The 57,671-nt window shown below is 35.5% G+C and carries 57 protein-coding genes and 1 other annotated feature (2 of these 58 running past the window's edge); of the genes, 47 read left to right on the top strand and 10 right to left on the bottom strand.

All coding sequences use genetic code 11. The features are described 5' to 3' along the window. From ltrA (ACB089_RS15950) to ACB089_RS15910, 9 genes are all read left to right on the top strand, one after another. Window positions 1–423, top strand: partial view of a group II intron reverse transcriptase/maturase gene (ltrA, locus tag ACB089_RS15950; RefSeq protein WP_374967580.1) — the final stretch only. It extends 1,353 nt beyond the left edge of the window; the window shows 423 of its 1,776 coding nt (coding positions 1,354–1,776); the start codon falls outside the window, past its left edge; it ends in the stop codon at window positions 421–423. A gap of 394 nt (window positions 424–817) precedes the next feature. Then, window positions 818–1,762 carry a DNA/RNA non-specific endonuclease gene (locus ACB089_RS15945; RefSeq protein WP_374967281.1) on the top strand — a complete coding sequence of 315 codons (945 nt, stop codon included), beginning with the start codon at window positions 818–820 and terminating at the stop codon, window positions 1,760–1,762. Between the two features lie 350 nt (window positions 1,763–2,112). Continuing rightward, a complete protein-coding gene (locus ACB089_RS15940) occupies window positions 2,113–2,622 on the top strand; it encodes a hypothetical protein (protein WP_374967280.1) in 510 nt (169 codons plus the stop codon). 350 nt (window positions 2,623–2,972) lie between these two features. Next, window positions 2,973–3,128 carry a hypothetical protein gene (locus ACB089_RS15935; protein ID WP_169786300.1) on the top strand — a complete coding sequence of 52 codons (156 nt, stop codon included), beginning with the start codon at window positions 2,973–2,975 and terminating at the stop codon, window positions 3,126–3,128. A 102-nt stretch (window positions 3,129–3,230) separates the two neighbouring features. Continuing rightward, on the top strand, window positions 3,231–3,800 hold the full coding sequence (locus ACB089_RS15930; protein WP_223557024.1) for a dihydrofolate reductase family protein: 570 nt from the start codon (window positions 3,231–3,233) through the stop codon (window positions 3,798–3,800). Between the two features lie 1,193 nt (window positions 3,801–4,993). Beyond that, window positions 4,994–5,374: a hypothetical protein gene (locus ACB089_RS15925; protein ID WP_258270617.1), complete on the top strand. Its 381-nt coding sequence runs from the start codon at window positions 4,994–4,996 to the stop codon at window positions 5,372–5,374. Window positions 5,375–5,806: 432 nt separating this feature from the next. Beyond that, complete coding sequence (locus ACB089_RS15920; protein ID WP_374967279.1) at window positions 5,807–6,052, top strand: hypothetical protein; 246 nt, start codon at window positions 5,807–5,809, stop codon at window positions 6,050–6,052. Between the two features lie 839 nt (window positions 6,053–6,891). Beyond that, window positions 6,892–8,154, top strand: a complete 1,263-nt coding sequence (gene ltrA, locus ACB089_RS15915; RefSeq protein WP_374963429.1) for a group II intron reverse transcriptase/maturase — start codon at window positions 6,892–6,894, stop codon at window positions 8,152–8,154. 190 nt (window positions 8,155–8,344) lie between these two features. Next, window positions 8,345–8,629 (top strand): hypothetical protein, encoded by a 285-nt coding sequence (locus tag ACB089_RS15910; protein WP_374967278.1) that lies wholly within the window; start codon window positions 8,345–8,347, stop codon window positions 8,627–8,629. 296 nt (window positions 8,630–8,925) lie between these two features. Here ACB089_RS15910 and ACB089_RS15905 read toward each other — a convergent pair whose 3' ends face one another. The 3 genes from ACB089_RS15905 to ACB089_RS15895 all read right to left on the bottom strand — a co-directional run bounded on the left by ACB089_RS15905 (window position 8,926) and on the right by ACB089_RS15895 (window position 11,394). After that, window positions 8,926–10,050, bottom strand: coding sequence for an IS4 family transposase (locus ACB089_RS15905; protein ID WP_374966526.1), 1,125 nt, complete (start codon window positions 10,048–10,050; stop codon window positions 8,926–8,928). A 363-nt stretch (window positions 10,051–10,413) separates the two neighbouring features. Further along, a complete protein-coding gene (locus ACB089_RS15900) occupies window positions 10,414–10,827 on the bottom strand; it encodes a PH domain-containing protein (RefSeq protein ID WP_374967277.1) in 414 nt (137 codons plus the stop codon). Window positions 10,828–11,205: 378 nt separating this feature from the next. Next, on the bottom strand, window positions 11,206–11,394 hold the full coding sequence (locus ACB089_RS15895; RefSeq protein ID WP_374967276.1) for a DUF4177 domain-containing protein: 189 nt from the start codon (window positions 11,392–11,394) through the stop codon (window positions 11,206–11,208). A gap of 494 nt (window positions 11,395–11,888) precedes the next feature. Here ACB089_RS15895 and ACB089_RS15890 point away from each other — a divergent pair, with 494 nt between their 5' ends. The 22 genes from ACB089_RS15890 (at window position 11,889) to ACB089_RS15785 (ending at window position 29,667) form a co-directional block, all read left to right on the top strand. Next, window positions 11,889–12,203 carry a hypothetical protein gene (locus ACB089_RS15890; RefSeq protein WP_374967275.1) on the top strand — a complete coding sequence of 105 codons (315 nt, stop codon included), beginning with the start codon at window positions 11,889–11,891 and terminating at the stop codon, window positions 12,201–12,203. Window positions 12,204–12,615: 412 nt separating this feature from the next. Beyond that, on the top strand, window positions 12,616–13,293 hold the full coding sequence (locus ACB089_RS15885) for a response regulator transcription factor (protein WP_374967274.1): 678 nt from the start codon (window positions 12,616–12,618) through the stop codon (window positions 13,291–13,293). After that, window positions 13,290–14,294, top strand: a complete 1,005-nt coding sequence (locus ACB089_RS15880) for a sensor histidine kinase (protein ID WP_374967273.1) — start codon at window positions 13,290–13,292, stop codon at window positions 14,292–14,294. Before ACB089_RS15885 ends, ACB089_RS15880 begins: the two co-directional genes overlap by 4 nt. A gap of 92 nt (window positions 14,295–14,386) precedes the next feature. After that, window positions 14,387–15,100: an ABC transporter ATP-binding protein gene (locus ACB089_RS15875; RefSeq protein ID WP_374967272.1), complete on the top strand. Its 714-nt coding sequence runs from the start codon at window positions 14,387–14,389 to the stop codon at window positions 15,098–15,100. Then, the gene (locus tag ACB089_RS15870) at window positions 15,097–15,846 is read left to right on the top strand and encodes an ABC transporter permease (protein ID WP_374967271.1); all 750 of its coding nucleotides are present in this window, start codon (window positions 15,097–15,099) and stop codon (window positions 15,844–15,846) included. The genes ACB089_RS15875 and ACB089_RS15870 overlap by 4 nt, the downstream gene beginning before the upstream one ends. Continuing rightward, on the top strand, window positions 15,843–16,601 hold the full coding sequence (locus ACB089_RS15865) for an ABC transporter permease (protein WP_374967270.1): 759 nt from the start codon (window positions 15,843–15,845) through the stop codon (window positions 16,599–16,601). Before ACB089_RS15870 ends, ACB089_RS15865 begins: the two co-directional genes overlap by 4 nt. A 174-nt stretch (window positions 16,602–16,775) precedes the next feature. Further along, window positions 16,776–17,456, top strand: a complete 681-nt coding sequence (locus tag ACB089_RS15860; RefSeq protein ID WP_374967269.1) for a lysostaphin resistance A-like protein — start codon at window positions 16,776–16,778, stop codon at window positions 17,454–17,456. A gap of 251 nt (window positions 17,457–17,707) precedes the next feature. Then, window positions 17,708–17,916: a binding site (T-box leader), on the top strand. 345 nt (window positions 17,917–18,261) lie between these two features. Further along, window positions 18,262–18,573, top strand: coding sequence for a hypothetical protein (locus ACB089_RS15855; RefSeq protein WP_374967268.1), 312 nt, complete (start codon window positions 18,262–18,264; stop codon window positions 18,571–18,573). Window positions 18,574–18,990: 417 nt separating this feature from the next. Beyond that, window positions 18,991–19,599, top strand: a complete 609-nt coding sequence (locus ACB089_RS15850; protein WP_374967267.1) for an SCO family protein — start codon at window positions 18,991–18,993, stop codon at window positions 19,597–19,599. 519 nt (window positions 19,600–20,118) lie between these two features. Next, a complete protein-coding gene (locus ACB089_RS15845) occupies window positions 20,119–20,568 on the top strand; it encodes an SMI1/KNR4 family protein (RefSeq protein ID WP_374967266.1) in 450 nt (149 codons plus the stop codon). 189 nt (window positions 20,569–20,757) lie between these two features. Continuing rightward, window positions 20,758–21,090 carry a hypothetical protein gene (locus ACB089_RS15840; RefSeq protein WP_374967265.1) on the top strand — a complete coding sequence of 111 codons (333 nt, stop codon included), beginning with the start codon at window positions 20,758–20,760 and terminating at the stop codon, window positions 21,088–21,090. Window positions 21,091–21,327: 237 nt separating this feature from the next. Next, window positions 21,328–21,813, top strand: a complete 486-nt coding sequence (locus ACB089_RS15835; RefSeq protein WP_374967264.1) for a hypothetical protein — start codon at window positions 21,328–21,330, stop codon at window positions 21,811–21,813. A gap of 57 nt (window positions 21,814–21,870) precedes the next feature. Beyond that, on the top strand, window positions 21,871–22,404 hold the full coding sequence (locus ACB089_RS15830) for an SMI1/KNR4 family protein (RefSeq protein WP_374967263.1): 534 nt from the start codon (window positions 21,871–21,873) through the stop codon (window positions 22,402–22,404). 73 nt (window positions 22,405–22,477) lie between these two features. After that, window positions 22,478–22,900, top strand: coding sequence for a hypothetical protein (locus ACB089_RS15825; protein WP_374967262.1), 423 nt, complete (start codon window positions 22,478–22,480; stop codon window positions 22,898–22,900). Window positions 22,901–23,100: 200 nt separating this feature from the next. Beyond that, window positions 23,101–23,955, top strand: a complete 855-nt coding sequence (locus ACB089_RS15820) for a hypothetical protein (RefSeq protein ID WP_374967261.1) — start codon at window positions 23,101–23,103, stop codon at window positions 23,953–23,955. A gap of 280 nt (window positions 23,956–24,235) precedes the next feature. Continuing rightward, window positions 24,236–24,691, top strand: a complete 456-nt coding sequence (locus ACB089_RS15815) for an SMI1/KNR4 family protein (protein WP_374967260.1) — start codon at window positions 24,236–24,238, stop codon at window positions 24,689–24,691. A gap of 492 nt (window positions 24,692–25,183) precedes the next feature. After that, the gene (locus ACB089_RS15810) at window positions 25,184–25,537 is read left to right on the top strand and encodes an immunity 51 family protein (protein WP_368636549.1); all 354 of its coding nucleotides are present in this window, start codon (window positions 25,184–25,186) and stop codon (window positions 25,535–25,537) included. Window positions 25,538–25,850: 313 nt separating this feature from the next. Continuing rightward, window positions 25,851–26,717 (top strand): hypothetical protein, encoded by an 867-nt coding sequence (locus ACB089_RS15805; RefSeq protein ID WP_374967259.1) that lies wholly within the window; start codon window positions 25,851–25,853, stop codon window positions 26,715–26,717. Between the two features lie 369 nt (window positions 26,718–27,086). Beyond that, the gene (locus tag ACB089_RS15800) at window positions 27,087–27,767 is read left to right on the top strand and encodes a hypothetical protein (protein WP_374967258.1); all 681 of its coding nucleotides are present in this window, start codon (window positions 27,087–27,089) and stop codon (window positions 27,765–27,767) included. A gap of 199 nt (window positions 27,768–27,966) precedes the next feature. Further along, entirely contained in the window at window positions 27,967–28,437 is a 471-nt protein-coding gene (locus ACB089_RS15795; protein ID WP_374967257.1) for an SMI1/KNR4 family protein, read from the top strand. A 150-nt stretch (window positions 28,438–28,587) separates the two neighbouring features. Beyond that, on the top strand, window positions 28,588–29,190 hold the full coding sequence (locus ACB089_RS15790; protein ID WP_374967256.1) for a hypothetical protein: 603 nt from the start codon (window positions 28,588–28,590) through the stop codon (window positions 29,188–29,190). 87 nt (window positions 29,191–29,277) lie between these two features. Then, window positions 29,278–29,667 carry an immunity 22 family protein gene (locus ACB089_RS15785; protein WP_374967255.1) on the top strand — a complete coding sequence of 130 codons (390 nt, stop codon included), beginning with the start codon at window positions 29,278–29,280 and terminating at the stop codon, window positions 29,665–29,667. Window positions 29,668–29,790: 123 nt separating this feature from the next. Here ACB089_RS15785 and ACB089_RS15780 read toward each other — a convergent pair whose 3' ends face one another. From ACB089_RS15780 to ACB089_RS15765, 4 genes are all read right to left on the bottom strand, one after another. Beyond that, a complete protein-coding gene (locus ACB089_RS15780) occupies window positions 29,791–30,708 on the bottom strand; it encodes an ABC transporter substrate-binding protein (RefSeq protein ID WP_374967254.1) in 918 nt (305 codons plus the stop codon). Window positions 30,709–30,795: 87 nt separating this feature from the next. Continuing rightward, window positions 30,796–31,812 (bottom strand): FecCD family ABC transporter permease, encoded by a 1,017-nt coding sequence (locus tag ACB089_RS15775; RefSeq protein ID WP_374967253.1) that lies wholly within the window; start codon window positions 31,810–31,812, stop codon window positions 30,796–30,798. Further along, window positions 31,809–32,831, bottom strand: coding sequence for a FecCD family ABC transporter permease (locus tag ACB089_RS15770; RefSeq protein WP_374967252.1), 1,023 nt, complete (start codon window positions 32,829–32,831; stop codon window positions 31,809–31,811). The genes ACB089_RS15775 and ACB089_RS15770 overlap by 4 nt, the downstream gene beginning before the upstream one ends. Beyond that, the gene (locus ACB089_RS15765; RefSeq protein WP_374967251.1) at window positions 32,828–33,628 is read right to left on the bottom strand and encodes an ABC transporter ATP-binding protein; all 801 of its coding nucleotides are present in this window, start codon (window positions 33,626–33,628) and stop codon (window positions 32,828–32,830) included. Before ACB089_RS15765 ends, ACB089_RS15770 begins: the two co-directional genes overlap by 4 nt. A gap of 316 nt (window positions 33,629–33,944) precedes the next feature. Between ACB089_RS15765 and ACB089_RS15760 the strand changes: the two genes are divergently transcribed. The 8 genes from ACB089_RS15760 (at window position 33,945) to ACB089_RS15725 (ending at window position 43,665) form a co-directional block, all read left to right on the top strand. Continuing rightward, on the top strand, window positions 33,945–34,796 hold the full coding sequence (locus ACB089_RS15760) for a hypothetical protein (protein WP_375122113.1): 852 nt from the start codon (window positions 33,945–33,947) through the stop codon (window positions 34,794–34,796). Between the two features lie 535 nt (window positions 34,797–35,331). Then, window positions 35,332–35,667, top strand: coding sequence for a hypothetical protein (locus ACB089_RS15755; RefSeq protein WP_374967249.1), 336 nt, complete (start codon window positions 35,332–35,334; stop codon window positions 35,665–35,667). A 322-nt stretch (window positions 35,668–35,989) separates the two neighbouring features. Continuing rightward, window positions 35,990–36,640 carry a hypothetical protein gene (locus ACB089_RS15750; RefSeq protein WP_374967248.1) on the top strand — a complete coding sequence of 217 codons (651 nt, stop codon included), beginning with the start codon at window positions 35,990–35,992 and terminating at the stop codon, window positions 36,638–36,640. Between the two features lie 94 nt (window positions 36,641–36,734). Beyond that, window positions 36,735–37,559: a DUF1963 domain-containing protein gene (locus tag ACB089_RS15745; RefSeq protein ID WP_374967247.1), complete on the top strand. Its 825-nt coding sequence runs from the start codon at window positions 36,735–36,737 to the stop codon at window positions 37,557–37,559. Window positions 37,560–37,646: 87 nt separating this feature from the next. Next, window positions 37,647–38,066, top strand: a complete 420-nt coding sequence (locus tag ACB089_RS15740) for an SMI1/KNR4 family protein (protein WP_374967246.1) — start codon at window positions 37,647–37,649, stop codon at window positions 38,064–38,066. An 80-nt stretch (window positions 38,067–38,146) separates the two neighbouring features. Then, window positions 38,147–38,680 carry a DUF1572 family protein gene (locus tag ACB089_RS15735; RefSeq protein WP_374967245.1) on the top strand — a complete coding sequence of 178 codons (534 nt, stop codon included), beginning with the start codon at window positions 38,147–38,149 and terminating at the stop codon, window positions 38,678–38,680. Window positions 38,681–39,106: 426 nt separating this feature from the next. Further along, entirely contained in the window at window positions 39,107–41,068 is a 1,962-nt protein-coding gene (locus ACB089_RS15730; RefSeq protein ID WP_374967244.1) for a methyl-accepting chemotaxis protein, read from the top strand. A gap of 635 nt (window positions 41,069–41,703) precedes the next feature. Next, on the top strand, window positions 41,704–43,665 hold the full coding sequence (locus ACB089_RS15725; protein WP_374967243.1) for a methyl-accepting chemotaxis protein: 1,962 nt from the start codon (window positions 41,704–41,706) through the stop codon (window positions 43,663–43,665). Window positions 43,666–43,722: 57 nt separating this feature from the next. Here the strand turns inward: ACB089_RS15725 and ACB089_RS15720 are convergent, their stop codons facing one another. Then, window positions 43,723–45,117: an alanine/glycine:cation symporter family protein gene (locus ACB089_RS15720; protein ID WP_368636530.1), complete on the bottom strand. Its 1,395-nt coding sequence runs from the start codon at window positions 45,115–45,117 to the stop codon at window positions 43,723–43,725. Window positions 45,118–45,418: 301 nt separating this feature from the next. Here ACB089_RS15720 and ACB089_RS15715 point away from each other — a divergent pair, with 301 nt between their 5' ends. From ACB089_RS15715 to ACB089_RS15705, 3 genes are all read left to right on the top strand, one after another. Then, a complete protein-coding gene (locus ACB089_RS15715) occupies window positions 45,419–46,117 on the top strand; it encodes an aspartate/glutamate racemase family protein (RefSeq protein ID WP_374967242.1) in 699 nt (232 codons plus the stop codon). Window position 46,118: 1 nt separating this feature from the next. Beyond that, on the top strand, window positions 46,119–47,162 hold the full coding sequence (locus tag ACB089_RS15710; protein WP_374967241.1) for a P1 family peptidase: 1,044 nt from the start codon (window positions 46,119–46,121) through the stop codon (window positions 47,160–47,162). Window positions 47,163–47,643: 481 nt separating this feature from the next. After that, window positions 47,644–49,719, top strand: a complete 2,076-nt coding sequence (locus ACB089_RS15705) for a serine hydrolase domain-containing protein (RefSeq protein ID WP_374967240.1) — start codon at window positions 47,644–47,646, stop codon at window positions 49,717–49,719. 179 nt (window positions 49,720–49,898) lie between these two features. On the opposite strand, the gene ACB089_RS15700 is transcribed toward ACB089_RS15705, so the two are convergent. Both ACB089_RS15700 and ACB089_RS15695 read right to left on the bottom strand, forming a co-directional pair. After that, a complete protein-coding gene (locus tag ACB089_RS15700; protein WP_374967239.1) occupies window positions 49,899–50,423 on the bottom strand; it encodes a GrpB family protein in 525 nt (174 codons plus the stop codon). Window positions 50,424–50,911: 488 nt separating this feature from the next. Then, window positions 50,912–51,484, bottom strand: coding sequence for a hypothetical protein (locus ACB089_RS15695; protein ID WP_374967238.1), 573 nt, complete (start codon window positions 51,482–51,484; stop codon window positions 50,912–50,914). Between the two features lie 685 nt (window positions 51,485–52,169). On the opposite strand from ACB089_RS15695, the gene ACB089_RS15690 reads away from it, so the two are divergent. From ACB089_RS15690 to ACB089_RS15670, 5 genes are all read left to right on the top strand, one after another. Further along, on the top strand, window positions 52,170–52,862 hold the full coding sequence (locus ACB089_RS15690) for a M15 family metallopeptidase (protein WP_374967237.1): 693 nt from the start codon (window positions 52,170–52,172) through the stop codon (window positions 52,860–52,862). After that, complete coding sequence (locus ACB089_RS15685; RefSeq protein ID WP_374967236.1) at window positions 52,859–53,653, top strand: M55 family metallopeptidase; 795 nt, start codon at window positions 52,859–52,861, stop codon at window positions 53,651–53,653. The genes ACB089_RS15690 and ACB089_RS15685 overlap by 4 nt, the downstream gene beginning before the upstream one ends. Before the next feature lie 23 nt (window positions 53,654–53,676). Beyond that, a complete protein-coding gene (locus tag ACB089_RS15680; protein WP_374967235.1) occupies window positions 53,677–54,741 on the top strand; it encodes a dipeptide epimerase in 1,065 nt (354 codons plus the stop codon). 193 nt (window positions 54,742–54,934) lie between these two features. Beyond that, a complete protein-coding gene (locus ACB089_RS15675; RefSeq protein WP_374967234.1) occupies window positions 54,935–56,758 on the top strand; it encodes a peptide ABC transporter substrate-binding protein in 1,824 nt (607 codons plus the stop codon). A 102-nt stretch (window positions 56,759–56,860) separates the two neighbouring features. Then, a protein-coding gene (locus ACB089_RS15670; protein WP_374967233.1) for an ABC transporter permease crosses the window boundary here: on the top strand, window positions 56,861–57,671 show its 5' portion. Its footprint extends 134 nt past the window's final position; only the first 811 of its 945 coding nucleotides appear in the window; it begins with the start codon at window positions 56,861–56,863; the stop codon falls past the right edge of the window.

Genomic DNA, 57,671 nt, shown 5'->3' with positions numbered 1-57,671 from the left:
AATCTAAACTTCTCGCAAAGTATCTGTAACTATACTACCGAAGGTAGAAATAAAATTCATCAGAGTTTAAAAGCAATTAACAAGCATACGCTTATAAATGTGATGCAACAGTTTATTCCTCAACGATCCATTGAGTATAACGATAATCGGATTAGTCGATTTATTGCGCAATATGGTAAATGTGCTGTAACTGGGGTTGAACTTAGCTTTGATGACTGGCACTGTCACCACAGGACTCCATATTATTTATCGCAAGATGATTCTTATAGCAACTTAATCATTTTACATAAATCAGTTCATAGACTAATCCACCTTAAAGACCTCGAGAAAATTGAAGTACTCATAAAAGTACTTCAACTAGATAAAAAGCAACTAATGAAAGTAAATGAATTGCGTGAGCAATGTCTGAACGAAGCAATCTAATTCCACATTACATCTTGTCCTTACATAGAAATCGAATGAATTGAATTAATTGGAACGCCGTATGCTGGGAAACTCGCACGTACGGTGTGAAGTGGGGGAAAAGCTGGAGATAACTTCAAAGGCTTACCTATCACTATAATAATACATGTTAATTAAATACGGTTAGTGTTTATATTTGAAACCTTTCCCACAATTTTTTATATTTGAAAAATATAATGCAATGGACTCTACTAATCTTTATTGGAATTTAACACTACATACTTCGTACTAAGTATCTACTGTAATAAAATTAATATTGTAATATACTATTTTAAATAGGTTAACAATGTTAATTTATGTTTTATTCAAAGATCGCTAGAATGATCAGTAAAAAAATATTTTAAGGAGTCCTAAAATGAAAAAGAAAATAAACTATTTAATCTTACTTTTAACTGCCATCTTTATAGTTGGTTGTACTAACGTAGAAGATGTATCGAATACTGATGGGAAAGCTGATTCACAAGAAGTAACTACAAAAAATAGTGAAAAAGAAAAAACTACGACTGAAAAACAAGTAGTAGAGGAAACATCAACTCAATCAAAAGATCAACTGTTCAAAGGTTACAAACTAATTGAAGTTGATGGTGGTGATTTGTCTGGGCATCGCGAACCTAACGTCGTCGTTGACATTGGTTTTGGGGGCCGTGAGTATTGGTCCTTTACGAATGAACAAGGGCAAATAGTCCGTGTCATTGCTAACGAAATCGTTCTACAAGATGATCGTACCGAACCTGTAACATCGTCTGGCAGATACTACGCAGATGAAGCAAAAGTTCCTGGTGTCGAAAGAGCAGATTTAGATGAAGGACATATTATTGCAGATTCTCTTGGTGGGGTATCAAATGCTTATAATATTACGCCACAAGATAGTACGCTTAACCGACATGGTGATCAAGCATATATGGAAGACGCTATTCGTAAAGCTGGTGGAGCTACTAATTTTGAAGCAATAATCACATATCCTAATACGGAAACGCAGATTCCTTCTCATTACAAGTACACTTACACTTTAAAAGGGAATAAAATTGTAGATGAGTTTGATAACGGCAACCCTGATGAAATAAATAAATCTCTAGGATTAACTAAAAGTAAATCAAATAACTCAAATAAGTCAACAAGTTCTAATAAGTCCAATGCTTTGAATGGCACTGAAGATATTTCTAGCGTGGATACAGATGGAAATGGTCAAGTAACGATTAAAGAAGCAAAAGCAGCAGGTTATAGCATGCCAATATCGAGTGATCACTGGTTATACCCATATATGCAAGATAATGATAACGACGGTATGGTAGGGGAATAAGCACCTAGAACTCAAGGCAAAGTAAATGAATGAAATAAACGGATGACTTTAAAGAAACAATCGGGCGCGATTGTGGTAGAACCGTTAGATTTAAACAACTTTATTATTATATTTTTCAGTGCATAGAGCATCTGACATCAAAAATTGAACAACTATATTTTAACCTCGTCCAAACTTAGAACGGGGTTATGACACTTAATGTTACCAAACGAAGGTTTGGTAACGTTTGGTTTGCAATCATTTATTTGTATATCATGTGGTGATATTCGAATGTTTCAAGAAAAAAAACGATTTGACCATGAGTTACAAAAACATGTATCTATTATTGAGTACATGGAAGTGATAAAAGAATGAGTGGCACAGATGAATCTTTACGCCCCCAAAAAAGTCGTATTACGATTTTTGATGAGCCTATTATTTGTAATTTTTGTACACATGATGTGTTTATTCCTTATGAAATATATGTAAATGTTGAACAGCCAGGTATTGGTGTACGTCATGTTCGATACATAGCAATTTGTCAGCATTGTGGTCAAGCGAAAAATTTTAGCGACCCTAGCTATTACGATGCCGAAAATGATACTTTCATTTGGGCATTGAATCAGTATTTAATTTCCTTTAGAGAATATAAGATTAAAATTATATTTTATATCGGGAAAAGAAGTGATGATAAATTAACAGCTTTTCTAAATAAGCTTATTGAACAAAATATAGAGGTAGAAAATGTTCATCGAGTAAAAACTGAAGTAATAGTACTAGCAACAATATCTAGCCTAAATGAAATACAAACGGTTAGGTCTACAATAATGAATTCTGCGATGCGATTAAATGTAACGATTAAGAACTTAATCATTAAATAGATTCTAATAGGTCTTGATAAATTATAGAAACTTATAAGGTAATTATACAATTCAATTCAAAATAACCCCCCATTCAATTGAATGAGGGGGTTATTTTGGCTACTAATGATTGTTATGTTCCCTAATGAAGCTTGGGAACAACTCAAACAGCGACAAACACTGTTAAATCAGTGTTTGTCGCTGTTTTTTATAGAAAATAACACTCTGAGACGCTGCGAAAAATAATTTTAAAGAAGACTGTTCGATCCACTTGTTCTGAATGGCGATAACATATAAATAGAATCTCAATGAAATGTACCCAAAGGACGCTTTTGGAATGTTAAACTTTAATTACACGAGGGGGCGAAAAAATGGATTATACTAAAATCTATAATGAGGAACTGATTGCCTTAGTAAAAGAGAAAATAAAGTCAGTCGGTGAAATTAAAGCTGTGAAATTTTTGAGAGAGCAAACAGGTATGTCCTTAATACAGGCAAAAAAATTTGTAGATTTTTGTAAAGAATAGACATAAAAATTAGAGTTATACAATCGGGCGCAATTCTTGAAGGTAAATTGTGCCTTTTCAGCAACTGGGCCAGATTCTTGAACAACTAAAGGAGGGAAAATAATGTCCTATGAAGTAGGAACAAGAAAAATAATTTTAGATTTAGCTGTTTCCCTAGACGGATTTATTGAAGGGAAAAATGGTGAAGTTGATTGGTGCATAATGGACCCTGAAATGGAGTTTACTAATTTCCTAAATCAAATTGATACAATTTTGTATGGAAGAAAAAGTTACGATTTATGGGGACAATATACTCCAACAACTGGGGCTCCTGATGACGAAAAAGAAATGTGGGAGTTGGTTCACGGCAAGGAAAAATATGTGTTTTCTAGAACGCAAAAAGGGTCTGACAGTAAAGCAATATTTGTAAATAAAAATATTCCCGAGGAAGTAAATAAATTAAAGAATAATCCTGGTAAAGACATATGGTTATACGGTGGGGCAAGTCTCATCACGACTTTTATTGATTTAGGGCTTGTTGATGAGTTTAGATTATCTGTTCATCCTGTAGTATTGGGAGAGGGAAGACCGTTATTTGTTGATATAAAACAAAGATTGAATTTAAATTTGATGAATACAAGGACTTTTTCCTCCGGAGTTGTTCAACTAATCTACCATTCAAACAGAATTTAAATATCATTTGGGGATACCAGACTATAAATTTCATTACTACAGCAAACGGGCGCAATTCTTGGTGCGACACGTTCCTGGCTCAAATGAGATGTGGATAACACAATCTTGGTAAAGGTCAGGCAATTTACGATTTAAATTGAAGGATATTATCAAGGAGCCGAATGATGAGGTAACGCTCAGAAAGGCTCCCCCTGCGTCGAATAGCACGCTATTTAGTAAGGGAAAGCGTGTTATAAGCTCGGCTAATAGGCGTGAGAATTTACCGTAACAGTTCGGCTGACGAAAGCCTACCCGATGGGGTGGTGTAAATCATGGTGCTTGGGTTGAACAAATATGGTGAGAATGCAATGAAATACAATAAGATACTGTATTACTGACGAACTTCTGAATGTACGGGTCTAGACGCGCGTTATATAGAAATGTATTTACTACTAAATGTAGGGTTAGCTATGGGTGAGTAAGAATCAAGAATATAAAAATCCATCTTGTGTTACAGGCACATGCGATGCTAACAGGCTCATAGGGAGCACCTAAGTTTGTTCCATAATAGATAATGTTCAACGTGGTAAGCTGATAACGTGGAGAGCTTACTCTTGATGAAGCGTTGAGAAGGAAAATAATCGTGAGATTAGCGAGTGTATAACTTCTCTTTATATCAGTGAAAGTGGTGGTATAGTACCGTTGAAGCGTGTAATGAACGTGGAGGGATAGCCACTAGACTAATGAAGAATCACTTAATCATGCATGGCAAATCTTTATCGGTTAATAAGGTTCTCGTGAGACTAAAAGAGGTTCACCTCCCAAGGGAGGCACCGACTTATTGAAACGGAAGAATTGAGACATAGAAGGTATTCTGATATCAGAAGTGTTGATGATTAATTGAATTGGATTAGTTGGAACGCCGTATGCGGTGAAAGTCGCACGTACGGTGTGAACAGGGGGAAAAGCTGGCGATAACTTCAAAGGCTTACCTATCTGTATAAGATGAATTGTGCCTTTTCAGCAATAGGGCCATTTATTTGAATAACTCCTTTTGGAAAATTTGATTTTTTGTTAAAATTTGGGTTTAGGTTGTGAAGTAATGTACTTAAACTAAAGGGACAGGATTGCAAAAAATAAGACGAAATCCTCTTTTACATCATGTATCAATAATTAGTAAAATTGGCATATGAATATAGAAGGGAGCAAGCTGAATGATTGACATGCAGTATATAAACGATCTTGAGGCAGAGATGGATGTAATGAAGCTTGTAGGTAATTATAATGAAATAAAATCAATCCTGCAGCAGTACCCTCAGGAACAGTGGTCATATGAAATGATTTTAGCTTTTGCAAGGGCATTGAATTATCTGCAAGATTATTCTGACCAGACCAATCCATTTGAGCAAGCATACAGGCTGCTGCAAACTGTTTCTGATAAGGGAATTACGGACGCTGAATGGCATTTAATAATGGCTTCTGTTAGTTTTAATCTACAACTTTACGCTGAGGCCGTAAAACATGCTGAACAAGCAAATACGATCACAGCTGGCTGTGCTGATGATATGCTTGCGCTGTACTCACAATATGACTAGTAGAACGCTTCTGATAACGTTCATGTTCAACTATCGCTCCAACCCATGTTTCCATCGAGAAGGAAACCGAATTAAGAGAGATACCTAATATTTTTTTACTTGAGTCGAGAACGTTGGGAACCAGAGGTATCGTTATTGCTCCGCAATCGGCAGTATTTTGTTACGCTAACGGGGTGCTTTAGTGCAACAAGGATTTATAAAGTATACAAAATAAACACAATAAACGTTCCCAAATGAAAGTTAGGGAATAACCCCCATTCAATTGAATGAGGGGGTATTTTGGCTGCTAATGATCAGTATGCCACCAAACCACGCTTTGGGAAGGTTGTTATTTTCCAAGTTTTTAAACCCTGAATTTGTTATAATTATCTAATATATAGAAAAATTAATTGTTCTATTTACTTAATACGTACTAAAATTTAGGGGGATTAGATGAACAAGCTAGGATTTCTTTCTTTTCTAATGGTTATTGCCAGTATAATTGCATTTTTAATTATAAGAGGACCTAATGCAAATTTGATCATGGCTATTATCATTCTAGGGATACTTTCGCTATTCGGCATTGTATTTGCCGTACTATCAAAGAAGTGGTTGTCGGGAATATTGGGTGTTTTATTAAATGGCGGAGTCTTAGTTTTTGTATATTTCCTAGTACTAGCTAGGGGAATTGCTGGTTAGATTCTCCATGGATGTATTCAACAAAAAGAGTATTAATCCAACAAGGATTTATAAAGTATACAAAATAAACCTAATAAACGTTTCCAAATAAAAGCTTGGTCACATTTCAAACAGCGACAAACACTGTTAAATCGGTGTTTGTCGCTGTTTTTTATAGAAAATAACACTCTGAGACGCTGCGAAAAATAATTTTAAAGAAGACTGTTCGAATCCACTTGTTCTGAATGGCGGTAACATATAAATAGAATCTCAATGAAATGTTACCAAAGGCGCTTTGGTAATGTTTGTGTGCGCCCGGCATGCGTATGAACTATAGGGTGCAAGTCCCGAACCTCGAAGACAGAAGTAGAGGTTAGCCAAGAGCAAGGGTGTCCGTGGCGACGCGGAATCTGAAGGAAGCTGGAGGCAAAACACCGGTCCGAGGAACACAAATCTCATATAAGGCTAGGTATGATTGGATGAGTGTGCACAACAACACAAAGTCCTTTCTGTCGAAGGTCATATCGAGTAAATGAGGCGGATAGATGGTGTGAAAGTGCATACGCTTACCCGGGGAGGTCTGATGGAAACGCAAAGTACACTTTGTAACCTACTTAGCGATAGGTAGCTGAACCATCAGAAGTCAGCAGAGGTCATAGTACCATTCACTTCTAGAATGAATGGAAAGGACCGAACAATTCGGAGAGAATAGCCCTTGGCATGCAGTTTTCTATGATAAACACAGAAAATCCAGAAGGACCGACTTAATGGAGGTAATGGTGAATCCCATGAGGGACATTGAGCGGGTGCAGTAGAAACTGTTATAAGAAGACAAGCTATTCACGGAGGAGTCGAACGAGATGTTAATGAATCAAATTTTATCACGAGAGAATCTGCTTCTCGCACTCAAACGGGTGGAACGAAACAAAGGGAGTCATGGAGTAGACAAAATGCCCGTAAAATTCCTACGACAGCATGTAGTCGAAAACTGGCTAACGATTAAGAAGCAAATTCTTGAGGGAACCTACCAACCACAACCAGTTCGCAGAATCGAAATCCCGAAACCTGACGGCGGTGTGCGACTATTAGGAATCCCAACCGTGACAGACCGACTCATTCAACAGGCAATTGCCCAAGTGCTATCCAACCTATACGACCCGAACTTCTCGAATCATAGTTACGGATTTCGACCAAAACGAAGTGCTCACGATGCAATCCGAGAAGCCAAAGGCTATATAAAAGAAGGATATCGCTGGGTAGTAGATATGGACTTAGAGAAATTCTTCGACAAAGTAAACCATGACCGTCTAATGAGTACATTAGCGAAGAAAATTTCTGATAAACCTCTACTCAAGCTGATTCGTAGATACTTGCAATCGGGTGTCATGATAAATGGTGTCGTTTATGATACAGATGAAGGAACACCCCAAGGGGGTCCACTGAGTCCACTTCTCTCAAACATTGTGCTGGATGAATTAGACAAAGAATTAGAGAAACGTGGTCATAAATTTGTCCGTTACGCCGATGACTGCAATATTTATGTGAAAACAAAACGAGCAGGAGAACGAGTGATGGCAAGTATCAAAACCTTTATTGAGAAGACGCTGCGATTGAAAATAAATGAGAAGAAATCCGCAGTGGCTCGTCCTTGGCAACGTAAATTCCTAGGATTTAGCTTTACCTCCCGCAAAGAACCACAAGTTCGAATTGCGAAAGAGAGCATAAAGCGAATGAAGAACAAAATTCGGGAATTAACAGCTAGAAAGAAGCCATTTCCAATGGAGTACCGAATTCAACAATTGAATCAATACTTAATTGGGTGGTGTGGCTACTTTTCATTAGCGGATACGAAATCAATATTTGAATCACTGGATGGATGGATTAGAAGAAGACTTCGCATGTGTTTATGGAAGAATTGGAAGAAGCCTCGTACGAAAGTGCGCAACCTTATTCGCTTAGGAGTTCCAGACTGGAAGGCTTACGAATGGGGCAATACTCGCAAGAGTTACTGGCGTATTTCGAAAAGTCCAATATTACACAGAACCCTTGGTAACTCTTATTGGAGTAACCAAGGGCTCAAAAGTCTGCAAGCTCGTTATGAAATCTTGCGTTATTCATCTTAATTGAACCGCCGTATACGGATCCGTACGTACGGTGGTTGGAGAGGTCGGGAGTTAGTCACTCCCTCCTACTCGATTGATATCTAACAACCTTTATTGATTAAAAACGTCTATGTAAGAAATAGAGGGACCTTTTAATATATATTTGTTGATAAATGTTCATCTTAATCAAAAATATAATGGAGGTATAATTATGTGGTTAATATTAGGACTAATTGCTATAGTAGCAACTTTTATAAATCTTTATATGTATGGAACAGGCAAAGATTATAAATTGGCAATGGCAATGGGGTTATCATTTACAGCACTAACACTTGTTGCAGCACACAGTATGGTGTCCGATTGGGTAAAGGTGGAAGATAGGGCTGCTTTATTAGATGTAGTGCCTACGATGGAAACAGTGTTATGGATTTTGACGATTATATCGATTTTATTAAATATATCTCCTATACTTTTAGAACTAAAAAATAAAAAATAATTACTTTTTGTCGCATCATTTATAACGTATACATAAATAAAGCTAATAACGTTCCCAAATGGAAGTTAGGTAACAAGCCCCCATTCATTTTGAAGGGGGGATATGGAATGGCTGATTTATTTATATTTTATTATTTTTAGCTATTTGTAATCACTAATGTCGCATGAATTTTAATTGAATTTTCTGTTTTCTATTTCTTCCGTTTTTAAAGAAAATGAAAGATACTTAAATAGAGATAGTAAACATCCATTTTTTTACTATAACCTTTGACCGGGGCAACTGACAGTTCTAAATCCTTATGGTACCGTAGTTCCTTCGATTTCCCGAAGCCAAATACGTGCGGGCTTCCATAGTGTTGCTTTTAAGTACCTACTAATTTGTAAGTACGTCAGTGAACTGTTTGTGTAAAGCTGTGCTAGCACGTTTAAGCAGTAAACGATCATCGCAATGTACACCTGATTATGCACAGCTTGCTCGCTTTGCCCGTAGAACTTTTTAATGTTCAGATGCTGTTTCATCCACTTGAAAAACAGTTCGATTGCCCAGCGTGACTTATACAGTTTAGCGACTTCATCTGCGCTTAAATCAAAACGATTCGTAATCAGATGTAGCTCTTTACCGTTTGGATCTATTACTTCGATACGGCGAAATACATTTTCAGCACGATTTTGCGTGTTGCCAATCAGAATCATTTCATCCGATAACACCGATGACTGTTCAGGTACTTTAAATGATTCAATCACACGTGTTACGGCGTTTTTTCGCAAGCGTGAGACAAAGAAAAGTCCGTCATCTGTCATGCGGTCAAAGCGCTCATAATCTAAGTAGCCTCGGTCAAACACGTACAAGCACTCCTTGTCATCAACGAGAATTTCAAGCTGACCACGATCATGTTCTTTCGCATTCGTCAGCACCGCTTTATCAGGGTACGAACAACCTTTTTCTAGGTAAACAAGGCGCAAATGTAACTTCACACCTGATTTTGTTTTACGGAATTCAGCCCATCTATGGTTGTTTAAGTTCAATGGCAATGTGCTAGAATCAATGATTTTTAGTGGTGTTGTGGTTTTTCGGCGCTGCTCAAAATGCGTTTTCTCATGAATTTGCCCGACTAAGTCTAGAAAAATTTGTTGGAAAAACTCAGTTGGCACTTGGTTTAATCGCCGACCTAACTGCGAAAAGCTGATGGACTCTAAATACGTTGCTTTTTGTAAGTCGTCTGATAACAGCGTGTCACTAATGGCACGTAGACTTTCGGTTTCATTCAGTTGCGCAAACAGTAATAATTTCAAGAATGAAGCGATGTGAAGCTTCTTTGTATAGTAATTTAATTGATGAATTTCAACTAATTTCTCCATTTGTGTAGAAGAAATAGGTGAAAACCATTGTTCAAATGAAGTTTTTCGTGTAAACTTATCCATGCTTATGTCCTTTATTTTGGATTTGGATGGTTTACTACCACCCAACCATTATAAAGGCTTTTTTTATGCACGGATAATATTGCAGAAAATTCAGTTTTTTAAAATACGTTGAATTATTTTAATGCGACGCTAGTGATTTGTAATAAATAGTGGAATTTAATAAGCCATTGATAGAAAATGTTCAGCAGAAGATTGAAAACATTTGTTCAAACAGAAAAAACAACCAAAGATTGGCTGTTTTCTCGGTGTTTAAATAAAAAGATTACTAGCATCCCTTTCAAAATATCTTTCATTTAGGCATCTCCATTGAATTAGTTATGTATGTATTTACGAAAGAGTGATTTTTCCAAATCATCCTAACGCTCATTGATTTATATTGTTATTAACCTCAATTTGCGGATTAATACTCTTTAGTAAAGATGCAAATTTTTGTTTATCCTTTGGAGAAACCAGTGCCATTGCAAAATCAGAGCCATAAATTATTTCAAGCCTATCAATCGAAAGTGCGGAAGATGCTAACGGATTTTTTGTTTTTGAAATTTTTTTAATATCCTTTATTGATATTTTCTTTTTTATTGGCCCATTTTGGATAATTAGTAATTCGTTATTTACTTTATATCCTGTCGTAAACCAACTCAAAACTAACAGGATTGCTAAAGGTATAGTGAAAAAAAGTACTTCAAAGTCTCTTCCTATAAAAATTGGAGTGAAACAAGCAATTATACAACCCCAATTAATAGGATATAGCCATAAATCTTTTTTTGATGGAAAATACACATTAATACCTCTCACTTTCTCTAATAATTGTATGTAATATATGTAAATTATAACATAAAAAGCTGTAGGGGCGTCACACGCTACAGCAAACTAATGAACAATATGGTGAAATTAATAAATAATCATCCACTACTTTTTACGAATATCCAAGAATTTGTGAAGAATCATACTTTAACTAACGGAGCAGGTTTGTTCAATAAGAAATCACAAAAGGAATGAGCATTTGCTGTAAAAATAAATTAGATTATTAATGTCTAAAAAAAAGTAATGCAAAAAATGAGGCACATTAGAACAAAACCGTTCAGTGATAAAAAGCTGATGAGTTTAAGAAAACAGAATTCTACATTATGTTCCTAAAAATAGAAATACCCCTCAAATCTAATTAAGGGGTCTCTCGAAAATTAATTCAAAATAGGCTGCGGAACCATATCCTTTAGTTGAAGGAGCAAAAATTTGAACCAATCTCCATCCGTCAGATGCGAATTGGTGAATTATATTTTGATAATCTTCTTTTGGTTTACTACCCCAAGCATTTAGTTCCACTTTAACGAAATGGTATTCGTACATTATTATCACCTCGAGAATTAGTTGACTTAGTTAATATACGAAGAAAGTAGAAGATAGTTTCATAATTAGATTTTCAATCCGAATAAACGACCAAAGCCAATATTGAGTTGAAGATAAAGCCACTTAAAAATACAACTCTTTTAAAGAAAGCCCAATAATATTCAGACAAACCTTTTTTCGTTGATGTAGTTTATTGAACAATACGTAGACATTATGCAGTTGTTGAATAAGCGTCGCTGTTCTTATTAAAAGAACGGGGTGCTTTACTTGAACATTGGGTTGCATATGCAACTCTTTTTTTCTTTATTGAACTCCCATGAAAGAACTTATTCAACTTTCATTTTCTGTGATGTAGCGCTGGTTTTTGCGCTACATGGATGGCTAACGGGGCAGTTTTGTTATAGAAGGAAATTTTTAAGTGAATGGCGAATTGTTATAATGGAGTATATTACCAAATAAGGGAGTTATGATGAAGAAGTTGGAGGTGATTTTTTTTGAAGAAGGTTATTATTGGGCTATGTATAGTTGTAACTGGATTTATCCTCTTTATCGCACAAGATGAATTTGAAGGGAATGATACTGCAAAAGGTATTGAAAAAATGTTTTCTGGTCAAATTTTTGATGTTGCACAAGAGAAATTTACTGTACACTCTATGGGATTTAGCCCAGAAGAAAATGTCCTTACAGTTAGAATTGGAAAAACACAATACAAAGAACAAACAGAGGAATACTTTAGAGACATTTTAGATTCTCTTGATATGGAAAGTTATGAACTTGAGGTAGTCCCTGTTGATTTAACTTTAAAATAATGAGGTTTGTGAAAAATTACACTTAAACGAACGGGGTGCTTTACTTGAAGATCATTGAGCTGTTTTAGACAGCTCTTTTTTCTTATTGTACTAACGGGGCTGATTAGTTGAATAGCGTTGTTTAACTTTTGTTCAACAATCTGGCCATATTGTTGAATAACATTCTTTTTGGGGAATTGGATATTTGTGTTAATATTTTACAGAAGTAATGTTTCAAAGGGGATTTTCAGAAAAAAATAGAAAGCAATTTCAAACGGAGTTTAAAAAACATTCACTTACTAATATAAAAATGACAGAGAATGGCTTGAAGTCAATTTTCCTACACAACGTGATACCTTGCGCACACAAAGGCATCCAATTGTTACTGTAAATGATGCAAGATAAATTTGAAATTTAGAGAGGGGGATGTTACTTGAAAAGAAGCGTGTTATATATTGAAGATAATGAGAAAATAGGCAGTTGGGTAAAAGGAGAATTGGAACAGCGAGGATTTTCAGTTCAGTGGCTGCTTTCTGGCGAAGGAGCTGAAAAAGAAGTAAATCAGCATGAAATAGTTATCTTAGATATCATGTTACCCGGTTTAGACGGATTTACTGTGGGAAAACGTTTAAAAAAGGCAGCTCCTGCTGTTCCAATATTGCTGTTATCTGCTAGAACATCAATAGATGATAAGGTAGATGGTTTACAATTTGCTGATGACTATTTAACGAAACCATTCCATACGGATGAATTAGTTGCAAGATTAGAAGTATTAATCCGTCGAAGCGGTGGTATACATTCCGAACGAATTGCATTAGGAAATCATATTGAAGTAGATCCAGAAGTCCAAATGGTATATGACAAGTACACAGGAGAAGAAATTATATTGACAGGGAAACAACATCAAATTTTAATGTATTTCTTACGCCACCCTAATCAAGTGTTACCAAAAGAGCAAATTTATGAAGCGATTTGGAACGAAACTTACATAACTGGTGATAAAACAATAATGGTGCATATCCATCGATTGCGTCAAAAGTTGGAACGTCATCCAGATTCCCCAGAAATTATTGAAACGTTGAAGGGAATAGGTTATCGGGTGAAACTATGAAACAGAATCGATCATTATTTCGTCGTTTTCTAAAAGTGCATTTTCTATTTATCTTTTTTCCTCTTTTTGTGCTTATTTTCTTCACTGCGTTCGTTCCTGTTAGCAATGAAAAAGAAATGAATATGTTAAATCTGTTTTACTTTACCGTACTTTTGTTTGGTTTTATTATTGTCGCATTTGTTGTAATATCTTGGCTGTTCTTCTTGAGACTTCGTAAACGTCTCACCCGCTTACAGGAAGTCATGTCATTTTCAGCTAATAATAATTCATTTCCCAAACCAATATCTGTTCAAACGGATCGTATGGATGAAATAGACCAGTTAGGAAGTTCTTTTAATTGGATGATTCAGCAGCTTGAAGACAGTCGCAAGCGAGAATATGAAGAGGAATTATTACGCCATCGACTCATTGCGAATTTATCTCACGACTTACGAACGCCACTTACCATTTTGAGAGGACATATCACCAGATTAAATAAAGGATCAATGAGTTTTGAAGGGCAAGACTCATTAGCAGAAATGAACCATACGATTACAAGAGTCGGAGATCTAATGGATGATTTACTTTCCTATACATTGCTTACATCAGGGAAACATCCTTTTCATCCCACTTCAACAGATATTGTACGATTAGTAAGAGCATCTGTCGCTGAGTGGTATCCTGCATTTGAAGAAAAAGAAATTCAGTTAGATGTTGATTTACCGACAGAGAAGACTTTTTATTGGGAAGCAGATCCTAAATGGATGACACGAGTTCTGGATAATTTATTTCAGAATATTCTTCGCCATGCAGCAGAGGGAAAATATACAAACATTGTGGTTGATGTAGAAAAAGAACTGATCATTGTTGCAGACAGAGGTCCAGGTATGGATAACTCTTCCTATGAGGGTGGGGCGGGGATTGGTTTAACGGCTTCAAATTATATGTTGAAAAAAATGAAGCTGAAAGCTAACTTTACATCAAATAAAAATGGTACAAGAGTAGCTATTGGTAGAGCTTAACCTAAAGTTAACCCAGAAGTAAACAGCAAGATAACCGAGATTTAACTTTGCTTTTTTATAATTAGAACCATAACAGAAAGGGAGTGTTGTGGTTGCTTACGATTAATAACTTAGTCAAACATCGTGGAACTCAAGAAATCTTATCAGGTATCAGTTTTAAAGCTAGACCAGGTAGAGTAACTGGTTTTTTAGGTCCGAATGGCGCAGGTAAAAGTTCTACACTTCGCATCCTGCTTGGATTAGATCGTGCCACCTCAGGGAGTGCACTAATTAATGGAAAGCCATTCGCAGAATTACATAATCCTCTAGCAACAGTGGGTGCCGCACTTGATGGATTTGGAGCTCATCGTATGCGAACAGGACGAGCACATTTGCGTTGGATTGCTCGTGCCTCAGGATTATCTCGCTCACGTGTCGAGGAAGTTCTGGAAATAGTAGGTCTTACGAATGTAGCTGGTAAAAGAATTGGAAATTATTCCTTGGGTATGGGGAGAAGACTTGGAATGGCAGCTGCACTACTTGGTGATCCAAAAATATTGGTTTTAGATGAACCTGTAAACGGGCTCGACCCAGAAGGAATTCGTTGGATTCGGACATTTTTACGTGAACGCGCTGAGTCTGGAAACACGGTGTTACTATCCAGTCATCTAATGGGAGAGCTTGAAGAGACTGTTGATGATGTGGTGATTATTAATCATGGAAAAATCGTTGCAAATGGAACATTGAAAGAAGTAATAGGTAATCATTCCACGCTGGAGGAAGCCTTTTTTGCCCTGACATCTGAAAATTCAGGTGATGTTGTATGAGAGCATTTAACGCGGAACTATCTAAATTGTTCTCCCTGCCGGGTATTTGGCTTGCCTTTCTTATTGGAGCATTTGCCCCAGCGGTCATTGCTGCCTTGGACAGTACAGCACAAAAAGAGAAGATTATAGCTGGAGTTAGCACACGTCTATCGGAAGTTGGCTATATTGGTTTAGGTCTTGGTGTGCAAGGTGTCATTATTCTTGGTGTGCTTGCTGTCAGCAGTGAGTATTTGACAGAGAGCAGTGAATCTGGTGGAGGGAATCAGATTACAACGAGTTTAACCGTTGTTTCATCCCGTTTCCACTTTTTGCTGGCAAAAGCAAGTGCAGTGACAGTGATCAGCATACTGCTTTCCGTTGTTGCTATTCTAACAACTGTGTCAGCAACAAATCTTATTCTTGGTGAATACGCCCCTGCATTTGAAGCATCTAGACTGATCGGCGCGGTTTGTTACTGGATATTTACTGCTCTTTTAGCATTTGGGATTACGGTTCTAACTAAGAATGGCATTATCCCGCTTGCTGTGCTCATGATAAATTCATCTGTTGTGACAGTCTCTTACCTCCTTTCTAAGGTTACAAAATTAGCGTTTTACTTACCAGATAAGGCTGGCTTTGATATGTTTATGTTTACGAGCGACAGTTTTCACACCCCATTCACAGGTGGTTTAATCATGTTTGCTTGGGTAGCTGTTCTTTTCATTGTCGCAGCCATTGTATTCCATAGGAGGGACGTTACATCATGAGTGTCTTTTCTAGTAGAAAGATAACACTAATCCTTGGTGCTGAACTGGAAAAATTAGTTACATTACCATTGGTATGGCTCACTCTTATGGGGACATTCATTCTAAATTTAGCTTTAGCAGCAGCTTTTACTTCTGCTGGTCTACAAGGGGCAGCAGGAACGCAAAGTATACTGAAAATAGGACTTGCTTCTATGGGATATCTTCAAGCAGGGTTCATTATTCTAGGTATCTTAGCTACTTGTTCAGAGTATACGGATGGACAGATTCGAACTACTTTAACTACGATCCCTTGGCGAGGGTTTCAACTATCCACGAAGCATTTAGCTTTGGCAATTGTAACTATTCCTATGGCGTTTATTATTGCTGCATCAGGTGTACTATATGCTTTTATTATGATGAGAGACACAGCATTAGTGATTGAATTAGACGCTATGATAAAAACTTTAGTAGGTGCAACCGGCTATCTAACATTAACCACCCTTCTCAGTGCAGCTATAGGTGTTCTACTCAGACGAACCACTCCTGCTTTAGTGGTACTGCTTGGTCATTATTTCATTGTCAGTCCATTATTGAGAGATTTTTTACCCAGTATTAAAAATTATTTTCCGGATACGGCAGGATATTATATGTATATGCCGCCTTCCTCTGATGAAATAAATTTCCTTACACCAATGCAAGGGACAGGTGTTTCAATGTTATGGACACTGATCTTTATTACAGTAGCTATTGTATTTTACCGTAAACGAGATGCCTAAGTTTAGGTTTTACCATTTATACAAAATAAGGAAATTGATTTATAGAGATGGAGAAAGAATCATTCCTTCATTACCTGTTGTTGAGTAATAATATAGTTCTTTAATTATAACGTTCCTAAATGCAAGCTTGGTAAATATTCAAAAATAGGGAATAACTCATTAATGGAGGTAGAAATGGAATCGCAATTAAGTGTTGAAAGTAAAGTGAAAAATAATGATGTAAAAACAATGATAGGGTTTCTACTCATATTTTATTTGGTATGGACAATTAAAGAATTATGGTTAATTGACTACATTTATTCGTTCGGTGAAATAATCTCCCCATTATTAGAGGCGTTGGTTAAGGGGTTCGTATGGATTGTTCCAACTTGGTTATACATAAAATATTATTTACATACTAACCCATTTGACTACTTAAGAGTGAACGTTAATGTTAAAAAAGGTTTATTTTGGGGAGTAGTTCTTTCACTGTTAGTTGGCTTATATTTTGTTTTTGAAACATATATCATTAATCAGCAATCATTTCAATTTTCAGTATCCATTGATGATTACCTTAATGGTTTTCTTATGGCAGGGCTAGCCGAAGAAATTGTTTTCAGGGGATTAATTTTACAAGAAATCAATAAAAAAATGGCTTTTTGGAAAGCAAATATTGTAACTGCTTTACTATTTTTGGTCATTCACTACCCAATTTGGATTTACAATGCTGGATTCTATGATTTCTTTATAGCTGGGACCCATATATATGTTTTTGCAATAGGTTTACTTTTTGGTTTTGTCTATAAAAAGACTGGTTCATTATGGTCGGTTGTGTTGTTGCACGCATTTCATAATTTTTTCGTTACTATTATTTAGTGAAAAAATATATTATTAATTAACTAACGTGGTACTTTAGTGCAACAAGGATTTATAATGTATACATCCGTTCCCAAACGCAAGTTAGGGAATACCCCCCATTCAATTGAATGAGGGGGGATTTTGGCTGCTAATGATTGTTATGTTCCCTAATGAGACTTTGGTGACTCTACAAAGAAAGCTTTCCAAACGACGCTTTGGGGACTTTATTATTTACAAAAAGAGATAATAAATTAAAATTAAACCAAATATTGTAAACTTTGATTAGGAGTAGTAAGGAACAATTATTGTTTAGAGAGCTGTTGGTTGGTGCAAAACAGTCAATAAATTCCCTAACTCGTCCAGGAGTATGTATACTGAACTTAAGTAAGTATGAACGGCAGCTACCGTTATAGTCTAAGTGGATTAATGTAGAATTAATCAATTAGAGTGGTACCGCGAATCGAACTTCGTTTCTTTATCGAGACGGAGTTTTTTTATTTTAGGAGGAGAAAATATATAGAATTAAAAAATGATAAATCTATTTACAAGGTCGGTATCTATGCTTTGCTAGGTTCAGCAGTCTTAACATTTGTTAGTCAAGTGTGGGACTACATCAAGCCTTTCGACTTACACCTCGTATCCGAGACTGGAATTGAAAAGAGAAAAGCATTTTATGGGTGGTCTTAAAATTTGTATTTATGGAGTCATTTAATTGGCTGGAATAGAAAAGAAATCAATGCACCAATAAATGTTAATTTAAGTTAATATTAATCTGAAAGAAGTAGGTGATAGTGTTTGAAGTAGATTTAAAGGGGGCTATATTTTGAATAAGAAAATTAGTTTGATCATTACATTTCTACTATGTTGCGGTTTATTAATTACATGTAACTCAAATAGGAACGTTGAAGCAACTTTTATAGGGGTGATTGAAGAAATGATAAATGATCGGGAAGCTTTTGTTTATGTAACTGAAACTGAAGACAGTCCAGTTTACGGAATAATTTATGTAAACCTTGCAAAGAATCCTGACGAAACATTTCAGGTTGGTGATAAGGTAAAAGTTGGTTATGATGGTACAGTTCAAGGTACAGCACCACTTACGATTACTACACTTACTGTAGAATTAGTTGAGTAATTTCTAATATAGTAGTTGTATAATGTAGAGTTGCTCTTTGGATAAAAAGATCACTCCCTGATGGGGCTATTTTTTTGTCTAAGGGAAGATGAATATAATAGAAGTAAGACACTTTAATAAAGAAATGGTCTTTGCAGAATGTTCTGCAGAGACCATTTTTAGCAAAAGTAGAGGAGGAATTCACATGGACCAGTGGGTAAACATGCTATCGGATGTCAGCTTTCCTATCTTAGTATCGTTTTATTTACTACACCGAGTAGTGGTTTAACTGGATGCTATTCATGATGCACTTGTCTACTTAAAGTGAAATGGATTTCACAAAGATGTACGAAAGATGTCACGTAGGTTCCTTGTCAACGTTGATATCGTGCGATAGGATGAGGGTAGTGTATGTAGGTTGTAGGGAGAGTGTTTAAAATGAGAAATAAAATAATTGGGCTTGTTTTACTTTTTGCACTAACAGCTGTGCTCAGTGCATGTGGAAATACAAAGTTTAAAGCAGATTATAATTTGGAATTACCAGATTTTGAACATGTCAATCAACGCGGAGAAAAGGTTTCTTTAGAGAGTTTAAAAGGAAAACCTTGGATTGGGATGTATATTTTCACGAATTGTAACTCAATTTGCCCACCAATGTCCTTTAATATGACACAAGTTCAAGAAAAGCTAAAGAAAAAAGGTGTCGAAGATTATAACATTGTTGCGTTTTCAATTGACCCTGACGTTGATAAGCCTGAAGTATTAGCTGATTATTTAAGCAAATATAATGTTCCTGATGAATCTAAATGGAATTTTCTTACGGGTTATTCACAAAAATATATTGAGCAGTTTGCTGTAAAATCAACAAAAATAATGGTAAAAGATGATCCGAACAGCGACCAAGTGATACACGGAAACCAATTTTTCTTAGTTGATAAAGATGGCGTCTTAGTAAAAATGTATAGTGGCTATGCTCAGAATGCTGAAGATGTACCGATTGATACAATTGCTTCAGATATAGAAACATACATTGATGAAAATTTATAATGGATACTAGGGAACCGTCTCGACAATCAAGAGACGGTTTTTATATTGGCAAAAAATAATCTTAAGCACTATTAGCCTCGTTTATAGTACAGAAGGACAGAGAAATTTTGTCTGATGCTTATACTTATTAAATAATTAAGAGTTAAAATTAGATTAAATGATTTAAAAGGGGCAATAAATCCATTGGTTAGGATTTATTGCCCTTTATTTTTTTGAAACTATTACTTAATATGGAAAGTGTGTAAATGCAACAAGAACCAATTAGAAATGAATTGAATCTTAAGGAACAAGGCAAAACAATATCTGATTGCAGCTTTGTAACGTTACATTACTTAGTCAAGATTTGAGAGCTGCAATCGTAGAAACAAGTACTCATTAACATGGTGTTGGAAAGTAATAATACATAGTCAATTTGAAAGAAATACACCACATCTTATCCGATAAATAGCACGAAATATGATGGCGATACACGAGAACAATGGAATATAAAAAATACTTTCTAGAAGAGGTAGAAAGAATATGCATGATGTGAATATATTGCGAAATAAATATAGAACTTTATACGATATTGATGGAATTTCTAAAGAGTGCTTGGATAAAATTGAACAAAAACTTCAAATAAAACTACCTAATGACTTTCGTGAAATATCTAGTTTCTACAGTGGAGGAGATGTTGGGGGGATAGATATTCATTCTTTTATATTATCTGATCCAACTAATTTTATAGGTGAAACTTTAAGAATCCGAGAGGCGGTTGGTTTACCGAATAGATTTGTTGTTATTGCTGAACAAGCCGAAAGTATTATTGTTATGGATACTGAAAACAAGCCAGCAATCATATGGCTTGATTCTGTAGAAGTAACTAAATTAGAAAAGCAAGATTTTATTTCAAAGCCAGATGTATGGCAAGGTTTTTCTGACTTTTTCAATTACTTACTAGATGAAGAAGAGGAAGAACGTAAATATTAAAATAAAGAAACAGTATTTCTTATAGTCAATTCCATAAGGATTACAATGTTATGATTGGATGATTTTAGATGTGATCAAGCAATTGAGAACTTGTAACTAGAAATAACATAGAGCACCAGAACCAGTACAATCAAAGCTTCATCTACCAACAGGATGGATATAAAAAACTTAATAAAAGGGGTGTTATGGATGAATAAAAATATGAATTTAATAAGTATTAGGGATGTTTTGCTGTTTCCAGAAAATAATCCAAATACGTGGTTTTATCTCCCGCCCAATCAAGCTGAATGGAGTTTGGATACAGAAGGAGTGTTCTCACTAGATAGTTCTGATTTTTCACCTGATTCCGATGCGTATTTGCCAGAACAGGCTAGAAAAAATGGCTGGATAGAAACATTAGATGGTGCAAGTATTGAAGATGTATTAGAAAATGTAAGGGCTCAGTTGGGCAAACCATCATTAGACCAGTTGCTAAGTGCATTTATTTTTTACTATGAAAATGATGCGTTTCTAGAATTTTAAAATGGGTTTCTGCGTGATTTATAGTTAGGTGATGTTGTAACTCAGGTAGTGTGAATAAAGAAGGAAAAATTTAAGGTGGATATTCTCGTGGTGAATTATTGAAATATTGCGAATGAACAAATTGGTTTAATATAGATAATTCAATATAAAATGGCGTTAAATCCATTAATTTAGGGTTTATTTCCGTTTGGTTTTATAAACTTAAATGCCTGACCTAAAAAGCGAGGTTGATTATTAATGAACGAGGATATTAAAAAAATTGTTGATTGCTTAAAAGAAAGTTTAAAAGAAGATCCTTCAAATATTGTTTTTGGAAAATTAAATGATGGTATCGAGGGAGATAGTGAGGTTAATTCTTTAAAGTTAGGAAAATATTTCGCCTTATTAAATTTAACAAACGGAGCGCGTTGTGGTGATATTGATTTATGGAGTTATAGTGAATTAGAAAGAAATCAATATGTTCTCTCAGATATACAAGATGAAAAAGAATCATGGTTATCAATAGGCCAAATTCTTTATGAACCATTGATAATGAACAGGTTTGATGGGAATGTTTATAGATTTATCACGGATGAAGATGATACTCTGATGAATTGTTTTGGAGAATTAGATTTCTTTTTAAAAAATTATGTTTTTGGATCTAGATATTGTAAAGCTATCCCGAATTCTGAAGAGGATGATTGGTTCTTGTTTCTGAAAAAGAAAGGAATGATTTCTGATTAACTTGGTGTATAAAGTAAAAATAATATGGAAAACGAAAAATGAGGGAATGGAATTTTAATGAACAACAATTCTAAAGGAAACATTAATGTCTTTCTGAATAACGATATTTCATTTGAGAATTCTTGGAAGGGAATATCGGTTTCCCAAATAAGTGAGATTGTATCTGATGAGTTTCCAGGAAAAAAAGATTTTATTGAGTTTTATGTAGCTATGAATGGTGGATTGTTTACTAAAGGGGCATATATTTACCCTGATAACTTTTATGAAATAACAAATAAGGATTATTTCTCGATTGAAATCGGGAGTTTTTTTCATATTCCGTTAATAGAAGATGAGGATGATTCTTATTACACTATGTCTATTGAAAGAGCTAGAGATAGAAGGATAGATTATTCTGAGGAATTCGAGAACTTTGTTTTATTTCATATCCCTTTTGCTGATAATCATGCGGATAATGATTTTTGGATTGATATCCAAACTGGGGAAATTAAATATATGGATTACGAAGAAAGTTACGACCCTGATGATGCAATCGTTGTAGCACCTTCATTCTTAGAATTTTGCAAGCACATTCAGGCAAAACTTAAGTAGACTGTAATGTAAAAAAGAAAATTGGCACTTACAAGTGAATTTATTCCTAATCTAATATTGGGAAGGTGATATTTTGAATTATGAAAGTAAAACTATAAAACTTGCTATGAATGACGGGAAAATATTTGAAGGTATGTTGAAACTATATGAGGAACCTCCAGGTGATGAAGAAATGGTTTTAATAGAACTATTAATATTAGGTGACACAATAAGTTTCAAACATGAAAACTTTTTCCTAGCACTTCAAAGCCTGCGACAACGTCTAGAGGATAAACATATACAGATTATGTGTAATGGGGCTGCTTTAAATGTTTATCCATCTACAATGCAGCTATCGATGGGTACCGGACGTTTAGCATATAAAGTAAAATTTGGAGAACCAGCGAAATTAAAAGATGTAGTTGACATATTTGAGTTTGACAATAGTTTGAGGTTCGTAAAAATCGAAGAACAGTTCAGCTACTATATTAGGTGGTCAAAAAGTTTAAAAGGTTAGGTTTATTAGTTAAAGTAGAATTTTGTATCTCTAAATAACGGATATTTCTTTCTACAAAGTAACCGAGAAATATTATTGTTTCTGATTTAACTTTCGTTTGGGGTGTGGAACGTACGAGTTAAGATAAGGTTACTGGTGTCAAAATAGATCTTAAAAAGCAATTTTCTCATTGCTGAATGGACTCGATAAGGAGTGGAAGAATGCGTACTAATAAATATTGGAAGTATTTTAATCGAGTGATGAAAGAGTACAAAAAACGAGTAATTTCAGATGAAGAAGTAAAAGAATTACTAGATAATCGACTGAATGAAATGAAAGATTTAATTCAAAAAAATGAACGAAATCGTTTAGCTGATCGCTTAAAAATATTAATAGGTGTTCACCTTGAAATGAATGCAAAAAATAGAATACTAAATGGAGAACCATCAGCATGGATTTTATTAGAGCAACAACTTTTTTGGTTGAACCAAATGGTTAAAAGTAATCCAAGTGGAAGAAATGTATCGGACAGGCAAATAGGAGGACTTATTGGGCTTTCTTTATTATGGGGTTATGAAGATATTGCAGAGCTAACATATAAATATGCAACTAATATGTTCAAGAAAGATCGAGATTTTTATTCTGAGAATAAGACTCATCATGTTTTCATGACATGTCTATATCACAAATGGAAAACTGGAGAAATGCCTGAATTGTTTGGTATTTTACCGGAAGAGCATGTTTACCAAAAATTAATGAACAGTTGGAACGATACAAATAATTTTGGAGAGCATCTTTATGAGCTTTGTGATTTTCACATCTATAGTTTAAGCGACACACCAGATAAATCAAGTGAAATTTTATCGTTCGACTGTATTCCTTACGATTATTATTGTATTCAATTAATAAGAGAAAAAGAGGGACTAGCCACACCTAATATAGAGCATCCGTTGCTTCAAACACCTCTGTCTGAAATTCCAAAGGATAAACCAGGGTATAAACTTGATGAAGATGAGATATTGCAGTTCGTCATTCAAAATGAAAAAGTACCTGATTCGCAACGCCTTATACGTTAAAGGCACTTGATTGTGAAATTTAAAAGAATATGAGATACCTTCAATGGTTAGGTGGAATATAAGTGGTGATATGATTGATTGCAATGTTGGTACTTGTACAGAAACTTCATGTGAGGCGGAAGAACAAATTTTCTATATGAGTTAGGGAATTGATGCAGTAGATAATAATTAATTTGAATTTAAATGCGGCAATAAATCCATTAGTTAGGGTTGATTGCTTTTTTTATAACCTTATTCATGATTTACTTAATATGGAAAATGTTCTAGGGGTGTGTTGACTGTGGATGCAAGTCTTATTAGAAGAATTGAATCTTTTTTGAACAAAAGTGAGTTTGAAGGGCTAAAAGGAGAACCAGCGACTGACGAAGACATTTTGAATGCTGAACAAGTTTTGAATGTAAAATTTAACGAAGAGTATATTCAATTCATTAAATTATTTGGGGGTGCTTTTGGAGGGTTTGCTATACATGCATTTAAAAACGGTAGTTCATTGGGAAAAGCCACTGTAGTTGAGCTTACTCATCGGTTTAGAAAAGGTGGAGAAGATATGATTCCACAAGAATTGAAAGAGGCTTATGTGATTTCAGATGATGGTTCAGGGAATCCTGTTTTAATGAATAAAGAAGGAAAGATATTTATTTTTTGGCATGATTCATGGGAAGTAGAATTACTACACAACTCGCTACAGGAAATGTTAATGGAGTATTTTCCGCAATCAGGAGGTTATTACGTATAATCGGCGATAGAAGTAATATTACATTTTATATGAGAAAAATAATACAAGGTGTTTATACTTACAACAACTTTTTCAAATGATTTAGATTTCAATCTGGATAAATTAACACATGGCTATAAATCCATTAAGGGTTCATTGCTTTTTATTTTTAATGTTAACATTTACTAATGATGTAACAAGATTACATGTACTAACAGGGAATTTGAAGAGGGCATCTTGAATACTCTTAGGGAGATTTTTGTAAATTAATAGATTTTCTAGATAAAAAATGTGTGAAGAATCTAAAAAGTGAGATATAATAAAAATTGGATGAAATTATGAAAATATTTAGTGCAGCACCAGAGGGTAATGAAGCTGCAGAGCTAGAAAGCATGCTGTAAATTGAACTAGGTAATCATGTAATTTAAAGTGTTATGAGAATGTTACCATGTATTCAGTGATAGCGTGACGTTACGATGTGTAAAAAAAATTTTAATTTGCAGGAGGATTAAGATGAATATTATAGATGATAAACAGAAAATAGCTCCGTTTTTTTGGGTGGATCATGATGGAGGTTCTGCGTCCTTATGTTTAAATGTTGGTGCCTATAAACACGAGCTTTTTGATACGCGATCTGATGAGGGATTCGAAGGGAATGGCTATGATTGGTATTCTTTAGCAATAGTTTTTCTTGAAGAAAAAATGCCCGAATTAAAAGGTATTGTCAATTTTGATCCCGAAGCCGATATGTTTTGTGCATATTCTTCTGATAAAAAAGCATTAGAGAAGTTTGCTATTTCATTTAAAAATACATGTGAAGATGATTCTACCATCAAGGATTTATTTTCTCGGGCCGAATTGGACTGAATTTAATATTAAAATTTCTCTCAGGCGAAATATTGGTATCAAGAGGATTATACGCCAGTAGAAATAGATAAATTTATATTTGATTTTCATTTCAGAAGAGGTAGTACGAGAGATACCTTCTTCAAATGATTTGAAGTTTGATTTAAAACGGCAATAAATCCATGAATTAGGGTTTATTGCCGTTTTTTTATGCTTTGTTACTGATCTACTATAACGTTTATGGATTTAACAATAGGTATAAAAGAACAACAAATATTTCAAATCACGCTCAACGCATAATAAAACAAATTGAGAATAAGGTGGTTGTAAAATAATGATGAACTATGCATTTAATGATAGTATTGGTTTTTTTGAGATAGACCCACTTTTCCTTGAGGAAGGAATACAGATTGCTGAGAAGGAAAATCACTATTCAATTCGAATCCGTAATTTGAATCTGGCAACAGATTTGAAATGTCACTTAGATTTTTCATCTTTCAACAACAAAACATTTATCAATAAATTACGGATTAGCGATAATTTTAAATTATCCAAGTATCAAAATATTGAAGCATTATCTACATTAACTAATCTTACAGAAGTCACACAATCTCAGCCAATAAAGCTTGATTTGAACTATTTTAAAAAATTAGAGGAGGTTGTTGTTCGAAAAGATTACTATCTAAACTTAGATAAACTGGTAAATTTAAAAAGCTTATACGCTATTAAATATATTAAACAAGATTGTACAGAGTTTTGTTCACTAAAATCATTAGAATTTTTGCGTCTTGACACCTCGACTAAGCTAATTTCTTTGACTGGAATAGAGGATTTAGATTCCTTGAAATGGTGTTGGCTCCAGTATCTAAATAATCTAGAAGATGCACACGCTCTAAATAAACTAAAAGGACTTGAAAGACTCCAAATTGAAAAATGTAAAAAACTAACTGATCTAACATTTTTGGCAGGGAATAGTACTATAAAAGAATTACAGGTTTCAGATGTTGATTCTCTTGAATTTGTGAAATCTATGAAAAATTTGCATAAAATAAATTTTTGGAATTGTAAAAGTGGAGATTTATCACCTTTGTTAGAGTGTCCATCACTAAGAGAGGTTGCATTTCATCCTGAAAAAAGACATTACTCTCACAAAAAAGATGAAATAAATAATTTGTTACAAGAAAAGCTTCAAAGCCATTAGGATAGGTATCTTCTAATAAAGGTTACATTCCTAAACCTGGTGAAAGAACTTTTGAAGGTTATGTAAGAAATAATGTTTCAAAGCCGCAAAAAGTTTTGTTATTAAAGAGTTTGGAACACTATTAGAAACGTGACATTGAAATGACATGATGTTGCCCGCTCACTGGAAAAAGCTGCTTTAGATTATTTGATAGGTGAATAGGTTTCTTGGACAACCGTTCACAGTTTACTAGTAGACTGGGTGTAAAAATCTATATAGCTCGTAATGAGATGGGAAATGTACGCAAATTACGACTTCTCACTTAACTATTTTACTTAGTTTCCATCAAAGAAATGTAATCCTTTTAATAACGAATTAGGAGTGATGAAATTGTTTAGTTTTTTTCGTAAAAAAAGGTCATTTGAAATTGATATTGACTGGTTTAATAAAATGCTAATAGCAGTTTTAGAAAAACTACCGAGTGAATATTCAATTTATTTAAATCAAATAAATGAAGGAATTTTACAAGGTGTTTTTCCGGTAACTGGATATTTAAATCATTATATTGGTGTTTCATTTCATAGGGAAGTTATTAAAAAATATGAAAAAAAAGGTGAGAAAAATTTTTCTATAACTGGTGTTAAAATATTTAATGAAAATATAAGAAAAGATGTAAATCTTGAGATTTTTTTTAACAACGGAGTAATTGCAGGTGTCTCCTCTGATGTTGAATTAATCCAATCTGAATTAGACCTAAGTAAAATAAACGTTGGCTTTGTTAAAGTAAAAGAAATAACGATAGAAGGAACCCTAAAAAGAAAACTATTGTCTTGGGGAATTCAAAACTTTAATGAGAGTGAAGTATTTGAAGTAAAAGTAGAAGAGCGTAGTATGTTACATTTAAGGGATTTATCTGATGGTGATTTCTTGGCTATTGAAGATGGTGATTTCTATTTAATCAGTATTTCTCTCAAAGAAGTATTAAAAATTTCATCTATACATTATGAAAATATTAAGATGAATTTATTTGATCTATCAGAGGACGAGATATATTCATATATCCAAGAATAAGAAATTTATAGCATGAATTATTTGATTCATTAGATAAACGAATTGAGAAGGGCTCAAACGAACAACGAGATGCAGCGTATAACCCATCCGACTATAATAATTATCTGACAAACGTTATCGTGATTTAAGTTAGGGAAGTGGCTGTAAATTACCAACAGCCCAAATCATATTTTAAATGCGTAAGTATTAGGAGAACATTATGAGAAAAATAAAATTCATTAATAGATATCATAAACGAGCAGTGTTAGAGGATGATTTTGTTAAGTTAGAAAAAGCTCTAGAAAAAAAGTTGCCAGATTCTTATATCGAATTTTATAAATTATCAAATGGTGGGGTACCAGAAGAAAATACTATCTATGACGAGGATGAGGAAGTATTTAATATCAGCTTTTTATATCCATTATTGGCAAAAGAAACAGAAAGTACAATTTCGGAAAATGTATTTTTTATGATTAAGCAGCATGTTTTAGGAAATAGGTTATATCTTCCTTTTGGAGAGAATGGATCAGGTAACATATTATATTTGGATTTTAATTTCAATGAACCCACAGTTTGTGCATGTTTTTTTGATGAGCCGGATGAAGAAACTGGTTTGCCATATACTCACATTGAGATTGCTGAAAATCTATTCGAGTTTCTTGAAATACTAGAAGAATACAGGGAAGAGTAGTATAAATTTAAACGGTTGCACGGGATTCAACCGAAGCGACATAGAAGAAATTCTACAATTTTTTAGCTTGAATCGAAGGAGCTATTAGAGACGATTTGGGATATTTGTTTATTTTTTTGACAGTATCTAAGGAATACATGGGGGACTAAAATGTTAAAAAGTTTGAATTTTCCACAAATATATTTAGAAATGAATAGACTTGGATGGTTAGATGTAGAAAGTAGAGATTATTTATGGCTCAATGAAATGAAATGGAAAAGCCAAACAGAAGTAATGAATTATAAACATGAGGAGGAAGAAATAGACTCGATTACCCCTTTTGCAGTTAGTGGTAGAGGTGACAAATGGGTTTGGAAAGAGGAGTCTAATCGTTTGTTAGTTGCATTATGTTTTCATGATGATTACGAGGGAGTTATCTATGCAGAAAATTTGGAGGGTGCAATATTTAGGAATATATTAGAATATGTTTCAAGTGCACACTTTTATACTGATGAAAAAGAAGCAGAGTCTTTTCAAATTGATATTGAAGAATTAAGAAATTATCTGGTTAATTGGAGAAAAAGATTCAATAGATGGTTTAATGATGAATGGCTGAACGAATTGGATGAATTAGAAAAATTGGAGTTAAAAATTTGTGAAACACAGTATGGTAGTTATTTCGCATTACTTACTCCAGATGAGGCTAGGAGTAAAACTAAAAAATTTTTAGATTTCGATAGAATTAACGAACCATTTAACTGGATCAATAAATAGTGTGGATGCTAGCGTAGCGAGATAGGTGCATAGTCGGCTAGCAGCATAAAAAACTTATGAGAGTGAGTTGTAAAAATAGAAATGGATATGTCTAAAGTTCATATATGGCTAGGAATCAATGAATCTGATGATGAAACATTCGAGAAATATTTTGAATTGGACTACAATACTTATGTAGAAATGGACGACCCTGAATATGAGGCGTGTCAATTTTGTGTTGATATCAAAACAGAATGGTACGATGAGGACATGATAGGTGTTTATAAGATTGATCATTTATTAAGTGTTGAAGAAGCATTAGAAGAAATACCCGTTTCTAATGAGACGTTATTAGAAATCAACACTATCTGCGTTGGAAAAGGGATTGAAAATGTAAATGCCATGTTCTTCTACACAGATGCAGATTTGAAAATAACTGACACTGATAAGTTATTTAATGGGTTAGTTTACTTAGGAGGATTTAAGACAAATATCTAAGACATCAAAAATACCTTTCATTTTTGTTTTCATTAGCGATCTCACAAAAAAAGAAACCCTTTTGTCATTCACAAAAGGGTTTCTATCAGTAAAGGAAGTATAGTAGATTGTGTATACTTTAAATTATTTAGCTAATAAAATTTCTTCTAAGTTTTCTAATGCTAATTTGTTACCATAAGCAGAATAGTCTAACCAAGGGTTTTCTTCAATTACGATTACTTGTTTATTTTGAACGGCTTTTAAACTTTGCCAAATAGGGTCGTTTTGTAATTCATCAAAGACTTGCTGACTACCTTCATCCACGGAAGATACTAAAACGAACATCGTATCCGGATTGTAGTCAGGTAGTACTTCTTTTGAAATGTTCTCCCAGTTTTTATCGATTGCTTCGATACCAGGTGCTGGTGTAAATCCTAAATCTTCAAATAAAATCGGACCTAATGGACGCTCCATTCCATAAACTCGGATACCTTTTGCAGATACGCGAACCGCCATTACGTTACCTTCGCCAAGCTTTTCTTTAGCTAATACTTTTACTTCTTCAACTTTTGCATCGTAGTCCGCAATGAATTGTTCAGCTGTTTCAGTACGATCAGTAATTTCAGCAATGTTGTTTAAGTGATCTTTCCAACGGCCTTCATCTAGATTAATGACATGCGTTGTTGCAATTGCTTCATATTTATCTAAACCATGTTTTTCAGCGAATTCAGCATCGATGAAAATTTCATCTGGTTGTAATGCGATTAAAGCTTCCATATCAGGCTCTTTTGTGAAACCTAAATATTCAGTTTCTGGGAAACGCTCTTCTTTTAATGGTAAGAAATCACTTGTAGTTGTTCCTACAGGTGTAATTTCTAGTGCTTGTAAGTTACCAGTTAAGAAAATAGAAATTGATGCTACGTCTTTGTCGTATGTAACACTTTCTTTAATTGGTGTAGTTTCTTTCTCAGTTGTAGTTTCTTCTGCTGTTTTGTCATTCCCACATGCAGCTAATGTAAGTACAGATAGCGCAGTGAACAGACTTAAAATTGTTTTTTTCATAGGACTCTCCTAAAAAGTGATTTTGATAATCATTATCAATTAAATGACCACTTTGGTAGTATATTATTATTTTTAGTAAAAAACAATCTATTTTTTTGATTTAAATAAAATATATAAGAAATATGGGGCACCAACTGCAGACACAATAACGCCAGCAGGTATCACACTAGGTTCAAAAATGGAACGGGCAAGCGTGTCGGATAGAACAAGAATAACAATTCCCACAAATGCAGAGATCGGTAATAAATGTTCATGAGCAGGTCCGACTAAGCGTCTTGCAATATGTGGGGCAACGAGACCAATAAATCCAATACCACCAGTCATTGCAACACTTGCACATGAAAGAGCAACAGCTAAAAATAAGAGTTTAATACGCTCGCTTTGAACCTTTGTCCCAATACTTGTAGAAATAGAATCGCCTAATGAAAAGCTATTTAATGTTTTACTCTTCATAAATGCTAAAGGCAGGAGTATACAAATCCATGGAAGTAATGCGTATACATGAATCCAATCACGTCCCCAAACATTTCCCAAAAGCCAACTTGCTGCAAAAGAATATGTTTTCTCATCAAGCTGTAATGATAAATACAGTGTTAATGCATTAAATCCAGCAGCAATGGCAATCCCTACTAATAGTAAGCGGGTTGGTAATACCCCTTTTTGTCGCTCATATGAAAAAAACATAATCAGCGAAGCAGCGATGATCCCACCTGCAAAAGTAAATAAAGGAATAGCTAAGGCAGGTATTGTATTAATCGTTGTAAAATACGTCATGTAAATCATTAAACCTGCTCCAGCACCAGCATGGATGCCGAGTATCCCTGGATCTGCTAAAGGATTTCGTGTTATTCCTTGAAATATTGCGCCGGCAACACCAAGCCCAGCTCCAGCAAGGATTGTAATGATAATACGAGGCAAACGATATTCAAACAACACCATTTCCTCAATTTCTGTTCCTTGACCTAAAAAAGTTAATAGTACATGGATAGGTGCAATTTTTAAAGAACCCGTATTTAACCCATATAAAACTGTTGCACATGTCAATAGTGTAAGGATGAGCATAACTTGACGAGTACGTTTTTTTCGTTTTTGAAAAATATTCATAGTGCTCGTTTCTCCTTTCGTGCAATCATTAAGAAGAATGGCACTCCAATCATAGCGACAATGACACCAATGGCAAACTCTTTAGGTGGATCTATTGTACGCGCTACTAAATCAGCGATAACTAATAATAACGCACCAAGCAAAGCGCTAATTGGTAATACAAAGCGATAGTCAACACCTACAAATTTGCGTGCAATATGTGGAATCACTAAACCGACAAAGGCAATAGAACCGACCGCTGCTACAGAAACGCCTGCTAGTAAGAGGGCGAAAAGGATAGCTAAAATGCGAATTCGCTTCGTATTCAAACCTAAATTTATAGCCATCTCTTCACCCATCGCCATAATCGATAGGGATTTCCCTAATAACATCGCAGCGATTAAAACAGTTACGATAATAGGTGCTATTGCAATAAGTTGTGGCCATTCAACACCAGCAACCCCTCCTGCGTACCAAAAGGCAAGGTCTTGGCTTAATTCGAAGTAAATGGCAATGCCAGCTGTCAGTGAATGCAACATAGAGGCAATAACTGTTCCAGCTAGCGTTAACTTAAGCGGTGTTAATCCACCTGGTGCATTCATCCCAAGAAAAAAGATAAAAAGTGTTGTGCACGTTGCCCCGATAAATGATAGAATCATCAATAAAGTAAATGGAATATTTGGGAATATTACGAAGCTAATCGCAACAACAAAGGTTGCCCCAGCATTGATACCGAGGACTCCTACATCAGCGAGTGGGTTTCGTGTTACGCCTTGCATTAAAGTTCCAGCTACAGCAAACGCCGCTCCTACTAGTGCAGAAGCTAATACCCGAGGAAATCGGACTGAATGTAAAACTTGATGTTCCACATTTGATTCATCAAATTGCCTAATTGCTTCCCATATTGTTGATAAGGGTAACGATTTTGCGCCAAATGAGAGTGCGAAAAAAAGACTACATATTAATAAGATGGTGCTAATTAGAAGCGTTGTATAAAATGCTTTTGAATTTGTTTTGCAAAGAAGCTGATTAGTATTCATATATTCTCCTCTGCAATTGAATCTGTAGGAATACAAACAGGTAAACCTGTTTTAGGTTCATTTAATATCGTTGCTTCAATGTGAAATACTTCTTTTAACATAGGTTCAGTGACAACTTCAACAGGATTGCCTTCCGCACGAACTTCACCATTTTTAATACAGACGATGTGATCAGCAAAACGAGTGGCGTGATTCAAATCATGAACAACCATAATAATTGTACGTTGCTGTTCTTCATTTAACTTACGAATAAGCTTTAATACGTCCAGTTGATGTCCCATATCTAAAAAGGTTGTCGGTTCATCTAAAAGTAAAATCGGTGTTTTTTGTGCAAGAGCTAAAGCAATCCAAGCACGTTGCCGTTGACCACCTGAAAGTTCATCGACGGGGCGTTCTTCAAAAGCAGTTAAACCAGTAGCTTCAATAGCCCAATTAATAATTTGAAAATCTTCTTTTGAATGTGTGCTAAAGGATTTTTGGTGCGGGTAACGCCCATAAGCTACGAGCTCACTTACAGTTAATCCATCTGGTGCAATTGGATTTTGAGGTAAAATAGCTAATTTTTTTGCAACTTCCTTCGTTGAGTATTGATGAATTTTCTTGCCATCGAGGAAAATATGTCCATTTTTAGGTTGTAGAAGACGAGCTAAAGTCTTTAGAATGGTTGATTTTCCAGAACCATTTGCTCCTACGAGAGCAGTGATTTTTCCAATAGGTATTGAAAGATTTAAATTCTCAACGATAATTTTTTCATCATATGAAATGGTAAGGTTTTCAGTTTGTAATGTTTTAATCATAGTTGTCCTTCTCTTTATGAATTTTTAATTGATAAATATTTTCAATAGAGGTTTAGATTATACAGAATTAGAGAGATTGTCAATTTCAATAGAGTAGTTAACCTGGATAGTTCTTCGAAAATCATCACTATGAGCGCTGATCCGTTATGGAGCTACAAAATAGTTTACATCAGATGAAGAGTGTTTTTTACAGGACAACCCTTATACAAAGTAGGATAGTTTAGGCGAGGAAATATGCTGAGTACATGAAATTTAAATTCGACAATATGAGCCATGGAGATGGAATTAAAAAAATGTCAGTGAGAGGATGCCCATGATGAGAAAATATCATTTTAATGACAGTGTAATTGAAATAGATCCAAGATATTTAGAAGAAGGAGTCCGTGTTGCAGAAGAAGAGCGGTTTGAATCGATTAATATTAGTGCATTTGTTGATGATGTTGATTTTAAGTGTGATTTAGATCTTGCCCCTTTAAAGGATAAGAAATTTATTAAACACCTGGCGATTGACAACGATTTCAAATTAAAAAGTGTTGCCAATATGGAAGCTCTTTATTCTTTGGTGAATATGATTGATTTTAAGGTATCCTTGCAAATCCCTATTGATTTTTCACGATTAAAACAACTAGAAGAACTATATCTCTTTAATAGTTGTTATGAAAACTTAGAAACATTTACAAATTTAAAAAGTCTTTATATTTTTGGCTATTCAAAACAAAATTGTCATGAGTTGAGAACATTAAAAGAATTGGTTTATCTACGACTAAGTGGGTCTAAAAAACTGGAATCACTTGAAGGTGTTGAAGACTTAGAAAACTTAGAAACTTGCTGGTTGGCAAAAAACAATTGCCTATCTGAAGCAAATAGCATTTCCAAATTAAGTAGACTAGAGTGGTTGCATATAGAAGGTTGCAAACACCTAATGGATTATTCTTTTTTGAATGATAATGGCTCGATAAAAAAATTGTTGATTTCTGATCTAGCATCATTGGAGTTTGTAAAAACCATGAGTGCATTAGAGACCATTAACTTTTGGAACTGTAAATCAGGGGACTTAACGCCATTACTAGAATGTCCGACATTAAAAGCGGTTTCTTTTCATCCAGAGAAGAGGCATTACTCTCATAAAAGAGACACGATAAACAATTTCCTAAAAAACAAGAGCTAAGCCAAAAAGATTTTAACATGTTCCAAATACTTATTTGATATATTGGAAGTAAGAGGAAAGAGATTTTAAAAAAACATTATTAAGGTCAATTACGAGGTGGAAGTTTATGGGGAATGAAGTTGAGGATTATATTTATGAATTAGAAAAATTAATAGCACTAGCTGATCAGGAAAAAGATAAATTTTTATTCATAGACCCAGATATGAAATAATCGATGAGATTGAAGAGTTAGGTAATGCATTTGATTTTGTAGAGCCTATATTCTTATTAGTTGAAAGAAGCCCTGATATTGATTTTGGTGGTCCAGGGCCATTGGGTAGTTTTTTAGAAAAGTTTTATCACAATGGTTATGAGGATATATTAGTAAAATCATTACAACGTAAACCTAAAGAATATACGATTTATTTATTAGAACGACTTTGTAATGATGAAAGTAATCCAAAAAGAAAAGAATATTGCACCTTACTAGATTCGTTAAAATAGAAAAGTTATAGTAGACTCAAAAAATTTAATGATGAACCATGAGGTGAGTAAAGTGGAATTTGAAATAATAATCAACCCCAATTTTAGGATTGGAATACGTGATCCAGAAGATACAACGATATCCGAAGCACTAGATAATAGGCATGTTAATACTCAATATTTTACAATGAAATGGAATAATATATCATTAAGTATCAATTATGGAACACAAATAGCTGAAGGCATAAGTGATGTTATTAAAATGTTAGAGGCAATAAAAAAAGAGAGGAACGGTTTGTCGTCACTTTCCCAAGTCAAGCATTTTTCGAGACATGGATATGTAAAATTGAAAAATGTGATATTAAAATTAATTGGGATAGTCGTGATAACTATCGAAGTATCACGATGAATATTGAATTATTTATAAAAGAGTGGCTCAAGCTATTGCATCAACTACGACAGGTCTTGGTGGAAACTGGATATAATGATGCAAATCTAATGGATTTTTATTTACTTAAAAACCTTGAAAGATTTCATTCTTAACAAAATAAAAATTAGTATTTAACGTTCTAGGAGAAGGTTCATTGCGAGTACCGCAAACAATATAGATAGATCATTTAGCTGGTGAGATTATTTATCCACTCTCAAAGTTTATGGGGGAAATTTTTATTAATTTTTGACTAGCCCTTATTATAAAACAACTGTGCGTCATTGGAGGTATTAATAACACTATGCCATTATGGAATGATTTTATAGCTGCCGAAATTCCCAATGCAGGAAGCGGTAAATGGTTACAAATAATAAACAATTCAAAGCAGTATTGTGTTGGAATAAAAAATGAAGAATTAGTGATTTCCAGATATCATGAAAAGCACAGTATACAATATGAATATCTTGATTTAAAAATAATTGGCACAGATTATGGAGAATGGGGAGGAGAATTAAAAGTAATTAATGCTGACTCGACTGAAATATTATTAAAAAAATGCAATGTAAAATCAATATTTGAGTATAAAGGGGATCTATATTTTCTAGAAGGGTTAGAACATACGTTTCTGAATGAAGGTAGTTTGTATAAATTAGTTTACGATGGTACTAGCATTTCTTTTAGCGAGTGCCTTGATTTAAAAGAGTGTCCAATTGCTTTATATATATTCAATGAAAACTTATATGTAATATCTAGCGAAAATTTATTTACAATATCTAATGAAGATGGAACATATAAAAAAAATATTGTATTCAAACACTTTCCATTTAGTGCATTTGTACCGAACTCACTAGTTGTGTATAAAGGAGATTTTATAATAGGGATGAGAGGAGGATTAGGGCGAATAGAATATTCAAATACTGATAATGTGCAGTATATGCGATTGAAAAAATGAAGAGGAATACAGACAAAAATACATATTGTATGAGTATGTCATGATCCGTTTGGATTAACGAGAGGTCATATTCAAGCATTCACTGAGAATAAAGGTGAATAATCGGAGGTTCAACTCATTACATAAAAACGATCGCTATACGGAAGAAAATGGATATTACCTTAGAGGCATTACTGGAGCATCAGCAAATAGAGCAAAAGAACTTAGGAAAGAATCTGAAAAATTCACAAAAACCTTGAAAGTAAAAAATGTAGAATATAAGGATGGTGTCGAAAAAATGTCAGTTGAAATTATTTTTAAAGATGTTGAAATTGAATCTATTAAACCTCGACTTGGCGGATATAGCTTTTTGCCTGAAAATATTGATTGGCCATTAAATCCAAATGGAGATAAATTAACACTTGTATTAAGTTTACCAACGAATTTTCTTAATAAAACGCTGAATTTAAACTTACCACAAGAACACGTGCTATCCGTTTTTACAACGTATAAAAAAGATGATTATTTTTTAGATTTAATTACTTTTCATGGAGATAAAGAAGAATTAAAAAACATAAAAAATGGATTTACAAAAGTTTTATTACACGAAGCTGGTGATATTCGAAATGAATCAGATTACTTAATACCAGCACAAGAGTTCATTTTTGGGGAGGAATTGAATTTAGATTTAGAAGCGGTAGATGATGAAGATTTGGATGAAATAGAGATTTACTGTGGTTCATTGATTGGCAACAAACCATCTCTGTTACAAATAGAAAACTTGGGTTTGGATGATTATCAATTTTGTCTACAAATATATGGCGGTGATTTTCCTGAAGGATTTCATGATATATTTAGCCTAAGTGACTCGATCGGATATTTGTTTATAAATAAAAATTATGATCATGATGCAGGTGTTTTTTTTACACAATGTACATAGAAAAATGACTTTCAACACCCAGGTGAAATAATAATCTGAAAATGAATGGGAAGATAATAATAATTTATTTGAAAGTAGGAATGCTCAATGAAATTTTCATTTATTAAAGATAATCCTCGTTTTCAGTTTGGCCCAATAAAAAGTGGTGAAGTTGAACAAGTGGAAGATGAACTGGGCATTGTTTTTCCAAAAGAATTAAAGCTTTTTTTCACGGAAATCGGTTATGGGTCTTTTATTGGCGAGGATGAACTAGACGAAAATTGTGTGTTAAGTCCAGCATACATTAGAGATTTTCGATTAAGACGAGGTTTTTTTGATGCTTATCCAAACTACGATGAAGGAAATAAATTAGTCTTCTTTATTGGATGGGAATCAATACCTTTTTCAATTGAATTAACAGATGGAGAACAAAATGCTGTCTATGATAACGAAAAGAAGATTGCAAACTCTCTTGAAGAATTTTTATCGAAGATTATCGAAAATCCTGAATACTTTCAACAGGATTAGTCCGTTACAATATAGAACTTATTTATAGATATAATGATTCTAGTGAACTTTTATTTGATGAAATGAGGGGGCGTTTACGTATGAACATGGGGCAGACTTATTTAGAAATTGTTCAAAAAAGATTTAAAAGTGTGAAAGAGTTAGGGGATCAAACACTCTCACAATTGGATAATGAACAACTGCACTGGGCTATTAATGAAGAATCCAATAGCATTGCCGTTATTGTAAAACATGTTAGTGGAAATATGATATCGAGATGGACAGACTTTTTAACGACGGATGGTGAGAAAGCAACTAGAAATCGTGATGATGAATTTACTGATAGCCTGCAAACAAAAGAAGAGATCATGACAGTATGGGAACAGGGCTGGCAAGTATTTTTACATGCTTTACAAGGATTAACGGAAGCTGATTTACAAGGGTTAGTAACGATAAGGGGAGAACAGCATTCCGTGATAGATGCTATTGAAAGACAAATGTCCCATTACTCACTGCATGTTGGACAGATCGTGTATATTGCTAAGCAACTAAAGGGCACAGAGTGGCAAACATTAAGTATTGCAAGGGGACAATCTCAGGCTTTTACAGAGTCAATGTTAAAAAAACATCAATAATCATAAGAAAATCGTAGCACTTGGGTTGCTACGATTTTTTGCTGATTTGTCTTCTATGCAAAATAAAGTTGATACATTGAGGTTACTGGTGGCGTCTGATACAGAGCCTCTACAGATTTGGCATGACTTACAGGAAACAGTTTAGGCATTTAAATACTAACAATAGAACCCCTATGCATCATAGCTAAAGTATGATTCATAGGGGTTCTATGTTTAGTTTCATGACAATAGAAAAATTATGATTCGAAGATCAAAAAAATGAAAAAAAAGGTTTGAATTTATCTATTTCGTCCGATATAAGAAGGGTAGGGAAGCGGCATTCTTATCGAGTTTTTATCATCGAGTATAGTGCAAGTAAAAGAAAACACAAAATTATACAAAAACACACATCTAAAGAATTAATGAAGACAAGAGAGGAAATGTTGCATGAAAAAATTATTTGGGAGTTTTAAGGGCAAGCTTTACACATTATTTGCTCTTATCTTGTTAGTTCCAGTTATTACTGTTGGAAGTTTTGCGTATCTTTCAGCAAAAGATTCGATAAAAGAAGAAATATTATTTAGTGCAAATGAAAGTGTCAATATGTTAAATACGGTTATTGATAAAACCATAAGTGAAAAGGTAAACGACATTAAGGTTCTTAGTGATGAAATAGATGCTTCCAAGTATGATCAGAAGGGAGCCGCAATATTACCAGAATTCCATGAATATATGGAGATGAATCCAAATGTTTTAAGCGTTTATATTGGAACGAATGATGGAGAAGTCATTCTAGAACCACAATCGAATAGCGCGGATTACAATGTTTTAGAAAGAGATTGGTATAAAGAGGCTACGGCTTTAAAGGGCGAAACTTTAATAACAAATCCTTATGTTGATGCAGGAACTGGAGATATGGTCGTTACCATTGCTCGCCAAGTAAAAGATCAATCTGGCGTAGTGGCTATTGATATCAAATTAACAGATATTCAAAAAGTCGCAGATTCAATTAGTATCGGAAAAAATGGATATCCTTCTGTTTTTGATGAAAATAGAATGGTCATATCACATCCTACTTTAGAAGTAGGTACGGAATTAAAAGACAACTTCATCGATAAGATGTACGAAAGTGAATCTGGCACGTATGAATATGTCTTTGACGGTGATGACCGTATTCTGTTCTTTGCAACGAATGAATTGACAAATTGGAAAATTACAGGAACAATTTTTGCGGAGGAAATTGATAAATCAGCATCTCCCATTTTATATAATACATTGCTTGTACTAATTGCTGCGATTGTCATAAGTACCATTGTTATTTACTTTGTCATGAAGAGTATTATAAAACCGATTCAATCACTAAAGGATAGTGCCGTTACTATTAGTAAAGGTGATTTAACAGAGAAAGTGACAATTACCTCTAAAGATGAGATTGGACAGCTTGGCGAAGCCTTTAACGAGATGCAAGATAGTTTAAGAACGCTCATTCAAAAAATAGAACAAAATGCTGAGGAGGTAGCATCGTCGGCAGAGGAGCTTACAGCCAATGCTAATCACACGAGCATTGCCACAGAGAAGGTTGCGATTTCGATTCAAGATGTTGCGACGAGTGCAGACACGCAAACGATGAGTGCCAACAAGAATGCAGAATCTTTACATGAACTGTCTAAGGCCATTCTTCATATAGCGGATATCTCTTCTACTGTGACGGATCTTTCGCAGCACGCGACGTTACAAGCGGATGAAGGTGGAAAGGCAGTACAAGATACAAAGAATCAAATGCAATCGATCCATTTATCAGTAACAGATTCAAACATTAAAATTCAAACATTACACGAACGCTCACAGCAAATTACGTCCATTTTAGATGTCATTACAAGCATTGCAGATCAAACAAACTTACTTGCTCTGAATGCAGCGATTGAGGCGGCAAGAGCAGGGGAACATGGAAAAGGCTTTGCAGTGGTAGCCGATGAAGTAAGAAAGTTGGCGGAGCAATCTCAGGAATCTGCTAAACAAATTTTTGAACTAATCCATGGCATACAGATAGAAACAGAACAATCTGTCAACATCATGGCTAAAGTAACAGAGGATGTTCAAAATGGTCTACATGTATCTGATGAAGCTATCTCGAAATTCCAAGTGATTAAGGCAAGCATGGATAAAATTACTCCTCAAATGGAAGAGGTATCCTCTGCCTCTGAAGAAATGTCAGCGGGTGTACAAGAGGTAGCAGCTATTACGGAGGATTTGGCATTCTCAGCGAAAGGAAATTCAGCTGCTTCAGAGGACGTAGCGGCGTCTACAGAGGAACAATTAGCTTCGATGGAAGAAATCAATGCTTCAGCACAAGCTCTAGCACATATGGCAGATGAGTTAAAACAGCTAATTAGTCAATTTAAATATTAGTAGAATAAGACATACGAATAAACGAGGCTAGGACATAACTAGCTGATATGAAAGAAAAAGAGAAATCGAACAGCATCGATTTCTCTTTTTCCTTGTTTGACCAAATCATTTTATTTTCTTTACCTTATTTCTCTGTTAATGATGTCAGTGTATTTGTGGAGATTTAATACCATCAATGCAAAGCCCATTTCGTTTTCAATTTTTGATGATCCATGGACAGAAAATCGGATGAAACGCAAATTGGCCTTCTAGAATCCAAAACAGGTTCTACATCGACTTTTCATGGTCGATAGGTGGCACCTTTTTTTCTTCCCATTTTTATGTTTTCTGAACGAAAGCGAAGCGACAGCAATCATCATATCTAAAGAGATATACTATGTTGTTTAGTTAGACGATGAAAAAGTGCGAAATATTTATGTTAGTTAAACAAAAAAATGAAAAAAGGGGTTTGAAATGAATTATTTCTTCCGATAAAAGCAAAGGGTGAAATTCCATCGATAATAGAAGAGTAAATTATGAGTAGAGAAGGGAAGTGGCATTCTTTCTGAGTCTAAATCATTGAGTATAGTGCCAGTAAAATAGAATACAAAAATACATATCTTAATAACTAATTGAGACAAAAGGAGAACTGTTGCATGAAAAAATTATTTGGAAGCTTTAAGGGCAAGCTTTATACATTATTTGCTCTTATCTTGTTAGTTCCAGTGATTAGTGTTGGGAGTTTTGCGTATCTTTCGGCAAAAGATTCGATAAAAGAAGAAATATTATTTAGTGCAAATGAAAGTGTCAATATGTTAAATACGGTTATTGATAAAACCATAAGTGAAAAAGTAAACGACATGAAGGTTCTTAGCGAGGAAATAGATGCTTCTAAGTATGAACAGAAGGGAGCCGCAATATTAACAGATTTCCATGAATATATGGAGATGAATCCAAATGTTTTAAGCGTTTATATTGGAACGAATGATGGAGCTTTTATTAAAGAACCAAAAACGAGTATGGTAGATTATAATCCTTTGGAAAGAGATTGGTATAAAGAGGCTACGGCTTTAAAGGGCGAAACTTTAATATCGAGTCCTTATATTGATGCAGTAACTGGAGAAATGGTCGTTACAATAGCTCGCCAAGTAAAAGATCAATCTGGCGTAGTAGCTATTGATATTAAATTAACAGAGATTCAAAAAGTCGCAGATTCAATCAGTATCGGAAAAAATGGATATCCTTCTGTTTTTGATGAAAATAGAATGGTCATTTCACATCCTACTTTAGAAGTAGGTAAGGAATTAAAAGACAGCTTCATCGATAAGATGTACGAAAGCGAATCTGGCACGTATGAATATGTCTTTGACGGTAATGACCGTATTTTGTTCTTTGCAACGAATGAATTGACGAATTGGAAAATTACAGGAACAATTTTTGCGGAGGAAATTGATAAATCAGCATCTCCTATTTTATATAATACGTTGCTTGTCCTAATTGCAGCGCTTGTCATAAGTACCATTGTTTTTTACTTTGTCATGAAGAGTATCATAAAACCGATTCAATCACTAAAGGATAGTGCCGTAACCATTAGTAAAGGTGATTTAACAGAGAAAGTGACAATTACCTCTAAAGATGAAATTGGACAGCTCGGCGAAGCCTTTAACGATATGCAAGACAGTTTAAGAACGCTCATTCAAAAAATAGAACAAAATGCTGAGGAGGTAGCATCGTCGGCAGAGGAGCTTACAGCCAATGCCAATCACACGAGCATTGCCACAGAGAAGGTTGCGATTTCGATTCAAGATGTTGCGACGAGTGCAGACACGCAAACGACGAGTGCCAACAAGAATGCAGAATCGTTACATGAACTTTCAAAGGCAATTATGCATATCGCGGACATCTCTTCTACTGTGACGGATCTTTCACAGCACGCGACGCTACAAGCAAATGAAGGTGGACAGGTAGTACAAGAGACAAAGAATCAAATGCAATCGATCCATTCATCAGTAACGGATTCAAACACGAAAATTCAGACATTACATGAACGCTCTCAGCAAATTACGTCCATTTTAGATGTCATTACAAGCATTGCAGATCAAACAAACTTACTGGCTCTGAATGCAGCGATTGAGGCAGCAAGAGCAGGGGAGCATGGAAAAGGCTTTGCAGTTGTTGCCGATGAAGTAAGAAAATTGGCAGAGCAATCTCAGGAATCAGCCAAACAAATTTTCGAGCTTATTCATGGAATCCAAACAGAAACAGAACAATCTGTCAACATTATGGCAAAAGTTTCAGAGGATGTTCAAAATGGTCTACGAGTAACAGATGAAGCGATTGCTAAGTTCCAAGTAATTATGACAAGCATGAATGAAATTACACCTAGGATGGAAGAGGTGTCTTCTGCTTCTGAGCAAATGTCAGCGAGTGTACAAGAAGTGACAGCTGTGACGGAGGATTTAGCTTTCTCAGCAAAAGGCAATGCAGCTGCTTCCGAGGATGTAGCGGCATCTACAGAGGAACAATTAGCTTCGATGGAAGAAATCAATGCTTCAGCACAAGCTCTAGCACATATGGCCGATGAGCTAAAACAACTAGTTAGTCAATTTAAATATTAAAAGAATCTAACGTAAAAAAAACGCCATTCCTCTTTTGAGGATGGCGTTTTTGTATCATTATCGATCTTCTTCCCAACAATCTGTATTTTTCAATGTTGGAATTGATTTTGCATAAAATACAGGATTTTTGCCTGCATTCCGTTGCTCTGTAAAGTCGTCTAAAACAAGGAACGCTATTTTGCCAAGTAACATGATGATGGTAATATTGATCAAAGCCATTAGTCCCATGAACAGGTCTGCTAAGTTCCAAACAAGCTGTACTTGCGCGACAGAACCAAACATCACCATAGCAAGCACTAAAATACGGTAGCCGAACATCCAACCTTTATGAGCATTGATAAACTCAATATTAGATTCACCGTAATAGTAATTTCCGACAATGGAACTAAATGCAAAGAAAATAATAGAAATAGCGATAAAGTAAGGAGCCCAATCACCAACATGTACAGCTAAGGAATTTTGTGTAAGAATAATTCCATTACTTTCACCAGTATTATATAGATCCGCTAAAATAATGATAAACGCTGTTGCTGAACAAATCATGATTGTATCAAAAAAGACGCCTAAACTTTGCACAAGCCCTTGCTTTGCAGGGTGTGAAGTATTAGCTGTAGCGGCAGCGTTAGGCACACTACCCATCCCAGCCTCATTTGAAAATAAGCCACGTCGAACACCTTGACTAATTGCAGCACCAATCGCACCACCTGCAGCTTCCTGAAGACCAAACGCTTGAGTGATAATCAGTTCGAAAACGGCAGGAATTTCAGATAGATTCGTTACGACAACGTAAAACGCAACAGCTAAATAGAAAACAGCCATTACAGGTACAAGTACTTGCGTAACTTTTACAATTCTATGTACGCCACCAAAAATAATCAAAGCCGTTAACACAACGAGAATAACCCCAATGACTGCAGGTTTTACATCAAATGCTTCACCTACAGAAGTAGCAATCGTATTAGATTGTACAGCGTTAAAAATAAAGCCAAAACTTAACGTTAAAAGAATACTAAAAATGATTCCTAATTTTCGTTGACCTAACGCTTTTTCCATATAATAGGCTGGTCCACCACGAAACGCATCGCCATCCTTGACCTTGTATACCTGTGCAAGTGTACTTTCAATAAAGGCAGTCGCCATTCCTAATATGGCGATCATCCACATCCAAAATACAGCTCCTGGTCCACCTACTCCGATTGCTAATGCAACACCTGTAATATTTCCAGTACCTACACGTGAGGCAGCGCTAATAGTAAAGGCTTGGAACGGGGAAACTCCTGACTCCCCTTCTCTTTTTTCAACTATTAAACGGAACATTTCAGGAAAAAGACGAATTTGTACAAACTTTGTACCAAATGAAAAATATAATCCTGCAACTAATAACAATGCAATAAGGATATATGTCCATAAAATATTATTCATATCATTTACGATATTCGATATCCATTCCATCAGCTTTCCTCCTTTCACAATACGTTTTAGTCTACACTTTTTTTTTATAAAAAAGCAACTTTTAGAAAATAAAAATTATTAAAAAAATGTTTTGTTCACTTATTATTTGTTTTTTGGAAATATTTTTACTATTAGAATGTCTATTTTAGGATATTATAAACATTTATTTTGAATAAATTGCCATGAGGTTCTCCGCTAAATTAGTTTCAATCAAATAAATTCCCTTATCCAATATAAAGTTAAATTTTGAAAATTCTCTTATTTAAGGTAAATTAATAATAGAATAAAAGGAGGAGATTTTATGGAGACGATTGGCATGATTGGTGGAATGAGTTGGGAGTCTTCTGCGGAGTATTACCGTCTTATGAATGAAGAAGTAAAACGACAATTAGGGGGCTTACATTCCGCAAAATGTATTTTGTATAGTGTTGATTTTCAAGAAATCGAGCATTATCAGGCAAGGGGAGATTGGGATCAGGCTGGACAAGTACTTGGCGAAGCGGCGCAATCTTTAGAGAAAGCAGGGGCAGATTTTATTATTATCTGCACCAATACGATGCATAAGGTTATAAATATCATTCAGGAGAAAATTGTCATTCCGATTTTACATATTGCAGACGCCACAGCACATCAAATCACGGAGGCTGGTTTACAAAAAATTGCTCTTCTTGGGACAAAGTATACGATGGAGCAGGATTTCTATAAAGCTAGAATAGAAGGATTTGGCATTGATGTCCTTGTGCCGCAGACTGAGGAGCGTACGGAGATCAATCGTATCATCTATGAAGAATTATGCTTGGGTCAAATTGAGACAACATCGAAAGAATATTATTTGCAGGTGATTGAGGATCTTGTCAATTCAGGAGCACAAGGAATTATACTAGGCTGTACAGAGATTGGATTACTCATTAAGCAGGAAGACGTTAACGTACCTGTTTTTGATACAACTGTGATTCATGCACGAGCTGCCGTAAATAGGGCGATTCGTAAGGGGGAGTAACATGCCGGGAAAAGTACGAGAAAAGGGAATCTTCATCGGAACGTTATCGACGGGTGAGAAAAATTGTATTACCGATGTAGCTGGTGTGCGTGTAGGTCATGTAACGCTTGATGAGAAGATGAATGAAGAAGGAGCTTATGCATGCACAGGTGTAACAGCGATTTTGCCGCATGAGGGCAATTTGTTTCAGCACAAGGTTACGGCTGCAAGCTATGTCTTAAATGGCTTTGGTAAAACGACAGGGCTTGTGCAGGTGAATGAGCTCGGGGTTATTGAATCACCCATTATGCTAACGAATACATTTGCTGTTCCAGCTGTAACACAAGGGACGCTGCAATATATGCTCGCTACGAATAGTGAAATAGGTCAATCGACAGGAACGATTAATATTGTTGTTGGGGAATGTAATGATAGCTTTTTAAATTCAATTCGAGAATGTCCTGTCACACCAGAGCATGCGAATGAGGCGATTCGCAAGGCGTCAAATGAAACTGCAGAGGAAGGAGCAGTTGGTGCAGGTAAAGGGATGATGTGCTTTGGCTACAAAGGTGGAATTGGCTCATCTTCCCGACTTGTGACACATGAATCAACGAACTATACGATAGGATGTATGGTCCTTAGTAATTTCGGGCATAGCTCAGAGTTTTTAGCACATCAATATCATGTTTCAAAAGATCAACATGAATCGACAATAGCACCTACAGATGGCTCCATTATCATTATACTTGCCACAGATGCTCCACTTAGCAGTCGTCAACTAACACGGGTCATTAAACGCTGTGGTATTGGACTAGGGCGTACTGGCAGTCATTTTTCACATGGCAGTGGGGATATTGTTATTGGTTTCACAACAGCACATCGTATAGCCCATACATCTGATCAGCTTGTCGAAACACGCACGCAGCTACGTGAGGATCATCCTATTATGAACCAGTTATTTGCAGCAGCTGCAGAAGCAACTGAGGAAGCCATTGTAAATTCACTATCACAAGCGCAGACTACAATTGGTCGAAATGGACATAAGGTTGAAGCTTATCAATTTTAATAGGGATGTGAAAATATCATTACAGATCAATCATTAGATGAAATTGCATTGTTGTCAGGAGAACTAGATTCTAGTTTCTTGCTAGCATTTATTACAACTATTGCTATTATCATTGTCGTTCTCATCTCGTCCATACAAATCTTCAAGAAAAAAGAGTTATTGGAATAAAAAGGTATACTACCGTGTGATTCTTTTTATATAATGTTTATGAAACACTGATAGCCTTAAATCCATTCTTTATGGAAAAGCGACGAAATCAATACGGCTTCTACAAAAAAGTTTATAAACATAAGTATTACAAGAGATAAAAATAAGTTGAGCTCCACTAATTTCATATGGTACTGACGAAAGGCAGCTTCCACAAATTTTACCATCTGTTTACTTTATTTTTTCTTTGATTTGGTTTTGTTTATGTATACTGCTAAACAAGGACCACAATAAGCAATGAAATCGATCACTTATCTAAGGAGGCAGTTCTTTTATGAAAAATAAACTATCTGCGGTGTTAGCCGCTACATTAGCGTTAACGATGAGCCTACCAACAGGGGCTATGGCGCTTTCTAGCAATCAAACTACGGTTGTGGCTAGCCAAGAATTAGCTAGTCAAGAACTAAAAAAGATCGCGGCAGAGAAAGCTACTTTACTCACGAAATCCTATGAGACGACTAGCGTGCAGTATGCGCTAATTGATAATGGTAAACTTATTTTATCGGGTCAGACAGGCAAGAACGATATGAAAGGGAAACAGCCGCTGACCAAAGATACCCTATACGGGATTGGTTCAGTCAGTAAAATGTATGCAACGGCGGCTGTGATGAAATTGGTCGACGAAGGAAAAGTCGATTTGGATACTCCTGTTGTCCACTATGTTCCTGATTTCAAAATGAAAGACGAACGTTACAAAAGCATTACGCCACGTATGCTGTTGAACCACTCCTCCGGCTTACAAGGTAGTACGCTTGGTAATTCATTTTTATTTAATGATAATGATACCTATGCCCATGATAACTTGTTGCAGCAATTGGCCAACCAGCGATTGAAGGCGGATCCTGGCGCGTTCTCTGTATACTGTAACGACGGTTTTACGCTAGCCGAGATTATGGTGGAAAGAGTCAGCGGTATGAGCTTTACCGAATTTATACATCAAAGGTTTACAGAACCCTTAAAGCTAAATCATACGAAAACGCCGCAGGACAAATGGGAAGACGATAAGCGAGCTGGTCTTTATTTTCCAACGTTCCAAGGGCAGCTTCCTACTGAATCGGTGAATGTGATTGGTACGGGAGGGATCTCTTCCACAGCAGAAGATATGGTGCGATTCTCACAAATATTTATGGGACAGGAAAAAGGAATCCTCTCTGATAAAGCAGTCAAGGCGATGGAGCAAGAGGAATATAAACAAGGAATGTGGCCAGGGGATGGAGATAATATTGTCAACTATGGTCTTGGCTGGGATAGTGTAAAACTATATCCATTCAGTGAATATGGGATAAAGGGCTTGGCTAAAGGTGGCGACACGGCACTGCAACATGCTTCACTGGTCGTACTTCCTGAACAGAAGATGGCAGTGGCTGTATTGTCCTCCGGCGGTAGCAGCACTACAAATCAACTGATGGCGACTGATATACTGCTCGCCGCGCTTAAAGAGAAGGGCACAATTAAGGATATCAAGCCAAACAAATCCTTTGGCAAGCCGGTCAAGGCCAAGATGCCTCAAGACGTAGCAAAGCAAGCGGGTTTTTACGGCAATAGTTTCAGTCAATACAAAATAGAAATTACGAAGAATGGAGAACTGATCTTACCATCTAATCCAGAAGAAAAATATGTATATACTGCGGATGGAAGCTTTATTAATGCGGAAGGTACCTCCAAGTTCAACTTCGTCACAGAGAAGAATAGACGAACATATTTGAGGCAGAGCACATTTATATCGCTGCCAGGCTTAGGGCAAGCAGTGATTACTCAATATGCAGCCGAGAAACTAGAAGACAATGTGCTATCGAAGGAAACCACTGCCGCATGGGCAAAGCGGGAAGGCGTCAACTTCTATCTTGTGAACGAGAAATTTAGTTCTATGCAATATTTAATGATGGCTACCACACAAATTAATAGCAAGGAAGGCAAGGAGGGCTATTGGGAAAGCAGAAAAATTACAGGCCCTAACACGGCGATGCATCAGTTCCAAATACCTGTGATGGGTGGCCGGGATACGTCGGAAGCCCGTTTCCATACAGAAGGCGGCGATGAATATTTAGAGATGTCCGGATCTTTATACGTAAGTGAATCCAATGTAAAACCGCTAGATGCAGGCCAATCATCCAAAGTTACGCTGCAAGCAAATGGGCATGCGAAATGGTTTACGATCCCACAAACGGCTGCAGGGAAAACGATGACCGTGGCGTTGCCATCAAAGAGTTCGTTCGCGGTGTATGATGAGGAGGGGGTATGCGTCAATTTTACTGTTGTAAGCGGCAATAACAAAGTAAAACTGCCGAAGAACGGAACGGTTGTATTTGCTGGCGCGCCGAATTCGGAATTTGCAATCAAGTTGAACTAACGACATTTGAAGATGTACTTCAACAAAACCAGTACGACACCGAAAAGGTGTTTTGCTGGTTTTGTTTGTATTTACGCATGATCTTTACGAAGAGGCTTACCGAACTCTTATCATTTCCCCCCATAAACAAAACGGCTTTGCTTTAAACTGTATGAAAACAAACAATTAATTCGTTCAATTTATTTATGCATGTTTTTTACTTTTTTATGCCAAGCAAGTGCTTTTTTCTCCATTGCTGAAACAAATGCTTTTTTAGCAGGGCTATAATCACGAGTTGACTCATATTTATTCGCTAAAGCTTCTTTAAATTGACTATATCTACTAGCTTCTTCTGGATTTGCAAGAAGATAATCTCGAAAAACTATGTGACGCTTAATTTGCGGGTTATCAGATTGATAAAAATGAATATGGTGTGTCCTGTTTTCTCCACCTTTACGGAATAACCTTCTCCCCTCAATTCCCCACTCACCAGCTATATCATACTGCATTAATTTCATTTGTTCGTTGTATGAATCTATTTTTTCGATTTCATTTACTATACACATCATATCTATTACAGGCTTTGCTTTCATACCTGGAATGGAAGTGCTACCAAAATGCTCAAAAGATGTTATTTCATCACCAAAAATAGCTTTTAATATTTTTACTTCTTCTTCAAACATCAATTTCCAATCTCCAGTGTAATCTGATAATCTAACTTTCATTAAGCATTCTCCTCAACTTCTATTTTTCGCAATCGAGTAAATCTTTGTAACTATCATACTATAAAAAGTAAATTAAGATTTTATACCAAGAAATTACAATATTTAGAAGGTATTAGATTATATAACCGATTAAATTTGATTCAATTAACTTAAGCTCATCATCGAAAGTGTGCAGGACATTTGTTAAATTGTATACATCTAGCTTTTGTTGGATGTAGAAACTCAAAAAAGCCGATTTGCATCACATTTTCTGTGGCAAATCGACTTTTTCAATACCCTTCGACGCTAATTCCCAAGAGTCCCCTAGTCTACACTCCAATCAACTTATACACAATGCATACGTCTTAACAATCATCCACAACTTTCGGTGATGATCCTATTTAATTATGATATAAAAATATAAGAGCCTTGCTAAAATTTATTGTAGTGAGACTCTTTAAAGTTGTGTAATTTTTATTCAATTTAAGCTCCATTAGTGCAATAAAGAATTAGTGGTTTTTTAATCTTTTCACCAAATCCAATGCTTGTTTAGTAGAATCAATTAAAGTAGGATCACCTTTAAATTCTCTTAGCTTGAATGCTTGTATAAAGCATTTTTCAGCTTCAATAAACTTTCCCAATTCCATCAGAGATTTTCCCTTATGTTGTAAAGCAAAATCTGAGTACGCGTCTATCTTATTGGCTTTACATTTATTGAGAGCTTCATCAAAACACTCTAACGCTTCATTATGTTTCATATCATATTTTAACGCTTCTCCAAGTCGTATTAATGTAACGATTTCATTTCGTATGTTTCCTTTTTCTAATGCGTAACTCAGGCAATGGTTTAAATAATAAATTCCTTTTTGAGGCTCCCCGCAAATTCTATACAAATTACCTATTGTTCCATAAAGAAAATATTTATCTTCTTCATTATTAATTTTCAATAAATTTTCAGCTTCAGCGATAACTTGTTTTAACTTCAAAGGATTCGAGGTCTTTTCTCGTAGATAATCGTTTTTATCAAAATAAATAAACTTGCTTAAGTCAGAAATCCTTTTTTTAAAATCTACAATGCTCATCTCTTATCACCTCATATTATAGATTATCATCTTCAAACCTACTCTGTTCCTTCAATAAAAAATTCAATTTTGATTATTGATCAATTAAATATAAGGGATTACTTTTATAAGGTCTAGAAAAACCGAAAGCGGCATATTGAACGCTTTGAATGACTCGTCTAAAATTGGCAGCCATTATTTCAGCAAAGCTCCGGCTTTTTCAAACAGGTAGTGAAAGTGGATAGCCGTCTTCGTCTTCAAATAGCAACAAGTCCCCATTTTCGTCTTGTAGTAACAAACCGTGTTTTAAAATAATCTAATACAAAGAGCTCACCTCCATTTTGATTAATGTTTATTCAAAATGGAGGTTTTAGTTTTTAATATAGAATTTTAGAACTACATGAGGATGAGCCAAGCGTCATTCGTCATTTTTTGTGCTATTTCAGTAATCTTCTATTCGATCCATGAATAAAATTCCTAAATAAGTGAAAAAACAAGGCTTTTCGACTTTAATGACTTACTTTGTAAAAAAAGAAGAGAATAGCCGTTATTTTGTAATATTTCTTTTTTTATCTAGTCAATAAATTTAAGGTGTGATACATTCAATGAAAACTGAATTATCTAAAAATTTTATCGAAACCTGAAATTGGAGGTGGGTACTATATATGACGCCGTTTTTCGACCTATTGAGGAAAATATAACTTCAATGAGGGAATCAACGCCAGCAATTTGTGAAAATGGCGAGCCATTAATTCAAATTGGAGAAGAACATTCTAGGATTTTTATTGAACCAATTTACTATCATCAAAAAATACCAAACAGTTTACAAGCGATTTATTTACGTCAGAGTGTGTATGAACGATTAACACAAGCGCTGTTATTATTGTCTAAAAATTATAGCCTGATCTTATATGATGGCTATCGTCCGTTCCAAGTGCAGCAATATTTGTTTACGAGTTTTTCAAAGCAAATTGCAAAACTTTCTCCACATTTTACTGAACAAGAGATTGTTAGAGAAACACGGAAGTATGTTGCGCTTCCTAGCATTGATCATGCTCATTTTGCCCCACATTTAACAGGTGGAGCGATTGATGTGACGCTAGGAGATTTAGATGGCAATGCTTTAAATTTAGGTACAGCATTTGATGAAATCAGTGAAAAGTCTGCGACACGCTATTTTGAACAACATCCAGAGGAAGATTGGGAAGCTTGTGTACATCGACGTCTACTGTATAACTGTTTGACAATGGTTGGTTTTACAAATTATTCAGAGGAATGGTGGCATTTTGATTTCAATAATGCTTCATGGGCAAGACGTGTAGGTGCACAAGAAGCTAGTTATGGAGCTGTGGAGGCAATTATCCAAGACAATAAAGTAAAGGAGTTTCGATTTCTATGAAGGTCTATATTAGTGCAGATATTGAAGGAATTACAGGGACAACAGCTTGGAGTGAAACGGAGCTAAATGCGCCAGATTATCAATTTTTCCAAAAGCAAATGACAAAGGAAGTAGAAGCAGCTATAGAGGGGGCTATTCTTGGCGGAGCAACTGAAATTTTATTAAAGGATGCTCATGATTCGGCACGTAATCTTGATATTTCTAATTTGCCAGTAAACTGCAAGGTCATTCGGGGTTGGACGTATGATCCGATGTGTATGGTTGCGGGACTTGATAAGAGCTTTGATCGCGCCGTTTTTATTGGCTATCACAGTAAAGGTGGAAGTGCAAGGAATCCATTAGCACATACGCTTTGTGTTTTTGCTGATGTGAAAATTAATGGTGAGTATGCGAGTGAATTTTTAATTAATACGTACGCGGCTGCTTTACATGGTGTACCAGTGTCGTTTGTTAGTGGGGATGTGGGGTTAACAGAAGAAATTCGCTCCATCAATGACAGTATTATGACATTTGCTACAAAAGAAGGGATAGGAAATGCGACGATTAGCGTGAGTCCACAGCTGACAATTATGGAAACGAAACGACTTGTTGAGGAATCGATGAAGGTGTCACGTGGAGATTTACAAGTGACATTGCCTGAGCGCTTTGTAGTGGAAATCATTTATCGGGATCATACGCGAGCATATCGAAATTCATTCTATCCGAACGCTACGTTTAAACCACATAATACTGTGGAATTTGTAACGGATGATTTTTATGAGGTGCTTCGACTTTTACAGTTCTTAACATAAGTAAACAAACGGTAGGTGAATGGATGAAAATAAAACAGATTGTCGTCGGGAAGGTAGAGGCACCACTAATAACACCGTTTAAAACAGCACTAAGAACCGTGCATAGCATTCACAATATTGGCGTCTATGTCCACACGGATGATGGGCATATAGGTATCGGCGAAGCGGCGCCAACTGCAGCTATTACTGGTGAAACATTGGGGTCTATTTCACATGCTATAGAAGCGTATATAAAGCCAGCCATTATCGGGATGGATGTTGAGGACATGACAGAAATTATGGCGCGAATCGACAACAGTATTTATCAAAACACCAGTGCTAAAGCCGCTGTAGATATGGCGATTTATGATTTATTTGCGAAACACTATCAAACACCTCTGTATAAATTATTAGGGGGCTATCGCAAAGAATTAGTAACGGATATTACGATTAGTGTCAATGATACTGAAGAAATGGTGAAGGATAGTATAGCCGCGGTGCAGCGGGGGTTTCACATTTTAAAAATCAAGGTTGGGAAAGATCCAGTAGGTGATGTGGCGCGAGTTGTTGCCATTCGTGATGCAGTTGGACACGCCATCACATTGCGAGTTGATGCGAATCAGGGCTGGACACCGAAGCAAGCTGTACAAATTATTCGTGCACTTGAAGATGCAGGTGCGAATGTCGAATTGGTTGAGCAGCCTGTTCATTGTCATGATCTTGCGGGAATGCAATTCGTGACGGCCCATACTTTGACAAATATTTTGGCAGATGAAAGTGTGTTCTCCGCAAAAGACGCCTATACCATTATTGAAAAGCGAGCTGCAGACTTGATTAATATTAAGCTCATGAAAACAGGGGGCATTTATCAAGCGCAGAAAATTTGTCACATTGCTGAGGCAAACGACATACCATGCATGATTGGCTGTATGCTAGAGTCAAAAATTAGTGTCAGTGCCGCTGCACATTTTGCCGCATCACAGAAAAATATCACGATGGTAGATTTAGACGGACCCAGTTTATGTTTGAAAGATCCTATTGCAGGTGGTCCAATATTTGAAAATGATCGAATTAGGATGACGGATGCAGTTGGAATAGGATTTTCATAATAAAGTGAAACTACAATCTAGGGGGTTTTCCTTATCCCCATAGATGGTTAGTCTTCATCAATCGGGCATTTACGGGCAGTTAATCGCCCATATATATAAAGGAGTTTCTTGTACCTGATGCTTCGCTTTCGGTACAGATAAATTACTGCCCGTTAATGCCGGATAAAAAGATTACTAGGGGGGGTTGTTTATTATGAAAAAGTATTGGTTGCTTTTCGTGTGTCTTGTTGTAATGCTTTGTGCAGCATGTAGTGATGATTCTTCAAAGGAAAAAAAATCAGAGTATCGCGTTGTTTATTCGGGGGAAATAAAAACGTTAAATTACTTAAAGACCTCTGAAACGAATGAGTTTGCTGTGGCTGCGAACTTAGTCGATGGATTGATTGAATATGATCAGTATGGTGTCGTACAACCAGGCTTAGCCAAAGAATGGTCATCAAATGACGATGCTACAGTTTGGACATTCAAGCTTCGTGAAGATGCAAAATGGGTTACCCATGATGGTAAAGAGTACGCAGATGTTGTCGCTCAAGATTTTGTAGATGGCTTACATTATGTGCTGGATGCCAAGAATGAATCATCGACAGCTTGGATTGCTACAGTTGTAAAAAATGGGAATGCCTTCTTTAATGGTGAGATGACAGACTTTACGAAGGTCGGCATAAAGGCGATTGATAAACATACGGTAGAATATACTTTAGAAACGCCTACACCTTATTTCCTTTCTATGTTGAACTATGTCTGTTTCTTCCCGGTTAATGGTCAGTTTATAGAAGAAAAAGGAGATAGCTTTGGTACAACTCGTGAAAATTTCCTTTATAATGGATCCTTTATTTTAGATAAATTTGAACCGCAAAATGAGCGCGTACTTGTGAAAAATGATAAGTATTGGGATAAAGACAATGTACTGATTGATCGTATTCGCTATAAATACAATAAGGAAGCGGCTACAGTGGCACCAGAACTATTTTTACGAGGAGAAATCGATTCAGCGAGTATTCCAACATCGATCATTGATGAGTGGTTTAAAGACGAAAAGAAAAAATCTCAAATTCGTCAAACACAAAATAACTTCTATACGTATTTCTATGCACTAAACTTTAACCCGCAATTTGATGCAGAATACGAGCCTGAAAATTGGAAAGTCGCGGTCAACAATAAAGATTTCCGAAAATCACTATTCCATGCGCTCGACCGTGAATCTGCAATGCTAACTTTAGAACCTTATAATCCAAAAGATTTGCTGAGCAACACAATCACGCCTAAAAACTTTGTGAATGTAGAGGGTGTTGACTATACACAATTAACGCCATTCGCTGATATTTCAAATAATGACACCTTTAACAAGGATATGGCATTACAATACAAGGAAAAAGCGAAGACAGCTTTAGCAGGAAAAGCAACTTTCCCAGTAAAAGTGCTAATGCCTTATAATTCTGGCAGTCCAGATTGGGCAAATCGTTCACAAGTAGTTGAACAGCAGATTGAAAAATTATTAGGTACTGATTATGTAGACATTATTATAGAGGCTGGACCATCAACAGGCTTTTTATCAGAAGTTCGTAAACCTGGTAAATTTGCATTACTTGAAGCAAACTGGGGTCCAGACTATGCCGATCCATCAACGTATACGGATCCATTCACTGTCGATGGTACTTATAATAAACCAGAGCTAGCTGAAGGTTATGCAGAAGCAAATGGAAAATCAAAATATCAAAACTTAGTGGACGAAGCAAAGGCAACGATCGATCCAGCTAAACGTTACGAGCTGTTTGCCAAAGCAGAAGCCTTCTTAATTGAAGAGGCATTTGTCATTCCTTATTCAGTAGGGGGGAGCGGCTATGTTGCTTCTAAATTAAATCCATTTGAGGCTCAATACTCTCCATTTGGTGTGACTGCCGAGAAATTTAAAGGGCAACGTATTTTAGAAAAACCAATGAGTAATGAAGAGTTTAAAGAAGCTTTAGCGAAGTGGGAGCAGGAACGTGCGGATGCATTAGCTAAAGCAGCAAAATAAATTGCAAGATAAATGTTAAAAGTGGGGAGTATTTATGAAGGAGATACCGAATAAATAGTCGGCATCTCCTTTAGTCTTTCTGAGAAACGGAGGGATGATAGGATGCTGTGGTATATAGGCAAACGATTATTACAATCAATTTTCACACTTTTTATTATAATCACGATTGTTTTTTCTTTATTACGTTTAATGCCAGAAGAAGGTTATTTAGGGTCAGCGGCGGATAAAATGTCACCTGCACAACAAGAGGTATATTTAACGAATTTAGGTTTACGTGATCCTTTGCTTGTGCAATTGGGAAATTTTTATACTGATCTGTTTCAAGGTGATTTAGGTAAATCCGTTACATATCGGACAGATGTACCAGTCGTCACGATTATTGCAGATAAGATGATGTATTCGGTGCTATTTGGGTTAGGTGCGGTTGCGCTGTCTCTTCTTATTGGGGTCCCGCTTGGCATACTAATGGCTCAGATGAAGGGACGCTGGTTGGACCGCTTAGGGACGGGCTATATCGTCGTTGTTGTTGCAGTGCCAGCTGCCGTTTACTATTTAGTCATTCAAATGTATATTACAGAAATTTTTCATTTACCAATGCTTTTTGATGAGTATAATCCCGTTACTTGGATATTACCACTGTTTTCAATGGCGTTAGCACCGACTGCCTCCTATGCCATGTGGATGCGCCGTTATATGGTAGATGAACTAAACAAAGATTATATTAAACTTGCACGAGCAAAAGGAGTGAAAGAGCGGACATTAATGTTTAAACATGTACTACGAAACGCTTTTATTCCGATGGCACAATATTTACCTGCAACTATTCTTTTTACCATTACAGGTTCCATCTACATTGAATCCTTATATTCCATTCCTGGGATGGGGGGCTTACTCGTAGATGCTATACAGCGAC

It is taken from the genome of Lysinibacillus sp. RS10 (genome assembly GCF_041956855.1).
In the GTDB taxonomy this organism is placed as follows: domain Bacteria; phylum Bacillota; class Bacilli; order Bacillales_A; family Planococcaceae; genus Lysinibacillus; species Lysinibacillus xylanilyticus_A.
The sequence above is the reverse complement of the archived record's forward strand: the minus strand, read 5'-3'. Positions and strand labels throughout refer to the sequence as shown.

Excerpts from the sequence above, each read along its gene's own strand:
- ACB089_RS15945 (WP_374967281.1), top strand. The coding sequence starts at position 818 with ATGAAAAAGAAAATAAACTATTTAATCTTACTTTTAACTGCCATCTTT.
- ACB089_RS15940 (WP_374967280.1), top strand. The coding sequence starts at position 2,113 with ATGAGTGGCACAGATGAATCTTTACGCCCCCAAAAAAGTCGTATTACG.
- ACB089_RS15935 (WP_169786300.1), top strand. The coding sequence starts at position 2,973 with ATGGATTATACTAAAATCTATAATGAGGAACTGATTGCCTTAGTAAAA.
- ACB089_RS15930 (WP_223557024.1), top strand. The coding sequence starts at position 3,231 with ATGTCCTATGAAGTAGGAACAAGAAAAATAATTTTAGATTTAGCTGTT.
- ACB089_RS15925 (WP_258270617.1), top strand. The coding sequence starts at position 4,994 with ATGATTGACATGCAGTATATAAACGATCTTGAGGCAGAGATGGATGTA.
- ACB089_RS15920 (WP_374967279.1), top strand. The coding sequence starts at position 5,807 with ATGAACAAGCTAGGATTTCTTTCTTTTCTAATGGTTATTGCCAGTATA.
- ltrA (WP_374963429.1), top strand. The coding sequence starts at position 6,892 with ATGTTAATGAATCAAATTTTATCACGAGAGAATCTGCTTCTCGCACTC.
- ACB089_RS15910 (WP_374967278.1), top strand. The coding sequence starts at position 8,345 with ATGTGGTTAATATTAGGACTAATTGCTATAGTAGCAACTTTTATAAAT.
- ACB089_RS15905 (WP_374966526.1), bottom strand. The coding sequence starts at position 10,050 with ATGGATAAGTTTACACGAAAAACTTCATTTGAACAATGGTTTTCACCT.
- ACB089_RS15895 (WP_374967276.1), bottom strand. The coding sequence starts at position 11,394 with ATGTACGAATACCATTTCGTTAAAGTGGAACTAAATGCTTGGGGTAGT.
- ACB089_RS15880 (WP_374967273.1), top strand. The coding sequence starts at position 13,290 with ATGAAACAGAATCGATCATTATTTCGTCGTTTTCTAAAAGTGCATTTT.
- ACB089_RS15870 (WP_374967271.1), top strand. The coding sequence starts at position 15,097 with ATGAGAGCATTTAACGCGGAACTATCTAAATTGTTCTCCCTGCCGGGT.
- ACB089_RS15865 (WP_374967270.1), top strand. The coding sequence starts at position 15,843 with ATGAGTGTCTTTTCTAGTAGAAAGATAACACTAATCCTTGGTGCTGAA.
- ACB089_RS15860 (WP_374967269.1), top strand. The coding sequence starts at position 16,776 with ATGGAATCGCAATTAAGTGTTGAAAGTAAAGTGAAAAATAATGATGTA.
- ACB089_RS15850 (WP_374967267.1), top strand. The coding sequence starts at position 18,991 with ATGAGAAATAAAATAATTGGGCTTGTTTTACTTTTTGCACTAACAGCT.
- ACB089_RS15845 (WP_374967266.1), top strand. The coding sequence starts at position 20,119 with ATGCATGATGTGAATATATTGCGAAATAAATATAGAACTTTATACGAT.
- ACB089_RS15840 (WP_374967265.1), top strand. The coding sequence starts at position 20,758 with ATGAATAAAAATATGAATTTAATAAGTATTAGGGATGTTTTGCTGTTT.
- ACB089_RS15835 (WP_374967264.1), top strand. The coding sequence starts at position 21,328 with ATGAACGAGGATATTAAAAAAATTGTTGATTGCTTAAAAGAAAGTTTA.
- ACB089_RS15830 (WP_374967263.1), top strand. The coding sequence starts at position 21,871 with ATGAACAACAATTCTAAAGGAAACATTAATGTCTTTCTGAATAACGAT.
- ACB089_RS15820 (WP_374967261.1), top strand. The coding sequence starts at position 23,101 with ATGCGTACTAATAAATATTGGAAGTATTTTAATCGAGTGATGAAAGAG.
- ACB089_RS15810 (WP_368636549.1), top strand. The coding sequence starts at position 25,184 with ATGAATATTATAGATGATAAACAGAAAATAGCTCCGTTTTTTTGGGTG.
- ACB089_RS15805 (WP_374967259.1), top strand. The coding sequence starts at position 25,851 with ATGATGAACTATGCATTTAATGATAGTATTGGTTTTTTTGAGATAGAC.
- ACB089_RS15795 (WP_374967257.1), top strand. The coding sequence starts at position 27,967 with ATGAGAAAAATAAAATTCATTAATAGATATCATAAACGAGCAGTGTTA.
- ACB089_RS15790 (WP_374967256.1), top strand. The coding sequence starts at position 28,588 with ATGTTAAAAAGTTTGAATTTTCCACAAATATATTTAGAAATGAATAGA.
- ACB089_RS15785 (WP_374967255.1), top strand. The coding sequence starts at position 29,278 with ATGTCTAAAGTTCATATATGGCTAGGAATCAATGAATCTGATGATGAA.
- ACB089_RS15780 (WP_374967254.1), bottom strand. The coding sequence starts at position 30,708 with ATGAAAAAAACAATTTTAAGTCTGTTCACTGCGCTATCTGTACTTACA.
- ACB089_RS15775 (WP_374967253.1), bottom strand. The coding sequence starts at position 31,812 with ATGAATATTTTTCAAAAACGAAAAAAACGTACTCGTCAAGTTATGCTC.
- ACB089_RS15770 (WP_374967252.1), bottom strand. The coding sequence starts at position 32,831 with ATGAATACTAATCAGCTTCTTTGCAAAACAAATTCAAAAGCATTTTAT.
- ACB089_RS15765 (WP_374967251.1), bottom strand. The coding sequence starts at position 33,628 with ATGATTAAAACATTACAAACTGAAAACCTTACCATTTCATATGATGAA.
- ACB089_RS15760 (WP_375122113.1), top strand. The coding sequence starts at position 33,945 with ATGAGAAAATATCATTTTAATGACAGTGTAATTGAAATAGATCCAAGA.
- ACB089_RS15750 (WP_374967248.1), top strand. The coding sequence starts at position 35,990 with ATGCCATTATGGAATGATTTTATAGCTGCCGAAATTCCCAATGCAGGA.
- ACB089_RS15740 (WP_374967246.1), top strand. The coding sequence starts at position 37,647 with ATGAAATTTTCATTTATTAAAGATAATCCTCGTTTTCAGTTTGGCCCA.
- ACB089_RS15735 (WP_374967245.1), top strand. The coding sequence starts at position 38,147 with ATGAACATGGGGCAGACTTATTTAGAAATTGTTCAAAAAAGATTTAAA.
- ACB089_RS15730 (WP_374967244.1), top strand. The coding sequence starts at position 39,107 with ATGAAAAAATTATTTGGGAGTTTTAAGGGCAAGCTTTACACATTATTT.
- ACB089_RS15725 (WP_374967243.1), top strand. The coding sequence starts at position 41,704 with ATGAAAAAATTATTTGGAAGCTTTAAGGGCAAGCTTTATACATTATTT.
- ACB089_RS15720 (WP_368636530.1), bottom strand. The coding sequence starts at position 45,117 with ATGGAATGGATATCGAATATCGTAAATGATATGAATAATATTTTATGG.
- ACB089_RS15715 (WP_374967242.1), top strand. The coding sequence starts at position 45,419 with ATGGAGACGATTGGCATGATTGGTGGAATGAGTTGGGAGTCTTCTGCG.
- ACB089_RS15710 (WP_374967241.1), top strand. The coding sequence starts at position 46,119 with ATGCCGGGAAAAGTACGAGAAAAGGGAATCTTCATCGGAACGTTATCG.
- ACB089_RS15705 (WP_374967240.1), top strand. The coding sequence starts at position 47,644 with ATGAAAAATAAACTATCTGCGGTGTTAGCCGCTACATTAGCGTTAACG.
- ACB089_RS15700 (WP_374967239.1), bottom strand. The coding sequence starts at position 50,423 with ATGAAAGTTAGATTATCAGATTACACTGGAGATTGGAAATTGATGTTT.
- ACB089_RS15695 (WP_374967238.1), bottom strand. The coding sequence starts at position 51,484 with ATGAGCATTGTAGATTTTAAAAAAAGGATTTCTGACTTAAGCAAGTTT.
- ACB089_RS15690 (WP_374967237.1), top strand. The coding sequence starts at position 52,170 with ATGAGGGAATCAACGCCAGCAATTTGTGAAAATGGCGAGCCATTAATT.
- ACB089_RS15685 (WP_374967236.1), top strand. The coding sequence starts at position 52,859 with ATGAAGGTCTATATTAGTGCAGATATTGAAGGAATTACAGGGACAACA.
- ACB089_RS15680 (WP_374967235.1), top strand. The coding sequence starts at position 53,677 with ATGAAAATAAAACAGATTGTCGTCGGGAAGGTAGAGGCACCACTAATA.
- ACB089_RS15675 (WP_374967234.1), top strand. The coding sequence starts at position 54,935 with ATGAAAAAGTATTGGTTGCTTTTCGTGTGTCTTGTTGTAATGCTTTGT.